59 protein-coding genes, 5 tRNA genes and 1 pseudogene (2 of these 65 only partly in view) are annotated in these 54515 nt (G+C 67.0%); 38 read left to right on the forward strand and 27 right to left on the reverse strand.

The window, feature by feature from the left end:
- From gvpJ to ACFHYQ_RS05915, 9 genes are all read left to right on the forward strand, one after another.
- A protein-coding gene (gene gvpJ, locus ACFHYQ_RS05875) for a gas vesicle protein GvpJ (protein ID WP_394300042.1) crosses the window boundary here: on the forward strand, window positions 1–7 show its final stretch. 407 nt of this gene lie to the left of the window's left edge; the window shows 7 of its 414 coding nt (coding positions 408–414); the start codon falls outside the window, past its left edge; it ends in the stop codon at window positions 5–7.
- 1 nt (window position 8) lies between these two features.
- Window positions 9–947: a GvpL/GvpF family gas vesicle protein gene (locus ACFHYQ_RS05880; protein WP_394300043.1), complete on the forward strand. Its 939-nt coding sequence runs from the start codon at window positions 9–11 to the stop codon at window positions 945–947.
- A gap of 71 nt (window positions 948–1018) precedes the next feature.
- A complete protein-coding gene (locus ACFHYQ_RS05885) occupies window positions 1019–1255 on the forward strand; it encodes a gas vesicle protein GvpG (protein ID WP_394300044.1) in 237 nt (78 codons plus the stop codon).
- Window positions 1256–1259: 4 nt separating this feature from the next.
- Window positions 1260–1649, forward strand: coding sequence for a gas vesicle protein GvpO (gene gvpO, locus ACFHYQ_RS05890; protein WP_394300045.1), 390 nt, complete (start codon window positions 1260–1262; stop codon window positions 1647–1649).
- Window positions 1646–2071, forward strand: a complete 426-nt coding sequence (locus ACFHYQ_RS05895; protein WP_394300046.1) for a gas vesicle protein — start codon at window positions 1646–1648, stop codon at window positions 2069–2071. The genes gvpO and ACFHYQ_RS05895 overlap by 4 nt, the downstream gene beginning before the upstream one ends.
- Window positions 2061–2936, forward strand: a complete 876-nt coding sequence (locus ACFHYQ_RS05900; RefSeq protein WP_394300047.1) for a GvpL/GvpF family gas vesicle protein — start codon at window positions 2061–2063, stop codon at window positions 2934–2936. The genes ACFHYQ_RS05895 and ACFHYQ_RS05900 overlap by 11 nt, the downstream gene beginning before the upstream one ends.
- Complete coding sequence (locus ACFHYQ_RS05905; RefSeq protein ID WP_394300048.1) at window positions 2933–3178, forward strand: gas vesicle protein; 246 nt, start codon at window positions 2933–2935, stop codon at window positions 3176–3178. The genes ACFHYQ_RS05900 and ACFHYQ_RS05905 overlap by 4 nt, the downstream gene beginning before the upstream one ends.
- Window positions 3162–3527, forward strand: coding sequence for a gas vesicle protein K (locus tag ACFHYQ_RS05910; protein ID WP_394300049.1), 366 nt, complete (start codon window positions 3162–3164; stop codon window positions 3525–3527). The genes ACFHYQ_RS05905 and ACFHYQ_RS05910 overlap by 17 nt, the downstream gene beginning before the upstream one ends.
- A 122-nt stretch (window positions 3528–3649) precedes the next feature.
- A complete protein-coding gene (locus ACFHYQ_RS05915; RefSeq protein ID WP_394300050.1) occupies window positions 3650–4093 on the forward strand; it encodes a hypothetical protein in 444 nt (147 codons plus the stop codon).
- A gap of 133 nt (window positions 4094–4226) precedes the next feature.
- Here ACFHYQ_RS05915 and ACFHYQ_RS05920 read toward each other — a convergent pair whose 3' ends face one another.
- The 3 genes from ACFHYQ_RS05920 to ACFHYQ_RS05930 form a co-directional block, all read right to left on the reverse strand.
- Window positions 4227–4457, reverse strand: coding sequence for a hypothetical protein (locus tag ACFHYQ_RS05920; RefSeq protein WP_394300051.1), 231 nt, complete (start codon window positions 4455–4457; stop codon window positions 4227–4229).
- Window positions 4458–4480: 23 nt separating this feature from the next.
- Window positions 4481–5041: a hypothetical protein gene (locus ACFHYQ_RS05925; RefSeq protein WP_394300052.1), complete on the reverse strand. Its 561-nt coding sequence runs from the start codon at window positions 5039–5041 to the stop codon at window positions 4481–4483.
- A 104-nt stretch (window positions 5042–5145) separates the two neighbouring features.
- A complete protein-coding gene (locus ACFHYQ_RS05930) occupies window positions 5146–6270 on the reverse strand; it encodes a MarR family transcriptional regulator (RefSeq protein WP_394300053.1) in 1125 nt (374 codons plus the stop codon).
- Window positions 6271–6576: 306 nt separating this feature from the next.
- On the opposite strand from ACFHYQ_RS05930, the gene ACFHYQ_RS05935 reads away from it, so the two are divergent.
- Both ACFHYQ_RS05935 and ACFHYQ_RS05940 read left to right on the forward strand, forming a co-directional pair.
- Window positions 6577–6975, forward strand: a complete 399-nt coding sequence (locus ACFHYQ_RS05935; protein WP_394300054.1) for a YciI family protein — start codon at window positions 6577–6579, stop codon at window positions 6973–6975.
- Window positions 6972–8252: an RNA polymerase sigma factor gene (locus ACFHYQ_RS05940; RefSeq protein WP_446746291.1), complete on the forward strand. Its 1281-nt coding sequence runs from the start codon at window positions 6972–6974 to the stop codon at window positions 8250–8252. Before ACFHYQ_RS05935 ends, ACFHYQ_RS05940 begins: the two co-directional genes overlap by 4 nt.
- Before the next feature lie 78 nt (window positions 8253–8330).
- Here the strand turns inward: ACFHYQ_RS05940 and tatA are convergent, their stop codons facing one another.
- From tatA to sbnA, 7 genes are all read right to left on the reverse strand, one after another.
- Window positions 8331–8624, reverse strand: a complete 294-nt coding sequence (gene tatA / locus ACFHYQ_RS05945; protein WP_394300055.1) for a Sec-independent protein translocase subunit TatA — start codon at window positions 8622–8624, stop codon at window positions 8331–8333.
- A 214-nt stretch (window positions 8625–8838) separates the two neighbouring features.
- Complete coding sequence (locus ACFHYQ_RS05950; protein WP_394300056.1) at window positions 8839–10590, reverse strand: glycosyl hydrolase family 18 protein; 1752 nt, start codon at window positions 10588–10590, stop codon at window positions 8839–8841.
- A gap of 377 nt (window positions 10591–10967) precedes the next feature.
- Entirely contained in the window at window positions 10968–12563 is a 1596-nt protein-coding gene (locus ACFHYQ_RS05955) for a carbohydrate binding domain-containing protein (RefSeq protein WP_394300057.1), read from the reverse strand.
- A 279-nt stretch (window positions 12564–12842) separates the two neighbouring features.
- A complete protein-coding gene (locus ACFHYQ_RS05960; protein ID WP_394300058.1) occupies window positions 12843–13481 on the reverse strand; it encodes a LysE family translocator in 639 nt (212 codons plus the stop codon).
- On the reverse strand, window positions 13478–14560 hold the full coding sequence (locus ACFHYQ_RS05965; RefSeq protein WP_394300059.1) for a fatty acid desaturase: 1083 nt from the start codon (window positions 14558–14560) through the stop codon (window positions 13478–13480). Before ACFHYQ_RS05965 ends, ACFHYQ_RS05960 begins: the two co-directional genes overlap by 4 nt.
- Before the next feature lie 129 nt (window positions 14561–14689).
- Window positions 14690–15691 carry a 2,3-diaminopropionate biosynthesis protein SbnB gene (gene sbnB, locus ACFHYQ_RS05970; protein ID WP_394300060.1) on the reverse strand — a complete coding sequence of 334 codons (1002 nt, stop codon included), beginning with the start codon at window positions 15689–15691 and terminating at the stop codon, window positions 14690–14692.
- Entirely contained in the window at window positions 15684–16679 is a 996-nt protein-coding gene (sbnA, locus tag ACFHYQ_RS05975; protein WP_394300061.1) for a 2,3-diaminopropionate biosynthesis protein SbnA, read from the reverse strand. Before sbnA ends, sbnB begins: the two co-directional genes overlap by 8 nt.
- 802 nt (window positions 16680–17481) lie before the next feature.
- Here sbnA and ACFHYQ_RS05980 point away from each other — a divergent pair.
- From ACFHYQ_RS05980 to ACFHYQ_RS06005, 6 genes are all read left to right on the forward strand, one after another.
- Entirely contained in the window at window positions 17482–19329 is a 1848-nt protein-coding gene (locus ACFHYQ_RS05980) for an FAD/NAD(P)-binding protein (RefSeq protein WP_394300062.1), read from the forward strand.
- The gene (locus tag ACFHYQ_RS05985) at window positions 19326–20540 is read left to right on the forward strand and encodes a trans-sulfuration enzyme family protein (RefSeq protein ID WP_394300063.1); all 1215 of its coding nucleotides are present in this window, start codon (window positions 19326–19328) and stop codon (window positions 20538–20540) included. Before ACFHYQ_RS05980 ends, ACFHYQ_RS05985 begins: the two co-directional genes overlap by 4 nt.
- Complete coding sequence (locus ACFHYQ_RS05990) at window positions 20540–21796, forward strand: benzoate/H(+) symporter BenE family transporter (protein WP_394300128.1); 1257 nt, start codon at window positions 20540–20542, stop codon at window positions 21794–21796. Before ACFHYQ_RS05985 ends, ACFHYQ_RS05990 begins: the two co-directional genes overlap by 1 nt.
- Before the next feature lie 663 nt (window positions 21797–22459).
- On the forward strand, window positions 22460–23092 hold the full coding sequence (locus ACFHYQ_RS05995; protein WP_394300064.1) for a TetR/AcrR family transcriptional regulator: 633 nt from the start codon (window positions 22460–22462) through the stop codon (window positions 23090–23092).
- 1 nt (window position 23093) lies between these two features.
- Window positions 23094–23549 (forward strand): acyl-CoA thioesterase, encoded by a 456-nt coding sequence (locus ACFHYQ_RS06000; RefSeq protein WP_394300065.1) that lies wholly within the window; start codon window positions 23094–23096, stop codon window positions 23547–23549.
- Between the two features lie 123 nt (window positions 23550–23672).
- Complete coding sequence (locus ACFHYQ_RS06005) at window positions 23673–23825, forward strand: hypothetical protein (protein ID WP_394300066.1); 153 nt, start codon at window positions 23673–23675, stop codon at window positions 23823–23825.
- Between the two features lie 216 nt (window positions 23826–24041).
- Here ACFHYQ_RS06005 and ACFHYQ_RS06010 read toward each other — a convergent pair whose 3' ends face one another.
- Genes ACFHYQ_RS06010 through ACFHYQ_RS06020 form a run of 3 tightly spaced genes read right to left on the reverse strand, consistent with a single transcriptional unit; the run spans window position 24042 to window position 26240 of the window.
- Complete coding sequence (locus tag ACFHYQ_RS06010) at window positions 24042–25037, reverse strand: TIGR04500 family putative peptide maturation system protein (protein WP_394300067.1); 996 nt, start codon at window positions 25035–25037, stop codon at window positions 24042–24044.
- The gene (locus ACFHYQ_RS06015; RefSeq protein ID WP_394300068.1) at window positions 25034–26026 is read right to left on the reverse strand and encodes an MvdC/MvdD family ATP grasp protein; all 993 of its coding nucleotides are present in this window, start codon (window positions 26024–26026) and stop codon (window positions 25034–25036) included. Before ACFHYQ_RS06015 ends, ACFHYQ_RS06010 begins: the two co-directional genes overlap by 4 nt.
- A gap of 52 nt (window positions 26027–26078) precedes the next feature.
- Window positions 26079–26240, reverse strand: a complete 162-nt coding sequence (locus tag ACFHYQ_RS06020; protein ID WP_394300069.1) for a hypothetical protein — start codon at window positions 26238–26240, stop codon at window positions 26079–26081.
- A gap of 331 nt (window positions 26241–26571) precedes the next feature.
- On the opposite strand from ACFHYQ_RS06020, the gene ACFHYQ_RS06025 reads away from it, so the two are divergent.
- Window positions 26572–26835 (forward strand): hypothetical protein, encoded by a 264-nt coding sequence (locus ACFHYQ_RS06025; protein ID WP_394300070.1) that lies wholly within the window; start codon window positions 26572–26574, stop codon window positions 26833–26835.
- An 8-nt stretch (window positions 26836–26843) separates the two neighbouring features.
- A complete protein-coding gene (locus ACFHYQ_RS06030; protein WP_394300071.1) occupies window positions 26844–28982 on the forward strand; it encodes a peptidase domain-containing ABC transporter in 2139 nt (712 codons plus the stop codon).
- A 153-nt stretch (window positions 28983–29135) separates the two neighbouring features.
- Here ACFHYQ_RS06030 and ACFHYQ_RS06035 read toward each other — a convergent pair.
- Both ACFHYQ_RS06035 and ACFHYQ_RS06040 read right to left on the reverse strand, forming a co-directional pair.
- Window positions 29136–29207: transfer RNA gene (locus ACFHYQ_RS06035), tRNA-Lys, on the reverse strand.
- 134 nt (window positions 29208–29341) lie between these two features.
- Entirely contained in the window at window positions 29342–30499 is a 1158-nt protein-coding gene (locus ACFHYQ_RS06040) for an acyl-CoA dehydrogenase family protein (protein WP_394300072.1), read from the reverse strand.
- 106 nt (window positions 30500–30605) lie between these two features.
- Between ACFHYQ_RS06040 and ACFHYQ_RS06045 the strand changes: the two genes are divergently transcribed.
- Window positions 30606–31046 (forward strand): PspC domain-containing protein, encoded by a 441-nt coding sequence (locus ACFHYQ_RS06045; protein ID WP_394300073.1) that lies wholly within the window; start codon window positions 30606–30608, stop codon window positions 31044–31046.
- 11 nt (window positions 31047–31057) lie between these two features.
- Here ACFHYQ_RS06045 and ACFHYQ_RS06050 read toward each other — a convergent pair whose 3' ends face one another.
- Window positions 31058–32362: an MFS transporter gene (locus ACFHYQ_RS06050; protein WP_394300074.1), complete on the reverse strand. Its 1305-nt coding sequence runs from the start codon at window positions 32360–32362 to the stop codon at window positions 31058–31060.
- Between the two features lie 197 nt (window positions 32363–32559).
- Window positions 32560–32940 carry a metallopeptidase family protein gene (locus tag ACFHYQ_RS06055; protein ID WP_394300129.1) on the reverse strand — a complete coding sequence of 127 codons (381 nt, stop codon included), beginning with the start codon at window positions 32938–32940 and terminating at the stop codon, window positions 32560–32562.
- On the opposite strand from ACFHYQ_RS06055, the pseudogene ACFHYQ_RS06060 reads away from it, so the two are divergent.
- From ACFHYQ_RS06060 to ACFHYQ_RS06080, 5 genes and pseudogenes are all read left to right on the forward strand, one after another.
- Window positions 32899–33138 (forward strand): annotated as a pseudogene (locus tag ACFHYQ_RS06060) (hypothetical protein); the annotation flags it as partial. The gene ACFHYQ_RS06055 and the pseudogene ACFHYQ_RS06060 sit on opposite strands and share 42 nt — an antisense overlap.
- A 54-nt stretch (window positions 33139–33192) precedes the next feature.
- Window positions 33193–34923 (forward strand): metallophosphoesterase family protein, encoded by a 1731-nt coding sequence (locus ACFHYQ_RS06065; RefSeq protein ID WP_394300075.1) that lies wholly within the window; start codon window positions 33193–33195, stop codon window positions 34921–34923.
- Window positions 34924–34996 (forward strand) — tRNA-Glu (locus ACFHYQ_RS06070).
- 105 nt (window positions 34997–35101) lie between these two features.
- Window positions 35102–35176, forward strand: a tRNA-Asp gene (locus ACFHYQ_RS06075).
- Window positions 35177–35196: 20 nt separating this feature from the next.
- Window positions 35197–35273: transfer RNA gene (locus ACFHYQ_RS06080), tRNA-Phe, on the forward strand.
- Between the two features lie 80 nt (window positions 35274–35353).
- Here ACFHYQ_RS06080 and ACFHYQ_RS06085 read toward each other — a convergent pair.
- Together ACFHYQ_RS06085 and ACFHYQ_RS06090 are read right to left on the reverse strand one after the other, a co-directional pair.
- Window positions 35354–35713, reverse strand: a complete 360-nt coding sequence (locus ACFHYQ_RS06085) for a hypothetical protein (RefSeq protein WP_394300076.1) — start codon at window positions 35711–35713, stop codon at window positions 35354–35356.
- 114 nt (window positions 35714–35827) lie between these two features.
- The gene (locus tag ACFHYQ_RS06090; protein ID WP_394300077.1) at window positions 35828–36073 is read right to left on the reverse strand and encodes a tyrosine-type recombinase/integrase; all 246 of its coding nucleotides are present in this window, start codon (window positions 36071–36073) and stop codon (window positions 35828–35830) included.
- A gap of 6 nt (window positions 36074–36079) precedes the next feature.
- Between ACFHYQ_RS06090 and ACFHYQ_RS06095 the strand changes: the two genes are divergently transcribed.
- Complete coding sequence (locus ACFHYQ_RS06095) at window positions 36080–36511, forward strand: hypothetical protein (RefSeq protein ID WP_394300078.1); 432 nt, start codon at window positions 36080–36082, stop codon at window positions 36509–36511.
- A 152-nt stretch (window positions 36512–36663) separates the two neighbouring features.
- Here the strand turns inward: ACFHYQ_RS06095 and ACFHYQ_RS06100 are convergent, their stop codons facing one another.
- Both ACFHYQ_RS06100 and ACFHYQ_RS06105 read right to left on the reverse strand, forming a co-directional pair.
- Window positions 36664–36972 (reverse strand): hypothetical protein, encoded by a 309-nt coding sequence (locus ACFHYQ_RS06100; protein WP_394300079.1) that lies wholly within the window; start codon window positions 36970–36972, stop codon window positions 36664–36666.
- Entirely contained in the window at window positions 36969–37214 is a 246-nt protein-coding gene (locus ACFHYQ_RS06105; protein ID WP_394300080.1) for a hypothetical protein, read from the reverse strand. The genes ACFHYQ_RS06100 and ACFHYQ_RS06105 overlap by 4 nt, the downstream gene beginning before the upstream one ends.
- 102 nt (window positions 37215–37316) lie before the next feature.
- Here ACFHYQ_RS06105 and ACFHYQ_RS06110 point away from each other — a divergent pair, with 102 nt between their 5' ends.
- The gene (locus tag ACFHYQ_RS06110) at window positions 37317–37748 is read left to right on the forward strand and encodes a GntR family transcriptional regulator (RefSeq protein ID WP_394300081.1); all 432 of its coding nucleotides are present in this window, start codon (window positions 37317–37319) and stop codon (window positions 37746–37748) included.
- A 1110-nt stretch (window positions 37749–38858) separates the two neighbouring features.
- Here the strand turns inward: ACFHYQ_RS06110 and ACFHYQ_RS06115 are convergent.
- Window positions 38859–39872, reverse strand: a complete 1014-nt coding sequence (locus ACFHYQ_RS06115; RefSeq protein ID WP_394300082.1) for a S1 family peptidase — start codon at window positions 39870–39872, stop codon at window positions 38859–38861.
- A gap of 44 nt (window positions 39873–39916) precedes the next feature.
- The gene (locus tag ACFHYQ_RS06120) at window positions 39917–40303 is read right to left on the reverse strand and encodes a hypothetical protein (RefSeq protein WP_394300083.1); all 387 of its coding nucleotides are present in this window, start codon (window positions 40301–40303) and stop codon (window positions 39917–39919) included.
- Window positions 40304–40820: 517 nt separating this feature from the next.
- On the opposite strand from ACFHYQ_RS06120, the gene ACFHYQ_RS06125 reads away from it, so the two are divergent.
- The 6 genes from ACFHYQ_RS06125 to ACFHYQ_RS06150 all read left to right on the forward strand — a co-directional run bounded on the left by ACFHYQ_RS06125 (window position 40821) and on the right by ACFHYQ_RS06150 (window position 45797).
- Window positions 40821–41642 carry an HAD family hydrolase gene (locus tag ACFHYQ_RS06125; RefSeq protein ID WP_394300084.1) on the forward strand — a complete coding sequence of 274 codons (822 nt, stop codon included), beginning with the start codon at window positions 40821–40823 and terminating at the stop codon, window positions 41640–41642.
- A tRNA-Phe gene (locus ACFHYQ_RS06130) sits at window positions 41611–41683 on the forward strand. The genes ACFHYQ_RS06125 and ACFHYQ_RS06130 overlap by 32 nt, the downstream gene beginning before the upstream one ends.
- A 130-nt stretch (window positions 41684–41813) precedes the next feature.
- Entirely contained in the window at window positions 41814–42668 is an 855-nt protein-coding gene (locus ACFHYQ_RS06135) for a hypothetical protein (protein ID WP_394300085.1), read from the forward strand.
- Window positions 42669–43449: 781 nt separating this feature from the next.
- A complete protein-coding gene (locus ACFHYQ_RS06140; RefSeq protein WP_394300086.1) occupies window positions 43450–44151 on the forward strand; it encodes a DUF433 domain-containing protein in 702 nt (233 codons plus the stop codon).
- On the forward strand, window positions 44126–44452 hold the full coding sequence (locus ACFHYQ_RS06145; protein WP_394300087.1) for a PIN-like domain-containing protein: 327 nt from the start codon (window positions 44126–44128) through the stop codon (window positions 44450–44452). The genes ACFHYQ_RS06140 and ACFHYQ_RS06145 overlap by 26 nt, the downstream gene beginning before the upstream one ends.
- A gap of 421 nt (window positions 44453–44873) precedes the next feature.
- Window positions 44874–45797: a GNAT family N-acetyltransferase gene (locus tag ACFHYQ_RS06150; RefSeq protein ID WP_394300130.1), complete on the forward strand. Its 924-nt coding sequence runs from the start codon at window positions 44874–44876 to the stop codon at window positions 45795–45797.
- A gap of 55 nt (window positions 45798–45852) precedes the next feature.
- Here the strand turns inward: ACFHYQ_RS06150 and ACFHYQ_RS06155 are convergent, their stop codons facing one another.
- Together ACFHYQ_RS06155 and ACFHYQ_RS06160 are read right to left on the reverse strand one after the other, a co-directional pair.
- Complete coding sequence (locus tag ACFHYQ_RS06155; RefSeq protein WP_394300088.1) at window positions 45853–47172, reverse strand: M48 family metalloprotease; 1320 nt, start codon at window positions 47170–47172, stop codon at window positions 45853–45855.
- 83 nt (window positions 47173–47255) lie between these two features.
- A complete protein-coding gene (locus ACFHYQ_RS06160) occupies window positions 47256–47729 on the reverse strand; it encodes a hypothetical protein (RefSeq protein WP_394300089.1) in 474 nt (157 codons plus the stop codon).
- A 45-nt stretch (window positions 47730–47774) separates the two neighbouring features.
- Between ACFHYQ_RS06160 and ACFHYQ_RS06165 the strand changes: the two genes are divergently transcribed.
- A complete protein-coding gene (locus tag ACFHYQ_RS06165; RefSeq protein WP_394300090.1) occupies window positions 47775–48758 on the forward strand; it encodes a helix-turn-helix transcriptional regulator in 984 nt (327 codons plus the stop codon).
- A gap of 72 nt (window positions 48759–48830) precedes the next feature.
- Here ACFHYQ_RS06165 and lpdA read toward each other — a convergent pair whose 3' ends face one another.
- Entirely contained in the window at window positions 48831–50231 is a 1401-nt protein-coding gene (lpdA, locus tag ACFHYQ_RS06170) for a dihydrolipoyl dehydrogenase (protein ID WP_394300091.1), read from the reverse strand.
- Between the two features lie 256 nt (window positions 50232–50487).
- Here lpdA and ACFHYQ_RS06175 point away from each other — a divergent pair, with 256 nt between their 5' ends.
- The 3 genes from ACFHYQ_RS06175 to ACFHYQ_RS06185 all read left to right on the forward strand — a co-directional run bounded on the left by ACFHYQ_RS06175 (window position 50488) and on the right by ACFHYQ_RS06185 (window position 53847).
- The gene (locus ACFHYQ_RS06175) at window positions 50488–51714 is read left to right on the forward strand and encodes a globin domain-containing protein (protein ID WP_394300092.1); all 1227 of its coding nucleotides are present in this window, start codon (window positions 50488–50490) and stop codon (window positions 51712–51714) included.
- Between the two features lie 159 nt (window positions 51715–51873).
- A complete protein-coding gene (locus ACFHYQ_RS06180; RefSeq protein WP_394300093.1) occupies window positions 51874–52266 on the forward strand; it encodes an SRPBCC family protein in 393 nt (130 codons plus the stop codon).
- Between the two features lie 177 nt (window positions 52267–52443).
- Window positions 52444–53847 carry a sensor histidine kinase gene (locus ACFHYQ_RS06185; protein WP_394300094.1) on the forward strand — a complete coding sequence of 468 codons (1404 nt, stop codon included), beginning with the start codon at window positions 52444–52446 and terminating at the stop codon, window positions 53845–53847.
- A 55-nt stretch (window positions 53848–53902) separates the two neighbouring features.
- Here the strand turns inward: ACFHYQ_RS06185 and ACFHYQ_RS06190 are convergent, their stop codons facing one another.
- Window positions 53903–54172, reverse strand: a complete 270-nt coding sequence (locus ACFHYQ_RS06190) for a hypothetical protein (RefSeq protein WP_394300095.1) — start codon at window positions 54170–54172, stop codon at window positions 53903–53905.
- Window positions 54173–54463: 291 nt separating this feature from the next.
- On the opposite strand from ACFHYQ_RS06190, the gene ACFHYQ_RS06195 reads away from it, so the two are divergent.
- Window positions 54464–54515 carry the start of a DUF2267 domain-containing protein gene (locus ACFHYQ_RS06195; protein ID WP_394300096.1) on the forward strand. Its footprint extends 374 nt past the window's final position, so only the first 52 of its 426 coding nucleotides appear in the window; the start codon lies at window positions 54464–54466; its stop codon lies beyond the right edge, outside the window.

A 54515-nucleotide genomic window follows, 5' to 3' on the forward strand; every position in this document is an offset into this window, starting at 1 on the left:
GAGCTGAGATGTCGGGCCACACCGAGACGTCAGGCCACATGTCGGGCCGGGCCAGGGCGTCATCGGGAGCGGCGTCCCGAGCCACCGAGCCTCGAGTCGCCGAGTCCCGAGGCGCCGAGTCCCGAACCGCCGAGTCCCGAAGCGGCGCGCCCCAAGCGACCGCATCCGCGACCGCCCGTGCCGCCGACCGGCCCGCGGCCTCCCCGCACAACCTCGCGTGCTACGTCTACGGCATCGTGCCCGAGGACGTCGAGATCAGCCCGGACGCCGTCGGCGTCGGAGACCCGCCCAACCGGGTCAAGATCGTACGGCACGGTGAGATCGCCGCACTGATCAGCGACGTGGACGTGAACCGCCCCCTTGGCCGGGCGCAGGACCTCGTGGCCCACGAAGAGCTCCTGGACGCCGCCGCCACCGAGGTGCCCGTGCTGCCGCTTCGCTTCGGCGCCGTGCTGACGACTCCCGACGCGGTCGTCGAGGAACTGCTCACCCCGCATCACGACCAGTTCGCCACCGCCCTCCAGCAGATCGAGGGCCGCGTGCAGTACGTCGTCAAGGCCCGTTACGCGGAACGCCCGATCCTGATGGCGGTGCTGGCCGAGAACGTCGAGGCCAGACGGCTGCGCGACCGGATCCGCGACCTGCCGGAGGACGCCACCCGCCCCGAGCGCATCCGGCTCGGGGAGGTGATCACTCAGGCGATCGAGGTCAAGCGGGAGGCCGACACCCAGCGGCTGGTCGATCACTTCGCCTCCTGTACGGCGGCCGCCAACATCCGGGAGCCGACGCACGAGCGAGACGCCGCCCACGTCGCGTTCCTGGTGGAGACCGACCGCGTCCCCGACGTCGAGCGCACGCTGGACGAACTGCGCCGTGACTGGTCGGACCTCGTCGAGGTGCGCGTGCTCGGTCCCATGGCGCTGTACGACTTCGTCACCACGGGATGAGGCAACCCCGAGATGAGGCGCCACGGGATGAGGCGCAGAAGACGATCCAAGCGTGCGAAGGAGGAGGACAGGTGGGACTCTTCGGCTTGCTTTTCGGCTGGCCGCTCGCCCCCGTCCACGCCGTGGTCCGGCTCGGCGAGCTGATCCAGGAACAGGTCGAGCGCGAACTGCGTGACCCGGCGGCGGTGCGGCGACGCCTGGAGGCGATCGAGGAGGCCAGACGCGCGGGCGAGATTTCCGAAGAGGAGGAGGCGCGTGCCGTGGAAGAGGTGCTCCGGCTGATGGCCACCGGCCCGCGGAGAGGGTGATCCTATGCCTCCCAGCCGACGATTCCGCTACGAAGACGAGGCCGAGCCGTACGGGCGCGGCGCCGCCTCGGGGGTGGTGACCGAGGAGGGCGACGAGCAGGTCGACCGGCGGCGTGCCCGTGCACTCAACGCGGCGACGGCCGGGCGGGCCGGTGCGCGCTACATAGCCGACCTGACCGGGAAGGTCCCGGAGGGCGTCACGCTGGTGGAGCCGATCGAGCACGGCTGGGTGGTGGGCGTGGAGGTGATCGAGGACCACCGGATCCCGTCGTCCGGCGACATCCTCGCCATCTATGAGGCGGAGATGGACGACACGGGGGACCTTCTGGCGTACCGCCGGACCCGGCGCTACCGGCGGGGCACCGGAGACTGCGTCGAGGGCCTGCCACGATGAGCGATCCGCGCGCCCGCCCGGTCCTGCGGGACTCCTATATGCCCGCCGCGCCCGCCGCGCGGGGGTCCGCCAACCTGGGCGACATTCTGGAGCGGGTCCTGGATCGGGGCATCGTGATCGCCGGTGATATCCGGGTGAACCTGCTGGACATCGAACTGTTGACGATCAAGCTGCGGCTGGTGATCGCGTCGGTGGACACGGCGCGTGAGCTCGGCATCGACTGGTGGGAGCACGATCCCTGGCTCACCGGGAAGAACCGTGAGCTGCTGGAGGAGAACCGGCGGCTGCGCGACCGCCTCGCCGCCGTCGAACAGCATTCCTCCCTGCCGAGATCCCCGGATTCGGAGCATCTGGCACCAGAACAGACAGAGAGAACAGGTGAGGCGGGCCGACCGCGCGGAACGGAGCGGCATGGTGAGTGAGCAGGGCGATCACGGCGATCACGGCGGTCAGGGCGTCTACCTGTACGCGGTGACGGGTGATCCGGGCGAGGACGGCCGGCGGGAAGGGCTCACCGGCATTCTCGGCGAACCTGTCCAGGTGATCGGACACCGGGGGTTGCTCGCCCACGTCAGCCGGGTGCCGCTGGACAGGTTCGGCGAGGAGCCGCTGCGCCGCCACCTGGAGGACCTGGACTGGGTCGAAGGGGTGGCCCGAGCCCACCACCACGTGGTGGAGACCCTCGCGGACGACGTGCCGACGGCGCCGGTGCGACTGGTCACCGTGTACCACGGCGAGGCGCAGGTGCGTGACCTGCTCGACCGCCGGCACGATGACTTCACCGCCGTGCTGTCGTGGGTCGCCGGGCGCCGGGAATGGGGCGTCAAAGCCTATGTGAACCCCGCCACCGCGGCGTCCGAGCCCGGCGGGAGCAGCGGCGAACCAGGCCCGGGTGGTGGCTCGGTCGCCGGCTCAGGCAGTGAATCCGGCGGCAGTCCGGGCACCGCCTATCTCCGGCGGCGCAAGGCGTCGCTGCACAGTCGGCAGGACCTGTGGCGGGCGGCGGCCGAACGGGCCGAGCGGCTGCACGCCGCGCTGGAGACCGTCGCGGTGGCCGGACGCCGCCACCGCCCGCAGGACCCGCGCCTGTCCGGCAGGACCGACTGGATGGTGCTCAACGGCGCCTACCTGGTGGACGCGGACCGGGAGGAGGAGTTCGCCGCCGTGCCGGCCCCCTTCCGGGAGCAGGGGTTCATCGTGGAGCTCACCGGGCCCTGGGCGCCCTACTCCTTCACGGACACGTCTATTGGGGCGACCACGGAGGCGCCCACGGAGGCATCGCCATGACGATCGAAAGCGGCAGGGGAGCGGCGTTGGCGGCCGAGGGACGCCTGCCGCCCGAACGTGTGGCGCTGGTCGACCTGCTCGACCGGCTGCTGTCGGGCGGTGTCGTGGTCGCGGGCGACCTGGTCCTGTCCATCGCGGACATCGATCTCGTACGGATCTCCCTGCGTGCACTGATCGCGTCCGTACGGGAGGCCGATGTCGTCGGCGGATACGAGGAGCGGGAGCATGAGCCGTATCGATGACGACCGCTGTGACAGCCGGTGGGACGACCGCTACGACGACCGGTGGGACGGCGAACGGGAGCCGACGACCCAGTGGCGGCTCAACACCGACCCGGAGGCGGTCGAGCGTGACCTGAGCCGCCTGGTCCTCACGCTGGTGGAGCTCCTCCGGCAGCTCGTCGAGCGCCAGTGCATCAGGCGGATGGACCAGGGCGACCTGTCCGACGAGCAGATCGAGACGCTCGGCCTGACGCTGATGCGCCTGGAGGGGGCGATGACCGAGCTGTGCGACCGCTTCGGGCTGTCCCTCAGCGATCTCAACCTGGATCTCGGGCCCCTCGGCACCCTGCTGCCGACTGACTATCACTAGGTGAAGGTCCGGGCGATGCGGGTGCGGCTGACGTATGCGGACGCGTCGGCGGAGATCATTGTGAGCCGTTCGTCGCCGGCATCCGTAATAGGGGCATGAGGATTTCGCGAATCGTGCCGTCGGTGGCACTCATCTTGGTCGTGAGCGGCGGTACGGCACTGCCGACGCATGCCGCGAGCGCTCAGGAGAGCGCACAGACGAGCGTACAGACGAGTGCGCAGGCGAACGGGCACAAGAAGGTGCTGGTGCAGCTCCGCGAGACGGGGGGCTTCGCCGGCATCGACGACCGCGTGACCGTGTACACCAACGGATGTGCGCGGTTCAGCCGCCGTCAGGCACCCCCGGTGAACAAGTGCCTGACCCGCGGGGAGATGCGCAAGCTCCGTGGCTACCTGAAGCATCTGCGCGTGGGCTGCTCCGAGAAGCAGCCGCAGGGAGCGGATTTCATCAAGTACACGCTCGCCTACCACGGGCACCGCGCCAGCCGCTACACGTTGCCCCGCACGTGGAGCCCGGTCGTACGGCAGTTGGAGAAGACCCTCCAGAAGTACGCGGCCCCCGCCTGACGTTCCCCCTCCCAGGATGACTCGGTGACGTTGCCAGATCTGGCGGGTTGCCAATCGCTGGCAACCCGCTGATTTTGGCAACTTTGCCAATCCCTCCGTCCGCTCATCACAGCAAGCCTGGCTCCGTTGGGCGCTAAGGGATCTGAGCCTCGACGAAAGCGGGCGCGAACAGGCGAACCCGACGTTCATCAAGGTCGCCGGCCAAGGCACGTGCAGCCATCTCGACACCAGGAGCGCGAGGAAACCCGAACTGGCCGCGCAGCAGCCGGCATCCTTCGGCCACCACATCATGAATTCGCTCTTCCTGAAGGAGCTTGTCGAAGACGGAGCGTAGGTCCTCGGCCGCTGCCATCATCAGACGCAAGACGTCCCCGGCGTCCTTGTCGTTCAGACGGCCCGGGCGCGTGTCGGCGTCGTGGAGCCGGTCATCTTGAACGTCTTGGCGATCAGGAGTGCGGCCGGACCCGCAACGTTGACGGTGAGTACACGGTGATCGACGTAGGGTTCCAAACTCGGCACCCGTAGCGGCGAGTGATCGAAGAGGGTGGCTTCCAGGCCGGATACATGGCGGGCGGCCATCTTGGGATGAGGCGGGAGATGGGCACTGCGCTTGCCGATGCGAGGGGCGAGCGTCTTGGGGACGAGAAGATCGACCTCAACCGGATGGTTCTGATCGCCTATCTTCTCCATCCGAGTCCACAGTCCGGGCTGGTTCGGAATGGACAGAGTGAAACCAGCCCCTCGCATGGCCTCGTCCAGTAAGGGCTCATCGGGTAAGAGCACGGGATTTATGCTCAGGTCGGCATCGCTGGTGTACGGGGAGCTCGCCAGAATTACATCAGCACTGCGTAGGTGAACCGCCTGTGCCCCCACCAGTACGATCGCCCGGGCGTGATCGCGAAGTGCTTGTAGTGCATCCAGGAGCACCCGGCGGGCGACTGTTGTCACCTCGGCAGGATTAACGCCTTCAGGGGTGCGTGGCATAAAGGGGTCCTCAGAGTCGATAGCGCGACCTAGCCCACTTCATGCATGGGCTACGGCTGTGACCTGGGTCACTCTAGGGCATTAAGGTTCGGCAGGCGCCACGTTTTCTCATGGCTGCGCATGTGGTCGAGAACCGCCTCCCCGGTGTGCGGCAATCGGCCCGGGCCCGAAAGACAATCCAACGCGAGTTGACTCAACGCTACGTGTGGCAACCCATCGACGCCGCGACGCCCGACGAATACTGCCATATCGGGAGGTTGAAGTAGCAGGACATCCGCCCCTTGAGCTACGGAAAAAAGATCGCGGCTGTTCGCGATGTTGGTCGCGACATTCGCGGAGGCGTAGAGCATCACCTGGCCGCCGATGGTCACTGGCGCCAGTTGCAACGCTGCAAGTGGCCCGGTAACAGCAAGTTCAGCGTGCAGTTCGCATTGCCCGCGCAACCAGTCGAGAAATCGATCCGTCCCATTCGATGCCAGAAAACCAGAAAAGCGACCAGACTTGAGTAATGTGGTCTCAGAGGCACGCAGCCGTACCAAGGCCTCCCAATCAACGTTGACGACTCCCCTGCCTCGGCGACGGATCAGACCTTCCTCCTGCAGGACGTCCAGCAGTCGGGAAACGTAAGCAGGGCTCAAGCCGGTGGCCTCGGTCAGTTCGCCGGCTCGGTAGGGAGGTTGTACGTCGACCAAGGCTCGGACCAGGCGGCCGGCTCGAGCACCGCTCAGTCCTCTTTTCTGACCGATGGCGCGCGGCCGCGGGTCACGTGTGGCGCCCTGAGCCTGAATCATCACAGCGGGCCGATTCATCCGGAATGAGATATTTCCCGTCAAGTCGATGTAGCCGCAGCCCCAGCCGGACAACATTTCACGAGCGCGCGGACTGATCCACGGAGCGACGACCACGGCGGCGGCGTCCGGACGGAAGCGACGTATCAGGGAGACCCGCGGCAGCAGTTCTCGTTCCAGACGAGCAGGCGTCGGATCCGGGACGGCCGCCATCAGGGCACTCCCATGAGAGTCCGGTCCTTCGATCCCGATCAGCGCGTCATATCCCAGGTCTCCAGCCTGGCCGGGCGCCTCCTCCACCTGCACGCTCCACTGTTCGCCCAGCAGATCGCGTAGTTCGTCGATCCCTCGACGCAGAAGTCGGGCCGCGTCCTCGGCAGGCTCCCCCCCGTTGGTGCCGCTCATGGCTCCAGCATGTCACGGGCACGGTCGCGGACGCGAGCAAAGTTGCCAGATCTGGCGAGTTGCCAATCGTTGGCAACTCGCTGTTTTTGGCAATTTTGCCAACCCCCCCCCGCCGCAGGGCGCCCTGGACCACGTCGTACGGCCCCAAGCGGGGGCTTCCGGTGCGGGCCGTGGCGATACCCACCCGATCACGGCCGGGAAATTTTCTCGGCCTGATTCCGCAGAGGATGTAGAGGAAGCCGGGGTGTGCTTCGACCTACGGGTGAGAGCCTCGGAGAGGCCCCGCACGGACAGGGAGACGATCTCATGAAGTACATGTTGCTGATGCAGTTCAGCGAGCAGACCGGCCTGCCGCCGATCGAGACCTGGCCGCAGGAGGACGTCAAGGCCCACATCCAGTTCATGCGCGACGTGGACAAGAAGTTCGTCGACGCCGGGGAACTCGTGGACGCGCAGGGGCTGGCGATGCCGGACCAGGCCAGGATCGTGCGGGCCGACGGGGTCGGCTCCCCCGTCGTCACGGATGGCCCGTACCCGGAGACGAAGGAGTTCCTGGTCGGTTACTGGATCGTCGATGTCGAGAGCCAGGAGCGGGCGGTGGAGCTCGCGGCGTACGTCTCGGCCGCACCCGGCCCCGGCGGCAGGCCGCTGAACATGCCGATCGAGGTGCGCCAGGTGATGTCGGCCCCGCCGGCTGAGCTGTGATCCCGGAAGCACCGGCCATCGACGACCTGCTGCGCGAGTTGGCGCCGCAGGTCGTCGGCGTGCTCACCCGGCGGTTCGGCGACTTCGACACCGCGGAGGACGCGGTGCAGGAAGCGCTGCTGGACGCCGCCGCCCAGTGGCCTGAGGAAGGCGTGCCCGGCAATCCGCGGGGCTGGCTCATCCAGGTCGCCTACCGCAGGATGGCCGAGCAGATCCGCAGTGAGCAGGCGCGGCGGCGCCGCGAAGATCTCGTCGCCGCGCAGGAGCCGATCGATCAGCGGACGATGGCGCCACCGGTCGACGAGGCGTACGAGGCGGGCCGGGACGACACGCTGACCATGTTGTTCCTGTGCTGCCATCCGGCGCTGACCCCGGCATCGGCGATCGCGCTCACCCTGCGGTCCGTCGGCGGTCTCACCACGGCGGAGATCGCCAAGGCGTTCATGGTGCCGGAGGCGACGATGGCGCAGCGGATCAGCCGCGCCAAGCAGCGCATCAAGGCGTCCGGCGTGCCGTTCCGCATGCCGGCGCCGGAGGAGCGGCGCGGGCGGCTCGGCTCGGTGCTGCACGTGCTTTACCTGATCTTCAATGAGGGCTACGCCAGCAGCGACGGGCCGGCACTGCACCGGGTGGAGCTGTCCCGGGAGGCGATCAGGCTGACCAGGATGGCGTACCGGCTGCTCCCCGGTGACTGCGAGGTGGCCGGCCTGCTCGCGTTGATGCTGCTGACCGACGCCCGGCGTCTCGCCAGGACCGACCGGAACGGCATCCCGGTCCCGCTGGCGGAACAGGACCGGAGCGAATGGGACGGCGCGGCGATCGCCGAGGGGATCGGGATCATCACGCGGACGCTGGCCAGGGGCGCGATCGGCCCCTATCAACTTCAGGCGGCGATCGCCGCGCTGCACGACGAGGCGGCGACGGCGGCCGAGACCGACTGGCCGCAGATCCTCGCACTGTACGGCCTGCTGGAGCGGATGTCCGACAACCCCGTGGTCTCGCTCAACCGCGCCGTGGCCGCCGCGATGGTGCACGGCCCCGCGGCCGGGCTCGACATGCTCAAGGTGCTCGAAGCCGGGGGCCGCCTGGCCGGCAACCACCGTTTCCACGTGGCCCGGGCCCACCTTCTGGAGATGGCGGGCGCGCCTCGGGCGGCCGCCGACGACTATCGCGCGGCGGCGGGCCGCACGCTGAGCATCCCGGAGCGTGACTACCTCACCACCCGGGCCGCCCGGCTCGCCGCGGTGGGATCGCCGGACAGAAGCCGGCTGAGATGACCGAACGCGTCGTACTCACGTCCGGCTGAATCGATGACGTCAGGTGCAGGTTCAGATGGACGCCGACCGGTGTCCCGGTCAGCGGTTCCGCTGTCCGTGGGAGTCGGCCGCGGCCTTCAGACGGGTGTTCTCCTCTTCGAGTGCGCGCAACCGATCCTCGACCGAGGGGACGCCCTGCGGCGAAACGGCGGAGGTGATCTGCTGGACCTCGGCGGCGGCGGCGTCATCGTCGCCGAGTTTGGCGGTCTCCTTCTTGAGGATCCGCAGCGACTGTCCGACGGACTTCGCGGCGTCCGGCAGTTTCTTGGCACCGAAGAGCAGTACAAACACCACGATGACGACCATCCAGTGCATCGGGCTTAGCGAGCCCATGACAGCCTCCCTTTCTGGTCAACCTGGTGGGGTCCTGAAAGCGTATGCCTTCCATCCCCGTACGTACAGCCGTGGAGGGCGGCATCATCGCGGTACCTGGACCGGGCCTGGCCGCGCCCCGCGGAGGTCGGGCGGCTGCTCGTCCTCCACGAGGCGTGATCGAGGTTCTACGCCGGCGGCGTGCTGCCGGAACCGGCTGACCGGCGACGGCCGATCAGGTGATGGAGAAGTCGTCGGCGTAGACGTCGCCCTGGCCGTACCAGCCGGTGATGGACACGGTCACTGTGCCGGACGAGCCGGTCGTGAAGGACAGGGACAGTTCCTGCCAGCCGCCTGAGGAGGTCCAGTTGGACCCGGTCGCACCGCCGGAGACGCCGAGGAAGGCGAAGTTGCCCTGCACCCAGGCCTTCAGCGTGTATTTGTGGTTGGGCTCAAGCGTCACCGACTGGGTGCACTGCCCGGTCTGACTCAGCGTCGGGGCGACCCGCAGGGCATGCGAGCCGGAGTGCGCCGGGGAGCCGACGACCGTGCTGCCGCTCTGGCACACCCACGGGCTGAGACCGCCGGACTCGAAGCCGGGGTTGCCGATCGTGTCGCCGCCGGGCGACCCGTTGATCGTCAGTTTGAAGGTCGTACTGTGGGTCGCGGCCGGCGCGGTGCCGGTGACGGTGATCGAATACGTGCCGGGCCGGGTCGCCGAGGTGGTGGCCACGGTCAGCGTCGAGCTGTCGCCGGCCGTGACCGTGGCGGGGCTGAACGTCGCCGTCACCCCGGCGGGAGCCCCGGCTGTGGTGAGATCGACGGTCTGGGCGTCGCCGTTGGTCACTGCGGTGCTCACCGTCGCGGTCGTCGTCTCACCGGGATCGACCGAACCGGATGCGGGCGACACGGCGATCGAGAAGTCGTCTTCTGCCGGGGGTTGCCCGCCGTCGCCGCTGAACGGGGCGAACGCCTGGCTGAAGAACCAGGTGCTCTGCTCGATGCCCGAGCAGCTGTCCGAGCCGCCGGTGCCGGGGCAGTCGCCGTTGTCGCGCTGGAGCGCCCAGAACGAGATCATGGCGATGCCCTTGTCGGTCGCCCAGTTCAGCACGGGCGCGGCGTCCTCGGTGCGGAACGTCTCGGCCGGACCGTAGTCGTCGATGCCGATCATCTCGGTGACGCCGATCATGTTCCAGATCTGGTCGGATGTCTTGTCGGGGTAGAGCGACGCGAGCTGGCCGTGCAGCCCGGTCGCGGCTGTCTGGGTGTCCGTCGCCATGTTGTGGCTGGCGCCGTCGTAGTAGTCGAACGTCATGATGTTGACGACGTCGATCTTGGCGTTGTTGGTCTTGGCGTTCCGCAGTACGGCCAGGCCGCTGTCGGCGAGGCCGTGCGTCGTGGTCGGCAGCGTGTAGGAGAACTGGATGGTCTTGCCGTTGGCTGCCGCCCAGTCCTGGGTCAGCTTGATCGCCTTGTTGCGGCGGTCGATCCCGGCGCTGTTGTTCAGCGAGTTGTCCTCGATGTCCAGATCGATCCGGGTGACTCCATACGTGTTGATCACGCTTTGGAAGACCGCGGCGATCGAGTTGACGTTGGTGCAGCTGTCGGCGATCTCGGTGCCGGTGTTGGTGGCCGTGTATCCGCCGAAGGACGGGATGACGTCGCCACCCGCGTTCCGGATCCTCGTGATGGAATCGCCGAACGTGGTGGAGGCGATGGGCATGCTGCTGTCGCCGTTCCAGTAGGCCGTACACGATCCCCGTGTCGCGGTCTGGAGGAACGCCATGGTCAGGTACTTGGCCCCCGACTGCTGGGAGAGCGTGGCCGGGTCCTCGCCGGTCCACGCCTCGAAGTACGGCGCGAAGACGTGCGCGGGCAGGGTGGCCGCCGCCTGGGCGGTGGTGGTGTGGATCGCGGTAAGGCCGAGTGCGGCGGCGGCTGTGACGATCAGGGCCGTCGCGGCACGCAGCAGTGTGCGTGGTCGCATGAATTCTCCTGCACCAGGGTGATCGACGCCCGCGGCGCCGATCACGGGGGGTGATGGTGCACCGGCGTCGCCGCCGGTGGACATGCTTCAGCAGTGAACTGCTGGACGAGCACACGGATCCGCGCATTCCATAGTCGAGATCGGAGACATCATTTGTCAAGTTTCTTAACAAATGAATCGCCTGCAAGTCGCCCCGGCCGCTCGGACGGCCTCACCCTCGGCCGGTGCCGCCATCGGAGGGCCTGTCGTCAGGGGCGGCGGCATCCCGTGCGTCGACTGACCGATCCACCGACCCCGCACCGGTGTTCAACGACGAAGGCCGCTCCCTGCAAGGGGGAGCGGCCTTCGCGTGCTACTGGAGAGGTTTCCGGTACGGCCTAGCGGCCCTGGAGCGCCTTGGCGTTGTCGCCGAAGGTCCAGCCCTTCGAGCCGTCCCAGTTGATGGACCAGGTCATCAGCCCCTTGAGCTGGCCGTTGAAGCTGTTCCAGGCCTGGCTCACCAGCGAGGGCGACATGTAGCCGCCGCCGGCTCCCGGCTGGGCGGGCAGGCCGGGGACCTGCTTGTCATAGGGGACCCTGATCGTGGTGCCCTGGATGACCAGGCCCTTGTCCAGGCAGGTGGTCTGCGCGACGAATCCCTGGACTGTGCCGGCGGAGTAGGAGTCGCCGGAGCATCCGTACATGCTTCCGTTGTAGTACTGCATGTTCAGCCACCACAGGCGGCCGTTGTCGACGTACTTCTTGATGATCGGCAGGTACGCGCCCCAGATCGAGCCGTAGACGACGCTGCCGCCGGTGACGTACGCCGTCTCGGGGGCCATGGTCAGCCCGAAGTTGGACGGCATCTGGGCGAGCACACCGTCGATGATGCGGATGAGGTTGGCCTGGGAGGCGGACAGCTGGTTGATGTTGCCGCTGCCGCTGAGGCCGGTCTCGATGTCGATGTCGATGCCGTCGAAGTTGTACTTCTTGAGGATCGGCACGACTGTCTGGACGAAACGGTCGGCGACGGTGCTGGAGCTGAGGTCGATGCCGGCGGTGGCCCCGCCGATGGACATCAGGATCGTCGCGCCCGCGGCCTTGGCCGCGCACATCTCGGCGGGCGTAGAGACCTTGACGGTGGCGTCCATGCCGTCTTCCCACAGGACGGTGCCGTCAGAGCGGATGACCGGGAACGCCGCGTTGATCACGTTGTAGCCGTGCTGCTTGATGCGGGCGTCGTTGATCGGCACCCAGCCGAACGGCGGGTGTACGCCGTTGGACGCGCCGTCCCAGTTCTCCCAGTATCCCTGGGTGACCTTGCCGCTGGGCTTGCCCTTCACCGCGCATGTCACGTCCCCGGGTGACGGTGTGGGCGTCGGGGTGGGCGTCGGCGTGGGCTTGGGGGTCGGGGTGGGCGTCGGCGTCGGCGTCGGCGTGGGCGTCGGTGTAGGTGACGGGGTGGGCTTGGGAGTGGGCGTCGGAGACGGCGAAGGCGACGGTGAGCCGCCGGGGCCGTCGAAGCTGACGTCGTCGGCGTAGTACGTGCCCTGGCCGTACCAGCCGTGCAGGAAGATCGTGGCGCTGGTCTGGTTGGCGCCGGTGGTGAAGGACACGCTGAGCTTCGTGTAGGCCGAGGCAGACGGGGTCCAGGTGGACGCACCGCCGTTCACGCCGAGGTAAACGTAGTTGCCGCGGACCCAGGCGCTCAAGGTGTAGGCCGTGTTCGGCTTCACGGAGACGGTCTGGGTGCACTGGGCGTTGTCCGAGCCGCTGGCGGCTCCGGCGAGCGCCTTGCTGCCGCCGTGGACCGGGGAACTGACCACCGATCCCAGCCCGCCGGTGCAGGACCAGGGCGAGAGGTTTCCGGTCTCGAAGTCGGGATTCACGAGCAGGTTGGCCGCGTTGGCCGGCGTCTGCGTGAGGACGGCGCCCGTGACCGCGAGCAGCATGGATGCTGCCAGCGTCAGCAGGCGAGATGTGCGCTTTCGCATGGAGGTCTCTCCTGAACCAGGAGTGATCGGAGCCATGGCGCCGATCGGTGGGGGGTGATGGCGCGCCGGCGACGTCACCGGTGGTTCAGTTCACCAGCGAGCCGCTGGACAAGTACGGATCCGTGGTCCAATGGTCGGGACCCACGGCCTAATCTGTCAAGACTCTTAACAAATAACTCGCCCACCAGTGTGAACACCTGCCTGATCAGGATGCCGGGAGTCCGGAGCGGCGGTACGACGCCGTCGATCAGGCAGGCCGGGCCGGACGGGTGCTTCGTGTCAGTGGCCGAGAAGAAGGACCGCCGCCAGCAACACCAGGACGACGGCGCAGCTTCGGTTGATCCGTCGGAGTGCGAGCGTGTTCCGGGTGAGGCGCGAGCCGACAGAGCCGCCGAAGAGACCGACTGTCGCGTCGGTGGCGAACCCCATGATTACGAAGACGAGTCCGAGCGTCAGCATCTGCAGTGGAACGGAGCCCGCGCTCGAGGAGGTGAATTGGGGAAGAAACGCGATGTAGAACACCACGATCTTGGGGTTCGCTATGTTGACCAGTGCGGCCTGCATGGAGATCCTGACCGCACTCCACCCCACTCTTCCATCTTCGATCACCAGCTTGGAGTCGTCTCGCCACAGAGAGATACCGAGATAGACGAGGTACGCTGCTCCCACGTACCTGAACACCTCGAGGACCATGGGGTATCTGGCTATGACGGCGGCGACGCCGAGAACTGCTAGAAGGGTATGGAAGAGCATCCCCATCGCGATTCCCGTGGCCGCCGCCAGACCGCCGATCTTTCCCTTGGCGACTCCGAAGGAAACTACGTACATCATGTCCGGTCCAGGAGTCACGCAGATGACGGACGCGGCGACCAGAAATGAACCGAACAGGGTTGGATCAAAACCGATGGAAGCGTTCACGCAGCTTTCTCGAGGGTGTCGTCGTGGTGAGTTGACAGATCTTCGATAATAGACGCCAGTGCACTCGGCTGACCCTCGGGTCCCCGGCTGAACAACCCGCCGAACTCCGCGTCTATCGCCGCGTAACGAGGATCTTCCATCCTCATCTCGTGAGCTCTCCTGAGATTCCAGTAAGGGGTTCTGGGGTCCAGATGGTGATCCAGATGGTAGTGATCGGCGTAGGTTCCGGTCAAGAACCTCTCGAGCCCGCGACTCTTCCTGTTCCGGGTCATGCAGAGATCGGTGTTGTGGAACCTCACCATGGGGGTGTGCTCGGAGAGCTCGATGTACCAGCCGATCAGCTGGAAGACGGTCATATAGGGGACCAGCCAGAACAGGACGAATTCAAGGAGTGTGCCCGTGGTCGCGACAAGTATCAGCACGGTGCACCAGAATGCGGACAGCGCGATGGTGTCCCGCTTGATTCTTATCCTCCAGTGTTCGCTGAGGCCTTCGTTCTTGGGGTCGCTGCGGCGGTTGATGAGGATGCGGTCTTTGAGGAGGAACCAGAAGTGTGAGACGATCTTCGATCCGAGAGCCGGCAGGATGACGAGCCGCAACCACAGCTCTCTGCGGGTCGCGGGCTCGTAAACCCCCTGCTCGATGAAGTACCGAAGATCGGGATCCCGCTCAGGATCACCCAGCCTCGGGTGATGGGTCGCGACGTGGTTTCGCTTGTACGCGTAGTGTTGTTGGAATATCGGATACGCCGTGAGAACCGTCCCCAACGCGAGGTTGAGCTTCCTGTTCTTGGTCAGCATGCCGTGAGCGCTTTCATGCAGGAGGTTAGAGAAAGCGCGCTGGCGGGATCCGATCACCAGAAGAGCCAACGGGTACAACCAATATGACCACCAGATGCACGCGGCGACCGATACGCCGATCAGGAGCACATCGCACACGTAGGACAGAGGTGCGTGCCAGTTGTCGAGCTTGTTCAGCCGTTTAACCCGCTCTTCGATCTTCCTGTCGAAGCGGTAGGCGCGGAACTTGCTTCCGTCGAATGCGAAGTCGCGTAGTGGTGTCTTCTGTCCGGAGTTCATCTCACTCCCTCGCTTCTGGCGCCGGTTGGAATCGGTCGCCTATTTGACGGCGAACACATGCGTGACAATCACCTGCCCGGCCTCGGATAGGTGTGGAAGCAGAGAAGGGAGTATGTCTCCCGGTAGGGATCACCATCGGCGCGTCTCACCGAAGAACCCGCTTATCTTGTTGCTCGTCCCCCGATCGCGTGCCTCCTTCAGGACGAACGCACCCACCGCCAGGTCGAGGACGCCGAGCCCGAAAGGCGAGAAGATGGTTGGCCTGGCCGAGTCGAGGGTGATTTCGCGATTGAGTACCTGAGCGAGGGTCCCGCTGACGAACGCACGGGATCCGCTCGCCTGTTCGGCCAAATGCGGTGAGGTGTTGGCCTTGAGGCAGTGCTCGACGTCATCGAGCACATTGTTCGCACTCAGGATCACCTCTGGGGTGAGATCACGGAGTGAGATGTTGAGTAAGAGTTGGCCCGGTTTGAACGGTGCCCGCACGTACGGCTCGAGCGCGGTGGTGGCGAACACGATGGTTTCGGCATCGAGTATGGCACCGAGGTCGGATACGAATTCGGCGGACGCGTCGTGGGTGCTTCGCAAATGATCGACCAGAGCCCGCCCCGAGGTCTCGTCGAGATCGTGCACCAGGAAACGGTCGGGGGTGCAGCCGCCGGCGTGCAGATAGTCGGTGATGTTTCTGGCGATCACACCTGCTCCCACAATCGCCAGCCGCGTGCCCGCGTAGCCGTCGGGCCGCAAGGAGACGGCGGCCAATGCGGCCGATGCCGCGGTGCGTGTCGCGCTGATGGCCGCCGCTTCCAGGCAGGCGATGGGATAACCGGTTTGGTAGTCGTTGAGGATCAACACGGCGGACGCACGTGGAAGGGAGCTTTCGATGTTCTTCGGGAAGCTGGACACCCACTTGATCCCGGCCATCTGTACGTCGTCGCCGAGGAAGGCGGGCAGGGCGATGATCCTGGACTCGGGCTTGTCGGGGAAGCGTAGGAAGTAGCTGTCGGGGTTCACCGTCTGCCCCGCATGGTGAGCGAGATAGGCCCTTGCCACGATGTCGAGGACCTCTGAACGGTTGTCGTGCAGAATGCTCAGAACGGCTTCGCCCGGGACCACCTCGAAATCAAACAAAACAGTCTCCCCATCGGTCGTTGTTTAGCCGGCGGCTCTGCGGCGCGATCTCGGGCCAGCGCTCGGCAACCCATTCGTCGTCGTAGATGGTGTCGAGATAGCGATCGCCCAGGTCGGCGGAGATCGCCGCCACGATGCTGCCCGGCGTGATTCCGCCCGCTGCTTGTCTGACGCCGGCGATGACAGAGCCGGTGGAGCCGCCGACCAGCAGTCCGCGGTTCTTCGCGAGGAGTCGACAGACCTCGACCGTCTCCTCCTCGCTGACGAGTACGACCTCGTCGACCATGGTGGTGTCGAGGATCTCCGGCCTCCTGCTGGTTCCCAGGCCCGGGATGTGACGACGGGCCGGGGGCCCGCCGAACGTCACCGATCCCACCGCGTCCACGGCAGTGATCCGGGTCTCCGGAGAATGCTTGCGGAAGTATTGGGCGACACCCATCAGGGTGCCTGTCGTGCCGGCACCGATGAATATATGGTCGACGTGGCCAAGTTCAGTGAGAATCGCGCTCCCCGTCCGCTCGCAGTGGGTTTGGGGGCCCGCATGGTTGGCGTACTGGTTCAGCCACAGCAGGTCTCGCTCGTGGAGCAGCCGACGATGGATGTAGTCGATACGTGATTGCAGGAACCCGCCATTGGCGTCACGTTTGTCGATCACGACGACATCCGCACCCAGCACCTTCATCAGCTTGATGGCCTGCGAGTTGGCGTTGGGGTCGGTGACGCAGGTCAGCGGGTAGCCCTTGGCCGCGCAGACCACCGCGAGCGCGATGCCGAGATTTCCCGAGCTCGACTCGATCAGGCGGGTACCCGGAAATGGACGCCCCGACGTTTCGGCATCCTCGACCAAGGCGATCGCGGTCTTTAGTTTGACCGAGCCCGCGGGGTTGAGACCCTCGATCTTGAGGAAAAGTGTGCTGTCGGGGACGAGATGCTGGAACCTCATAAAGAAATCGTCCACGACCATGTCGTAGGCTTCTTCGGCTATCATGTTTTCTGGTCCTATTCAACGTTGCGGCATACTCGGGAAAAAGAACCCCGCCGAGTGCGCCAGTCCGTTACGCATAGGTCGGAACATGCCGGGATGAATTGAACCGGACTACCTGGTTGATCCCCTGTGTGTCACCCCGTCGAACAAACTCACATAGCGTCGCGACATGCCCCTGGAGTCGCCGGAGTTGCTCGTTGTTGCGTCGGCAGACTGCCATGCGAAATCGCCCGCTGTCAACATGTCTGCCGATCGTCTTGATGTGACTCTCCGTAGTGAATTTAACTTTCAATTTGTTCTGCCCGGGCGATTGAGGATGGAGGTTTCTGTGGCTGGCGACCGACCGATTTCCGGCTCCGCGGATGTGAAGGTCACGGGGACCGGCAGGTCAGCGGGGTCATCCGCCGATCCCTGGTGCTCCGTTATTTCGGACATGACCGGGAAATGCGGCACGGAAACGGTATTGACGCCAGGCCGAATGGCATGGTGTCCTCTTCGGGTGATTGGTCGGCTCGCTCAACGGTGAGCAAGACGGGGCCCGTTCGTTCGCTGTCCTTTCGAGCACTGGGCTGAGGTAACGCCGGCTGATCCGATATCCACGGGGGTGTGATCTGGTTCGGATCATGCTCTCTTGTTGATGAGCATGGACCTGAGTGGCCGCTTGACCGGCCGCTCCTGCCCAGGGGGACCGCACTAATCAGGAGAAGACGACGGTGACTGTCACTGTGAGTTCATGGGGGATGACGCTTTCACCGCCTGGCATGCTCGGCGTGAGCGGGTTCGAATGCGGTAACGGTGGAAAAGGGTGACCCGCATCGCGATAGTGGGAGTGGGCTCGCGGGGGCTGGGGGTCCTGGAACGCCTCGTCAACTGGCATCTCGCAGCCGGTCCGGCCGGGCCGCTCGCCCCGGTCGTAGTGCACTTGGTAGAACCTCGCCCGCCGGGTCCGGGTCTGCACAGTAGCGACCAGCCGGAATACCTGCTGCTGAATACTGTCTGCTCCCAGCTCACCGCGTTCGCCGACGAACGTATGGTGAGCGGCCCGACTCCGCTTTCCGGCCCTTCACTGTACGACTGGTGTCGTTCACATGATTTGTGCCTGGCAGCCGACGGATACACGGTGAGGGAGGGTGTCGGCAGAGAGATCCAACCGAACGATTTCCTTCCCCGTAGGCTGCTCGGCGAGTATCTCGCCTGGGCCGCCGAACGCATCATGGCCGCCGCGCCCCAGAGCGTGCGGATCGTACGACACCGGCAGATGGCCGTGGATGTCGAGCCGGGCCAGGCCATGGGCGAGGCCGTCATCCTGGCCGACGGCACCAGGCTCTCGGTCGATGCCGTCTTCCTGACCGTGGGTCATCATGGCTTCTATCTGCCCTCCGACCCGTCGGCGGAGAAGATCCTGATCAGGCGAGCGTACCCACTGCCCGGGTCGCTCGACGAGATCGCCCCGGGCGAGCGGGTGGCCGTCATGGGCATGGGGCTCACCGCGATGGACGTTATCGCCTCGCTGACCCTGGGGCGGGGCGGACGTCACGAGCCGATGCCGGAAGGAGTGCGCTATGTGCCGAGCGGCGCCGAACCGTCGATCGTCCTCACCAGCCGATCCGGAGAGGCCGCGCGCAGCCGTCCTCGTCTCAACCCCGGCAGGAAGCGCCTCCCCCCGCTGGTGTTCACGGCCGACCGGATCGAGCGGCTCCGCACGGAGGCGCCCGGCGGGCGCCTGAACTTCCTCAAAGACGTACTTCCGCTGGTCGAGATCGAAATCGAGCTCGCCTATCACCGGATGGTGCTGGCGAAGGCCGTCGGTGGCCTCGAATCGGCTCACACCCGGCTGGCGGAGCGGCTCGAACACGTCGGCGCCGAACAATTGACGGCGGAACTCGCCGGACAGCTCGGGCCGTGCCCACTACGCGGAATCATTTCCGTACGGAAGACGCCGACGTCGTGGGTCGACCGGCACGACTACACCGGCTGGTTCCTAGCCCAGGTCGCTGAAGACCTCGCCGAAGCCGACGCCGGACTCGGCGTCAGCCCTGTCAAAGAAGCCATCGAGATCCTGCGTGACCACCGGGACGTGCTGCGTGCGGTCATCGATCCGCCCGGGCTGGATGAGGAGTCGCTGGACTACTTCTTCGGGGAGTTCACCCAACTGGTGAACCGCTTGGTCATCGGGCCCCAGCTGGACCGTTCGGTTGAGCTGATGGCTCTTGCCAAGGCGGGGATCGTCCGGCTCGGTCCCGGGCCGTGCCCGAAGATCACACCGCCGATAGACGGGCGGCCGTGGGTGCTCGAGTCGACATGCCTGGCGGTGACCGAACGTGTCGAGGTGGATCGGGTCGTCATGGCTCACGTCTCCGAGCCAAGGGCCGACCGAGTCGCAGGCTCTCTGCTCTCCGGCCTGATCAAGACGGGCCGTCTGCGGCCCCTTGACCTCGGCGATGGCGGCATCGCGGGAGTGCGGGTCACCAGGGAAGGTCACCCTGTCGATGCCGAGGGAGCGGAGAGACGGACGCTTTTCCTCCTTGGTCCCCATACCGAGGGGTCCAGCTACTACAACCACTATGTGCCCTCGCCGGGGCAGTCGTGCCGTGCGCTCCAGGACGCTGAACTGGCATTGAGCACCCTCTTCTCCCAAGAAGGAACAATATGATCAGCACTCGCTACACTCCCTCATCTCAAGAGAACCGCCCAGAGACGCGAATAGCCCAGGGCGACGGTTGGCGCTGCCCCACCACGGGCGCGATTCCGCCCCCGATCTCACTTGGCGTCACATTCGCTCGTGATGGCGACTATGAGGCGCCTGCCGGACTCGCATACCTGCGCGATCAAGGATCCCCGGGCTATGAGCAGGCCGAGAACATGCTCACAGGGCTGGAAGGGGGAGCAGCGAGTCTGATCTTCTCCTCGGGTATGGCCGCCGCTACCGCCGTGTTCCAGGCCCTGCCTGTGCCGTCGCGAGTGGTGGTCTCGCAGACGATGTATTTCGGACTGACCAAATGGCTCGCCGAGTTCGGCTCCGGGCGCGGGCTGGAGGTGGTCCGCGTGCCGTCGAATGATCTGGACGCGGTCTCGGCGGCCGTCGCCGCGGCACCGACCGCACTGCTCTGGATCGAGACGCCGGCCAATCCCACCTGGACCGTCACCGACGTCGCGTCGTGTGCGGAAATAGCCCATCAGGCGGGAGCATTGCTCGCCGTCGACAACACCGTGCCCACCCCGGTGCATACCCGGCCGTTCGACCTGGGCGCTGATCTGGTCATGCACTCGGCGACCAAGTACCTGAACGGACACACTGACGTGGTGGGCGGCTTCCTCTCCGTCTCCGTGGCGCAAGCTCCGGAGAAGCGGGCCCGGGAGCGTGAGGAACTGTGGGAAAGACTGCGACTGCACCGCAGGCTCACGGGCCCCTTGCTCGGCCCGTTCGAGACGTACCTGCTCGTCCGGGGGATGCGGACGCTGTTCCCCCGGATGAGGCAGATCTCGGCCACCGCCATGAGGCTGGCCGAGCACTTCGCCGAGCACCCGCTCATCAGCCGGGTGGCCTATCCCGGACTGCCCGGCGATCCCGGTCACGAGGTCGCCGCACGCCAGATGACCGGCGGGTTCAGCGGCATGCTCTCCCTTCACGTCGCCGGCCACTGGCAGCGTTCTCTGCAGGTCGCGAAGTACTGCGAGCTGTTCATCCGGGCGACGTCCCTCGGCGGGGTGGAAAGCCTCATCGAGCACCGGTATACCTTCGAGGGGCCGGGCAGCACATCTCCGAAGGACATGGTCCGGCTCTCCATCGGCCTGGAACACCCGGACGATCTGATCGCCGATCTGGAGCAGGCCCTTGAACGCGCTTCCAAGGATGATCGGTGATGTCCCCAGAGACCACTTCGCCGGAGGCCGAACGCGTGGCGGAAGGGGGGGAAGAGAGACCTCGCCTGTGGCGGGACGCGTCGCTGTCGGCGGTGCTCGCGGGCTTCGTCGCCGTGGTGGTGTCGTACTCGGGTCCGCTCGTCATCGTGCTGGCCGCGGCCACGGCAGGCCATTTGAACGCGGAGCAGACGGGGTCGTGGGTGTGGGCGATCTCGATCGGCAGCGGACTGACCTGCGTGCTGCTGAGCCTGCTCACCCGGATGCCTGTGATCACCGCGTGGTCGACTCCGGGCGCCGCGCTGCTGGTGACGGGCCTGGGTGATTACCCCTATTCGGAGGCGATCGGGGCCTTCATCGTCTCTGGTTTGGTGATCACGCTGGTCGGGGCGACCGGGGTGTTCGGTTGGCTGATGGCGCGGGTGCCGTCGGCGGTGGTCTCGGCGATGCTGGCCGGGATCCTCTTCTCCTTCGGTGTCGGGGTGTTCACCTCGTTGGGTTCCGCCCCTCTCATCGCGGGCGGTGTGCTGGTGGCCTATCTGGCTGCCAAGCGGTTCAGCCCTCGCTACGCGGTGCTGGCGGCGCTGGTGATAGGCGTCGCACTCGGCGCGGGCTCCTCCCAACTCCATGTCCGGCTGCATCAGGTCCAGGTGGCGCAGCCGGTGTTCACGATGCCGACGTTCTCGATCACATCGATCATCGGCATCGCGATCCCCCTGATCATCGTGACACTGGCCTCGCAGAACGCGCCAGGTATGGCGGTGCTGGCCGCCTCCGGCTACAAGCCCTCCGATCGCCTGCTGATCGGATCGACGGGTCTGGCCTCGACCCTGCTCGCACCGTTCGGCTCACACGCGATCAACCTCGCCGCGATCACCGCCGCCATCTGCACCGGTTCCGAGGCGCATCCCGACCCCCGGCGTCGCTATGTCGCCGGCGTGTCGTGCGGTGTGTTCTATCTGCTGATCGGTGCGATGGGCTCGACACTGGTCACGCTTTTCGCCGGGATGCCCAAGCAGTTGGTGGCGGCGGTGGCCGGTGTGGCGCTCTTCGGTGCGTTGATGGGCGGCCTGAGCGGCGCGATGGCCGACGAGTCCGACCGGGAGGCCGCCCTGGTCACCTTCCTGGTGACGGCATCCGGGCTGACTTTCTTCGGCATCGGATCGGCGTTCTGGGGGATGCTCTTCGGCGTCGGCGTGCACATCCTGCTCGTGAGAGGCCGCCCTCGCCGGAAGCTCCCCAGACCAAGGACGGCGTGATCCTCATCGTGACGAGCCTGGAACGGCCCGGCCGTTCGCACTCACGAGCATGAACGGCCGGGCTGGCCACCAGCCCATGGCGTGGCCGTGGTCCTCCCATCTCGGCTCGCAGTACGGGCACAAGCTGGATCTGGCTGACGTGCCGAGGTTCGCGATCCTCGAAGAGGTACTCGAAGGTACTCTCGATGTGGCCCCACTTCAGCCCCGCCTCCGGATCGGGCAGGCCGCCTCCGGCCAGCCAGGCGGCGGCCGACGAAGCCGCTGGTGAGCCCACTCGCTCGGCCCGTTCGGCGGCGACCGGATGGGCCCCTCTGGGCAGCCGCAGCAGCGCCTGCTGAAGGTCGGCCGCGAGTGGTTCGGCCCCCGCGCCCGCGCATGCCTCCAGCCAGTCCACCAGCACCTCGGGATCGAGGTGCCCGGTCCTCACGGTGGGCGTCGCCAGGCGCCCAACCCCGGACAGGCAGACCGCTCCCGGGCAGGGCTGATCGACAGACGCCCGTCCACCAGAGTGGAAGGCGCGGCGTAGCTGTACGCCTGCGTCGCACTTGTCATGGCCCGAAAGTTAGGGATCAACACTGACAAAAGCGGGCGCGATGCCGTACGCACTCGGCTGTGGTCAAGGTCACCTAGATTAACGACCGGCCGTTCATTTATCCTGTCCCTGTGACACAGGACGGACGCAGGCTCAGAGGGCTGCGCAGCCGCGAGACGATCCTCGGGCGGGCGGTCAGCCTGGCCTCGGTCGAAGGCCTGGACGGGCTGTCCTTGGGACGGCTGGCGGCCGAGATCGGCATCAGCAAGTCGGGCTTCTTCGCGCACTGGCGTGACAAGGAGGAGCTGCAGCTCGACGCCGTGGACTGGGCCACCCGCCAGTGGCGGGAGCAGATCGTGGCGCCGGCCCTGCGTGCCCCGGCGGGGGTCAGGCGGCTGTTCGCCCTGCACGAGGCGAGGCTGAGGTTCTACGCCGAGCACGTTCTGCCGGGCGGCTGCTTCTTCCGCGCGGTGCTGGCGGAGTTCGGCGACCGTCCCGGTGAGGTCCGTGACCGCATCGTGCGGGCCCTTCAGGACTGGGAGGCGTTCATCCGGGACCTGGTGGAGGAGGCGATCGCGCTCGGCGAGCTCGCGCCGAGCGCCGACCCGGCGCAGTTGGCCTTCGAGATCGAGGCGCTCGGCGAGATGGCCGTCACCCACTCCCGGCTGCTCGACGAGCGGCTCGCCTTCGCTCACGCCCGCCGGGGCGTACTGCAGCGCCTGCGCGGCCTGTGTCCCGACCCTTCACTGCTTCCGGAGGACTGACATGACCGAGAGTGGCCACTTCGAGCCGGTCCAGGTGCATTTCGATGATCTTGACGCGATGGGACTGCTACACAACTCCCGCTACGCCCTGCTGGTCGAGCGCGCGGTCGGATCGTACTGGAACCGGCTCGGCTGGGCACCCGATCCTGCCCGCTCGTCGTTCAAGGACGTGTTCCTGGTCGTCCGGGAGTTCAAAGTGACCTACAACGCACCGATCTCCGGGGCGGGCGAGCCACTGGTGCACTTCTGGATCGACCGGCTGGGCCGGACCAGCGCGGTGTACGGCTTCCGCGTGCTGTCGGCCGACCGCTCCGTGGTCCACGCCGAGGGGTACCGCGTCAACATCAACCTGGACCCCGGCACGTTGCGGCCGGTGCCGTTCAGTGACGAACTGCGCACCGCCGCCGAGCCGCTGCTGCTGCCCGCCTCGGCCTCATCGGCCCCGCAGGGGGCGTAGCTCCCCGGCGAAGCGGGCCGGAGATCCGCTCATGGCACGTGCGGGTAACTGGAAAATCACTCGCTCTCCCGAACACCCTGCGGCAGCATGGCCACGGCGATGTCGGCATTCGGGGAGGGCTGGATGGCTGTGCTCGGAGCATCCGAGGACACTGAAGGCGACTACTGCGGTGAGCTGAGACGCCAGTGGCGGGTCACGGTGCCCGCGCTGACGTTGCCGGCGATGGGGAACATCTGCCTGTTCTACCTCGCGCCGCCGACCGTGCCCGGAGTTTGAGAAGGCCACTCGTAATCCGGAGGTCTTTCAAGAGGCAATCGCCTTGCCCGAGGCCGGGAGAGGCTGATCATCGAGTTGATACTCGGCTGACAGTTCCGGAATGTGAGAGTAGAGGTCGGACCTGGACCATCGCCCTTCGAGGAGCAGGCGCGGGGCGGCCCGGTGCGCTCCAGAAGGCGGGAGCGCACCGGGCCGCCGTCAACGAGGCGGCCGAGATCAGAGCCAGAACCACTCGATCTTCGCCTTGGCCCGCCGCTCCGCCATGAAGGCGGAGAAAGCGGCCCGTCCCGCGGCGGCGAGCGTGGCATCGTCGGGATGAGCGGGGCGGCGATGATGTACCACACCGAAGAGAGAGGCATCACGGTAGGGCACCGGACCGACCGCCACCCCTTCGGCGGCGCCACGCAACGGCTCGGGCAACTCGGCAGACACCCGGTCGGCCACATGGACGGTGAGATCTCCGCCAGGACGCGTCACCCCCGCGCCCAGCGCCGCGACGGCGTCATTCTGACCGGCCAGCTCATCGAGGGCGGCTTCCGGCCCGATGGCCCACACGGCCGACACCCGGTCGAAGTCCGCGGCGTGGTCGGTGAAGTAGGCCATGGCCGATTCGGCCTGTGTGCGTCTTGTGAACCTGTTCATCTTGGCCAGGGCGAACAGATGGTTCTGGTATGCCTGCGGGGTGAGACCCACCTGGTTCAGCCAGCGTATCGTGTCGGCGCGGCTGTGCAGCCCGCGCCGCCGCCGGAAGTCGTCGGAGGCCCGCTGCAGCTCGTCCTCCGACGGCTCCTCGTCCTCCCAGGTCTCCAAGGAAAGGATGCAGTAATCGATCAGGTCATCGTGCAAGGTCCTGTCCCGCTCGCCGTAGGCCCGCATCGAAAGCAGTGCCGTCTGTACGGACAGGTCCTGGCCGTCCACGCGCAGCACCTTGCTCGCGGCCCAGTGCGTGGAGTGGTCGACCGTCCATGGCACGCCGTCCTCGGCGGAGGCGGTGAGCGCGACGGTGCCGCCGTCCGGGTGGTCGACGAGCAGGTCGTAGTCGACCAGCGGGGTGCCCGGCCGTTCATCCACGACGAGTTGGGCGCGGCAGCCGGGGTTGGCGGCACGCCAGGCCGCCACGGTCCTGCGGGCGTCGGGCACGGCGTCGCGGTGTCGCGGCAGCCCGCGCAGCACCTCGACCGCTGCGGCGAGCGTCTGCGGGTAGCCGGTCACGCGGGTACCTCCTGACCGGCCGGGCGCTCTCCGGCTGCCAGCCAGTCGGCGATCGCCTCGGAGATGGGCAGGTCGGTGAACTCCTCCAGCCATCCCCACTGACCGTTGGGGTTCAACTCCAGGTACACGTACTCGCCTTCCGGGGTGAGGATCACGTCGATGCAGCCGAAGGCCAGGCCCAGTGTCCTGACCAGTTCGACACAGCGCCGTTCCACGTCCTCGGGCAGGTCGTGAACGGCGTAGCCGATGAAGGTGCCTTCGTAGCGGCGGAAATCGTCGCGGGTCATCCGTGACGCCTGGGAGTGTATCTCGGCGGTGAACACCTGATCACCGACGACGGTGATACGCAGCTCGACCGCCTTTTCGATCTTGGGCTGGAGGATCACCGGGGCATGCGCCAGGCGGTGACGACTGGTAAGGTGCCGCCGGGTCACCGAGGTGGTGTAGAAGCCGTGCTCCTCCCCGTGGAGTTCGTAGGGCACCAACTCGACCTCCTTGGCGATCAACCGGCCGTCCGTCGCCGCCCAGGCGTCGGCCAGCTCCTCGGGATCGCTGGTGATGGTCGTCGTCGGCACGGTGAAGCCCAGCGCGGCGCCGGCCGCGAGGTTGACCAGCTTGCTCTGGGTGCGTCGCAGCGTGTTCAGGCGGGCGGGGAACCAACGGGCGTCGAAGGTGTCGCTCCAGCCGTCCACGAAGATCCGTCCGAGCTTCGCGACGTGGTCACGGTGTCCGGGGTCCGCCACCGCGGGCGCCGCCTTCGGCGGCTGCGGGCGGCGCACCCAGACGGTGCTGACGGCCGAGGAGTCGATCTCGGCGTCGTTCGTGATCAGCGTGTGCCGCCAGGCGCCGCCGATCAGGCGGGAGGTGATCCGGGCGGTGGCGGGATAGTCGCCGGGGTCCCACCAGTACACCTCGACGCCGCGCTCGACGAGCTTGGGTAGGACGAGGTTGACGCCCAGGTCGTCCTTGCTGCTGAGTATAAGGATCACCGGATGCTCCTAATGAGAGCGGCGCTCCGCGGAGCGCCGCTCTGCCCGATCGTTAGCCGGGGTAGTCCCAGCAGGTGTCCGGCTGACCGTTGTTGATCGAGGTGCAGACCTTCGGGCTCGGACCCATCATCGGGTCGCGACCGCCGATGACCGTGTCCAGCACGTCGTCAGGCAGCTCGGCGCCGTTTTCCAGATCATCGATTCGAATGGTCATTCTCAACTCCTCATCGTGCTGCGGACGTTCGCCCGTCCGCGTTCGTGAACAGAACAGAGCAGAACAGACGGCCTCGGAAGGCTCCGATGGAGCCGGTTCGGCGGCCTCGCTCGGATCGTCGATGCGCATCGTCGCGGAACGCCTCCCTGCTCACCGAACTGGATCGTGCAAGGGCCGTCTTGCAAGCGGCTGCAATGTGGGTGGGAAGCGGGTGGTGACTCGCGCGGACCCCGTCTCAGCCGACCTCAGCCACTCACAAGTCCCTTCCAACCGCACAGCCCTAGCGTTCGTCAGCGACCGGTGCTCAGATTCGGCCACCAGAGAGAGGGCCATGTCGAAGATCACGACCGGCGATCCGAACGACGCCACCCGCCCGGTCCGGCGCCCCCAGGAGGCGCCGGCGCGACAGCAGGAGCGACCGAGGATCTATCGGGAGGAGGCCCTGCGCGAGCACGCCGCACCCCGCCCGGTCCGGCTCCTGTCGCCGATGATCAGCGGCCCGTCGTTCCTCGTGCTGTGGCTGGTCGCGGTGGCGATCCTGGCGGCCGGCACCGTCTTGACCGTGCTGGCGCTGCGCGCGGGAGCGGCCGGATGATTCGCCGCATGCCCGTCATCCTGCAGAACACCGATACCGAGTGCGGCGCCGCCTGCCTGGCCATGGTGCTGTGCAGCCATGGCCGGCGCACGACGGTGCACCAGGTCACAGAACGCCTCCAAATCGGCAGGGACGGCCTGAGCGCCAGGGCGCTCCTGGACGGCGCGCGCGAGCACGGCCTCAAGGCCCGCGCGTTCTCCCTGGCCCCCGAGGACCTGCCCCGCGTGCCGCTCCCGGCCGTGGCGCACTGGGAGTTCAACCACTTCCTGGTGGTCGAACGCTGGTCGCCGGACCGCGTGGACGTCGTGGACCCGGCCGCCGGTCGCCGCAGGCTGACCCCCGAGGAGTTCGGCGCCGGGTTCACCGGCGTGCTTCTGGTGTTCGAGCCGGGCGAGGGCTTCCAGCGCGGCACGACCTCGATCGCGAGCGCCTGGCGCAGGGAGTTCGTACGCACGCTGCTTCGGCGGCGTAAGGGCATGCTCGCGCAGATCGTGGCCGCCTCGCTGCTGCTGCAGCTGCTCGGACTGGCCCTGCCGATGTTCTCCCAGCTCCTGCTGGACAGGATCGTCCCCGCGTACGGCGTGGAGGTACTCACCCTGCTGGGCGGCTCCGTGCTGCTGGTCGGCGCGGCCCAGTTGGTCATCGGCTATCTCCGCAGCGCGCTGCTGGTGGCCGTGCGGGTCCGCGCCGACCAGCAGCTCACCGAGGGCGTGGTGAGCCATCTCGTGACGCTGCCGTACCGGTACTTCACCCGGCGCGGCACGGGCGACCTGGTCACCCGTGCGGCCAGCGTGTCCACCCTCGGCGCCATCCTCACCGGCCAGATCGTGGCCGCGCTGCTGGACGGGCCGCTGGCCGTCGGCTACCTCGTGGTCGTCTACTTCTGGGACCCCGTCTTCGGGCTGGCGCTAACCGGTGTGGCCATGCTGCAGACCCTCCTCATGCTGGGCACCACCAACCGCATCGCCACACTCACCAGGCAGGAACTGGCAGCGCTGTCGGCGTCACAGAGCAGCCTCATCCAGGCGATCTCCGGCATCGAGACGCTGAAGGCGTCCGGCGCCGAGCAGCGTGCGGTGGAGAAGTGGTCGGTCCACTTCAGCCGGCAGCTCGACGCGGACGTGCGGATGGGGCTGGCCCAAGGGCTGCTGGAGTCGGCGTTGTCGGGGATCCGGGTGGCGGCGCCGCTCGGGCTGCTGTGGTTGGGCGCGTGGCGGGTGCTCGACGGGCAACTCACGGTGGGTGCGCTGATCGCGCTCAACGCCATCGCACTGGCCGCGCTCACCCCGCTCGGCTCACTTATGACCGGGCTGCAGAGCTTGCAGCAGGCGGGCGCGCACTTCGACCGGCTGTCAGACATCCTGGCCTCCGACCCGGAGCCAAGCGAGGGCATCGAGGTGCTGCGCCTGCGCGGTGCGATCGAGGTGCGCGGCGTGAGCTTTCGACACGACCCCCGCGCCCCTTGGACGGTGCGGGACGTGTCGGTCGTCATCCGCCCGGGCCAGAAGGTGGCGCTGGTAGGTGCGTCCGGGTCGGGCAAGACCACGCTGGCCAGACTGCTGCTGGCGTTGCACACGCCGGTGCTGGGCGAGATCCGCTACGACGGGGTGCCGGCGGGAGAACTGAGCCTGCGTACGCTGCGCCGCCAGTTCGGCGTGGTCACCCAAGACCCGTCGCTGTTCAACGGCTCGATCAGGGAGAATATCGGGCTGAACGACCCCGATGCGCCGCTGGAGCGCGTGACGGCGGCGGCGCGCATGGCCGCGCTGCACGAGGAGATCATGGCCATGCCGATGGGGTACGAGACGATGCTGACTGACGGCGGCGGCCTTTCCGGCGGGCAGCGCCAGCGCCTGGCACTCGCCCGCGCCCTCCTGGGTCGCCCCAAGGTGCTGCTGCTGGACGAGGCCACCAGCAACCTTGACAGCGCTACCGAGTCGGTCATCGAGGCGAACCTGAGCCACCTCGCCCAGACCAGGATCGTCATCGCCCATCGGCTGAGCACGGTCAGGGACGCCGACCTCATCCTCGTCGTCGACGGCGGGCGCATCATCGAGCGTGGCACGCACGAGGAACTGATGGCCATGAGCGGCAAGTACACCGAACTGGTCGCGACGCAGGCGGCCGGCCATGTCGGCTCCCCCTGACCCCGAACGGCTTGGCCCCGGGAGCGAAGACAGTGCTGCGCGACCATGCGGGACGCCTGACCGCCCTGGACGAGCCGCACAACGGCAACCCGAAACGCGACCGGGCAGACTATCGAGCGATCATCACTCGGGAGTCTGCCCAGCTCGTTGAGGTGGGGCGCCAGGGACTCGAACCCTGAACCGACGGATTAAAAGTCCGCAGCTCTGCCATTGAGCTAGCACCCCTTGCCGACACGGGCCGACAGACCGAACGGGCCGGCCGACACGTCGGGTCGTGCTTCGCGAAACACGTCCCAGATGCAGGGTACAGAGCGTACCCGCCATCCGGCGACGCGCTTTCGCACGATCACGATACCCGGTCAGCGGAAGGCATCGAGATCGGTGAGCGCCTTGCCCAGCGTCAGCAGATGCACTTCCTGCGTGCCCTCATAGGTCAGCACGGACTCCAGATTGTTCATGTGCCGGATCACCGGGTACTCGAGCGTCACGCCGTTGGCGCCCAGCACGGTCCTGGCCTGGCGGGCGATGTCCAGCGCGGCCCGGACGTTGGCCAGCTTGCCGAAACTGACCTGCCGAGGCTTGAGCGTGCCCGCGTCCTTGAGCCGGCCCAGGTGCAGCGCGGTGAGTCCGGCCTGGCCGAGGGCCACCGCCATCCAGGCCAGCTTCTCCTGGGTGAGCTGGAAGGCTCCGATCGGCCTGCCGAACTGCACGCGCGTCCTGGCGTAGTCGACCGCCGCCTCCAGGCAGGCCCGGGCCGCGCCCACGACCCCCCACAGGATCCCGAACCGCGCCTCGGTGAGGCAGGAGAGCGGGCCCTTCAGGCCGGTCACCCCCGGCAGCACGGCCGACGCGGGCAGCCGTACGTCGTCGAAATAGAGGGACGACGTGACCGAGGCGCGCAGCGACATCTTGCGGTGGATCTCCGGCGCGGAGAATCCCGGGGCCGAGGTGGGGACGACGAAGCCCCGGATGCCATCGTCCGTCTGCGCCCACACCACGGCCACGTCGGCGATCGAGCCGTTGGTGATCCACATCTTGGCGCCGTTGAGCATCCAGTCGCCCGACGGGTCCTGTTTGGCGGTGGTGCGCATCCCGGCGGGGTCCGAGCCGTGGTCCGGCTCGGTCAGGCCGAAGCACCCGATGGCCTCCCCGGACGCCATCCGGGGCAGCCACTCCCGCTTCTGCTCCTCCGAGCCGTACTTCCAGATCGGGAACATGGCCAGCGACCCCTGCACGGACACGAACGACCGGAGCCCCGAGTCGCCCGCCTCCAGCTCACGGCAGGCCACGCCGTACGAGACGGCGTCGAGGCCGGCGCAGCCGTACCCCTCGAGGTGCATGCCGAGCATGCCGAGCGAGCCGAGCACGGGGGCGAGTTCGCGCGCCGGGAAGACGCCCTGCTCGAACCAGTCCCCGACGTGGGGGAGGACCCGGTCGGTGACGAAGCCCGCGACGGAGTCCCTGACCATGCGATGTTCGGGTGTGAGCTGGTCATCGAGCTCGAGGAGGTCGTCCATGGGGGTCAGCGTATCCGGGAAAGGGCCGGGACATCCGGGACGGGTCGGGGTATCGCCAGGGGGAATCCCGATGTGCGCGGAGGCATGAAACGGGCACTCTGAAGTCATGAACGAGATGAACACCAACGGTTCGGTCAAGCGGCTCCAGCGCTCCGACAACGGCAAGATCATCGCAGGTGTCTGCTCCGGTGTCGGAGAGTACATCGGCGTCGACCCCAACATCCTGCGCCTGGCGTTCGCGGTCGCCAGCCTCTTCGGCGGCCTCGGTATCGGCGTGTACGCGGTGGCCTGGCTTCTCCTCCCCGAGAAGGACAAGAACACCTCCATCGCCCAGGACCTGATCGACAAGAACAAGGACGGCCGCGTCTGGCACGAGGCCAAGGCGAAGTGGCAGGACGTGCAGAGCAACTGGTCGCACCCGAACCAGCAGGACCACGGCGGGCAGGCGAACAACCCCTACCAGCCGTACGGCACGCAGCAGACGGGCTACGAGCAGCACCCGTACGGCCAGGCCCCGGCCGCCGACCGCCCCGAGGACAGGCCGTAGGCCTGACCGCCTCAGGCCTCGTTGGCGGCCCGGACCCTGGCGATGATCTCTCTACGGGAACCGGTCCAGAGCATGGTCAGCATGGCCGCGACGGACAGCCCGGCCACGCCGGCCAGCGCGATCACGGGCTCTGGACCGAACTCCTCGGCGGCGACGCCGCCGATGAGGATGCCGAGTCCCTGGACGGCCAGCAACCCGGACTGCACGAGCCCGAACGCCTGCCCACGCCCGGCCGGCGGAACACACTGGACGAAAGCGGCGTTCGCCGCCAACTGGTAGGCGCCGCCGACGCCGGACAGCACCCAGAGCGCGAGGACGGCCTCCAGCGGGGGCTCCATCGCACACAGCATGAGGGGAGCACAGGTCAGCATGGCCAGCCACCCCATCCCGCGCAGCCGTCCGGTCGGCGTGACGAAGCGCCCGAACAGGAACGCGCCGACGACCGTCCCGGCCGGCATCGCGGCCATCAGCAGACCTGTGATCACCGGCACGGACAGCCTGCCGTCGTCGAGCTCCGCGGCGTACGGCACCGCGATGCCCTCGGGCAGCACGTAGAACCCGCACAGCCAGGCGAACGCCACGAGCGTGCGCAGCCGCCGGTCCCCGAAGACCAGCCGCGCTCCGGCCCTCGTCATCGACCACATGGACGTCCGCCCGTCGCCGTCGTCCCGCAGCGGCGCGGGCCGTCGCCGTACCCCCGCGACGATCGCCAGCGCGGAGGCGAGGAACGTCGAGCAGTCCAGCGCGAGCGCACGGTACGGCCCGAGGCTCGCGATGACGGCCCCGCCGACGGCGAAGCCGAGCATCTGGACGGCCTGGTTGGTCACGTTCTGGAGGGCGGAGCCCACCACGTACCGGTCTCCATCGAGCACCTCGGGCAGCAGCGCCGCGCGGGCCGCCGAGAACGGCGCGCCGAGCAGTACCACGCAGAAGACGAGCGTGCAGAGCGCGGCGAACGGCATGCCGGGCACGGCCATCACCGCGAGCAGCAGGGCCCGCAGGAGGTCGCAGCACAGCATCACCCGCCTGCGGGGGTAGCGGTCGGCCAGCCCGGCCAGCAGCGGCCCGCCCAGGATGGGCGGCAGATAGGTCAGCGCGTAGACGGCGGCCGTGGCGAGGGCGGACTCGGTGCGCTGGTAGACGAGGACGGCGAGCGCCACCTGGGCGAGCTGGTCGCCGAGCAGCGACAGGATCTGCCCGAACCACAGTGCGCGGAACTCCCTGACGGAGACGACCTCACCGTAGGTGACCCGAGGCTCGGGCGGACGGCGATGCCTTCCTGAGAGCCTGCCGGTGCCGGGCTTCGTGGCCGCCATCTCACTCCGAATGCTGCTCCTGCTGCTCCGCCGGCTCGACCACCGTGACGACCTCGGCTGATCAGCGACCGTGACGGCTCATCGGGCGGCGCACTCGGACATCGCGCACCCGTGACCCGCTGGATCACCTTACCTGACCTACTGTGGCTATTCTGTTACACAGAGTGCCGGTGTGTACGGCCAATCGCAAGGAGTGGTCACCAACCGAGCGCGTGGAGCCGGTCATCGTCGATCCCGAAGTGGTGGGCGATCTCATGGACGACGGTGATCGTCACCTCCTCGACCACGTCGGCCTCGGTTTCGCAGATCTCCAGCGTCGGATTGCGATAGATCTCGATGTGGTCCGGCAGGACTCCCGAATACCATCCGCCGCGTTCGGTCAGTGGGATGCCGGTGTAGAGCCCGAGGAGCCCGGGCTCGGGCGGGTCGTCCACGACCACGACCACCACGTTGTCCATCAGCTTGGCCAGCTCGGGCGGGATCGTGTCCAGCGCGTCGGCCACGAGCTCCTCGAACCTCTTCAGCGGGACGTCGATCACGCCCCCATCGTGGCATCCCGTCCGTTTTATGGCGAGCATGGCTTCCCGACGGGTGTGCTCTTCGTCGAGCAACTGGTCCGTGCCGGTCTCACCAGGACCGATGCGCTGTGGGGATTGGGTACGCTTGCGCATTCCCCGGGCGGTTTCGTGCTCGAAGAGCAGGCCGGCCGGGAGCGGGGGGCTGACCGAGACCGGGGCCACAGAGCGAGGCCTCGTCCGAGCATGGTTTGCCGCTGATTTCGGCGGGCATACGGGCGCGGCCGGCGACGAATCCGGGTAAAGAGAAAGGCAATGAGGACCTTGGCGTGGAAGGAGGCCGGTCGACGGCTGGTCAGCGGTCGTACGGCGCGGATTGCGGCTGTAGTCCTGGCCGCCGTCATCGGGGGATGGCTGGGCCTGGCGCTCGGCGCCTCCACACAGACCTCCATCGGCCCGGCGGACATCGGAATGTCGCTGGCGCCTTCCTGGACCGGCGAGACCGTCGTGGACGTCCGCCCGCTCGGCACACTCAACTTCAAGACCCACAACAGCCCGGTGCGGCTCGACCTCACCATCGAGGCGGTCCATCCGGAGATGGCCGAAGAGATCATCAAGGATCCCCGGTGGGCCGACCGCCTGTCCGCGACGATCGAGCGGGACGCGATCGAAGGGCTGCGTACCCTCGCCATCCGCGCCGCGCTGTTCGCGGTCGCCGCCGGCTTCCTGACCGGGCTGGTCGTCTTCCGGCGTCTCTCCAGGGCCGCCTGGACCGCGGCCACCTCACTGATCATGGTCGTCGTCCTCGGCGGGCTGTCGGCGTTGACCTTCGACCCCCGCTCGGTCGCCGAGCCCCGTTATACGGGCCTGCTGACCGGCGTTCCGTCCCTGATCGGCAACGCCGAGTCGATCGTGAACCGGTTCTCGGAATATCGCGGGCAGCTCGCCAAGCTCGTGGCCAACGTGTCGCAGCTCTACGAGGCCGGGTCACTACTGCCGATCTTCGATCCGGATCCCGAGATGATCCGCGTGTTACACGTCTCCGACCTCCACATCAACCCGATCGGCTGGAACGTGATCAGGTCCCTGAAGGACCAGTTCAACGTGGACATGATCATCGACACGGGCGACATCAGTGACCACGGCACCAAGGCCGAGAACGAGTTCGTCAAGGAGATCGGCCGCCTCGGGGTGCCGTACGTCTTCGTACGTGGGAACCACGACTCGATGAAGACCCAGCGGGCGGTGGCCAAGCAGAAGAACGCGATCGTGCTGGACGACGAGGCGGCGACGGTCAAGGGGCTGCGCATCTACGGCCTTGGCGACCCGCGGTTCACTCCGGACAAATCCGTACAGGTGGCGGGGGACTCGGACGAGGCGCTCCACGCGCTCGGCGGTGCCCACGCGGCCCGGCTCGCCCCTCCGGAACCGATCGCGCCCTCGCCCGCGCCTTCTGCGTCGCCTTCCGCGTCGCCTTCCGCGTCGCCTTCCGCGTCGCCTTCCGCGTCGCCTTCCGCGTCGCCCTCTGGGGCGCCCTCGCCTTCCGTGTCGCCCCCGGCCCCGGACGCGGGAAAGATCGCCGCCGACGTCGTGGCTGTGCACGACCCGAACGTTGGGCGCGGATTCTCGGGGTATATCCCGCTTGTGCTGTCCGGTCATGCTCACCAACGATCGACCGAGCTGCTGCCCACCGGGACCCGGCTGATGGTTCAGGGTTCCACCGGGGGAGCCGGCCTGCGCGGCCTCGAACATGATGAGCCGACCCCGCTGGCGGCTTCCGTGCTCTACTTCAGCAAGACCAATCACAGGCTTGAGGCCTGGGACGACATCACCGTCGGCGGGCTGGGCGAGCAGTCGATCCAGGTGGAGCGTCACCTGGAGCCGGAGCCTGGCCGTACAATTTTCCCGGAGCCGAAAGAGATCCCTCCGCCGGGGGGAACGATCACCGGCTCCCCGTCGCCGTCCACTTTGGCATCAGGGGCAAACGTCCCCTATGCTTCAGAGGTCTCCGACGGAAGACGTCACGGAACAGGGCGCCATCCCTGAGCCCCCATCGTCTAGCGGCCTAGGACACCGCCCTTTCAAGGCGGCGGCACGGGTTCGAATCCCGTTGGGGGCACGTGCGAGCTCCGGCTCACCGGGAAAACGAGAGGTCGAAGGCCTCCGGAGAACTGGTAAGCTGAGCTAGCCGAGCAAGACGGAAGCGAAATCTTCCGAACATAGAGGTCCTGTAGAGCAGTTTGGAGTGCTCGCCACCCTGTCAAGGTGGAGGTCGCGGGTTCAAGTCCCGTCAGGACCGCGTACGGCGGCAGCCGCCGAGGTCAGGTAGCTCAGTTGGTACGAGCGTCCGCCTGAAAAGCGGAAGGTCGGCAGTTCGACCCTGCCCCTGACCACCACCCTTGAACAGCCAAAACGCCCCGAACGGTTCACCGTCCGGGCGTTTTTGTTTTGTTTGACGACAACGCTGACGACAACGCTACCGAACTCGTGATTCGGCTCCAGCGATGATCTTCTCCTGGTTGTACTCAAGACTGGCTAACAGCGTCGCTGCCGCAGCGTCCGGTTCCCTGTTCAGCCTATGAAGCACCCAGCCCAACGGAGAGGTTCTGAAGATCACGAAGACCGTGCGTGCTTCTTCCAAACTGTCGAGCTGCTCAGGGACGACCAGGATGTTTCGGGCTTCTAGCGCCTCTCGGATGCGGGACATCAGAAGCTTGCTGTTCTTCTTCTGATCAAGCTCTGGGTGATCCGCAAGGAAGGCTCTCTTCAGTGTCCCGAGTGTGTAGCACACGGTGCCATGGGCCTCTACGTCAGCAGCGACTTCAGCGATTCCCAACACTGGCTCCTTAGTATCAGATGATGATTCGATCTTGTAGCCTGGCGGCCAGGTCTTGAAAATAAAGAATGCCTCGATCCGATCAAGATCGAGGCATTTTCAGTGCGTTCAGGCTCAGCGGAGGGCATCACCGAGCTTGCCGAGGGCCGCGCGCTTCTCATCGAGGGAGGTATGGGCGTAGATCGTCATCGTGACCTCGATGTCGGAGCGCCCGACGATCTCGCGGACGATATGAGGCGGTATGCCCAGGTCAAGCAGGAGGCTTACGCAGGTGTGGCGGAGGCCGTGAAGCCGTACCGGTCCGAGTCCGGCCGCCTTGCGGATCTCGCCCCAGCTTCGCCGTAGGTTGTCCGGCTCCATCGGAGTGTGGTCGAGACCCACCGGTACGGCAACGTCTACGCCGTCGACCGCCACCGCATCGAGGAGATGACCGCCGCTGGGCATGTCCCCGTTGCGCACATGGGCAACATCGCCGACCTGCGCGCCCTCGTCGGGCATCAGGCGGACGGATGGCTGCGCGTGCTGCTGTGGGTCCCGCGCGAGGTCACCGAACACCGCTCCACGGAGCGCGGGGATGTCGACACCGCGGCGCGGCTTCGAGCATGGGACGAGGCCCGCGCCGATCTGACCGTCAACGCCGATGAGGCGTTCTTCCACCTGCGGTTGTTCACCGATCGATTGGACGCCGAGGCTGCCGCGTGCGAGATTGCCGCCGCGTTCGACGTGCTGGCAAAGGCGGCGGCTCCTCACGGGGTGGCAGGTCGTCGGGGTGGCGTGGTTGTACGTCCGCCGGGATGAGGTCGATCCGCCACCAGGTCCAGCAGCCGGCGCATTGGGCGCCGCTGGGTACGCCGTTGCCGGGCCAGGTCCAGCACACGATGTGATGACCGCAGCCGGCCATAAGCGCCCCTCCGCATCGTCCGCTGTCGGCCCGGCGAGTTCCGGCGAGGTCACCGCGCCTGACCCATGAGAACCTGCAACCACAGGCGCTCAGCCTCCGGAGAGCGCAGCCACTCGGACTCATGAACCAGCACCTCGTCAGAGCGGTAGAGACGGCGGACGAAGTACAGCCCGCCACCCTGGCACAGCTCATACACGATCGGCTTGCAGTCGCAGGTGTGACGGCGGACCCGGACGCGGTCGGCCCGTGGCAGGCTCTCGCGCCAGTTCACCCGCTCATACCCCTCCTGAGGTGCTGCGGCGTGCAGGCCCGGACAGGACCGGATGAACCTGATCAACTCGGCATCGGTCTCATTCACGATGGCCAAGCCCCCTCAACACGCTCGGCCAGCCGCGCCGCGATCTCGGCCTGTCTCTCCAACTCGGTCACCAGCGCAGGGGCGTCATCGCTGCACACCGTCAACGCCATCCCCGCCACGAACTGCTCACTGCTGAGAGAGATCGCTCGCCGTGTGGCGCACCAGCCGCCCGAGCCGGTTTCGGATGTACTCCGCCAGATCACCCACTCCGGGAACTGGGCCACTAGCTCCTGAAGGTTCACCGAAGCCCCCGATCAAGAGAGAACCATGCTTGAGGCCAATGTAGCTAGGTACGTACATACGTGCAATCGGATGCGCCTACGCTGCTACATAGCTTCAGCACCATGACGATCGACCCCAACGCCGACCGCCCGGTCTACAAGCAACTCGCCGACCTGATCAGGGCACGCATCGAGTCGGGGGAGTACCGCCCAGGGCAGAGGCTTCCGGCAGAGAACCATTACGTCGCCGAGTACGGCATCTCCCGCGACTCGGTACGCCGTGCCATCGCCGTACTCCGAGGAGAGGGGCTGATCGTGACCAAGCTGCGAGGCTCACGCGTTCGAGAGGCGGGAGACGCCGACACCATCTCCATAGCCCCAGGCACCCAGGTGACCGCTCGCATGCCGACCGAGCCGGAACGCAAGCAACTCGGGATCGCTGAGGGCGTCCCAATCCTGGTCATCACCGAGACGCACGGCGAGACCCGCAAGCTACCCGCAGACCGGGCCATCATCGAGGCCAGCACGGAAGCCAGCACCGACAGGGCCGGATGAGTATTTTCTCTACGTCTTCAAGGCGGTCCGCCTACGGCGGCCCGCGTCGCGCGCCGGTCGGCCAGCCGGCCGGACATGCGGCTCTTCGGCCGGTCCCGGCCGGCGCCGCCCGCGCGCTCCCTTGCCACCGAGAGCACACGCCTCAGACGAGCGACGACCCCACCACCACGGCCAGCACCGGGACCAGGACGCCGCGGACCTGTCAGCCGAGGAGCCGAGGGAAGAATCGCAAGGGGCTCCGCCCCCTGCACCCCCGGCCCTCCTCAGAGATGAGCCGGAAAGGTGCGGGTGGCCGGGTGGTCATCTCCTCGCCGGCCACCCCGAGGGATGCCAGACCAGCCGCCCGAGGTCAAGCCGTCGAGTGCAGGCAGGCCAACCAGCAAGCGCGGAAGGTCACCGGGACACATGTACACGCGAACGACGGCTTGACCCCAGACGTCCGGCCCGGCATGGCTACGCCTGCCCGACGAGGAGATGACCATCCAGCGGGGCTTGGGCTACTCCCCTTCAGTCAGTCAGGACTGACCGTAATGCCCGAGGGGTCAATAGTGAAGAATCCATCATGTGCGCCGCATTCTCCAGGCGGCGGCACGGCTTGAGGGTAGGCGGGATGCGACTGGGGCAGCGGAGTCCCTCCCCCGCTGAAGGTGTCCCCTTCGAAGATCTCTCCTACGCCGGGGATCGCAACTCCGCGTCTCCCATCCCTGGCCCGGAGCGGTGAAGTTCCTTTCGGCCACAGGGGGATGAGCACCTTACGATCACGGATGCGGACGACGGCCAGGCACGATTCCTTCTCGATCCATGTGAGTCGGGCGGTCAGAAACATCAGATCGCTCCACCCTTGATCGTGCAAGAGGATGACGGGATCGGCACCGACTGTCCAGTGGCAGACGGTTGTTGAGCAGGGTGCTGGGGCAACTGTACGGGGGACTGTAGGTTGAGCGCTTGGGTGCGGAGATGTGCAGGCCTGTATGCCCAATAACCCGACGAGCATGATGACGAGAACTTCTCGCCTCATTGGGAGCGCACCTCCGTGAAAGATGGAGCCAAGATCGAGACTGGGCCGCATGGCACCTCAATGCGTGTGTGCCATGACGGCCCAGCAGAAGCCTAGCGAGTCCAGACGTAGTATTTCGCTCCGTTGTAGAACCTGTTCACTGGCGTGAAGGCGCAGAACCTGCCCTCGACAAGCGACGCAGCACCCTTAAGGACGCCATACGCCTCCGCGCCGTTGTAGAAGGGCCCGCCGCTGTCCCCAAACCAGCACGTAGTCTCCGTGGCGGGGATGCTGGTCACCACCTGACCGCCGACACCGCCGATGGTGTGGTTGAGCTTCTTGACGGTGCCGCAGCGTCGTCCGGTTGTCTGTCCATACTTGCAGACCGGGTCGTTGATGGACGGGCCAGGGGACTGAAAGTCAGCGTAGCGTTTGGCGCCGGAGTCCCAATAGAACGTTCGGGTCGCGGTCAGGGAACCGTGGTCGTACATGCCGATGTCGCCACCAGCACCGATGTATACCCACTTCGAGCGTACGACGCTACTGCCAGGATCGGGAAATTCGTTGCTGTAAACCGCTTGCGCAGTCTCCGCACAATGGCCTGCCGTGCCGAGTCGCTTGGTTTTGCCGCTCTCGGAGATCAGGTTGAAGTTGGAGGTGCAGTAGTCGCCGCCGCCGTATCCCAGTCGGCCTCCACCTCGGATGTAGTCGGCGTAATTGGTGCCCAGCGGCCCCTCACCGATCGACACCTTGACCTGGATGTTCGGATCGGCTATTGCTGGGACAGCAATCTCTCGCAGCTTGTCGGCAGCCAGTGTGGCGCTTGCACGTGATGATGGCACTACCAGGGCTTCCACGGATCCACGCCGAGGGTCGTACCAGGTTGCGACATCCTTCACATCGGGATTGCCACGGAGCGCCTTATGCAGCCGATTCTGCGCATCAGGCAGGTCGACTTCGGCGTAGCCGAGGTTGCCGCGCAACTCGACCTGGACTGGGAGCGTCTTGGCTAGCGAAATGGCTTGGGGCGGGATTGTTCCCTTGAAACCGATCCAGACGTTGCCGTTGTCCTCGTTCGCGAACCCGGACAGTTCTTTGGGGAAGGTTGCGGAAAGTTTGTGAGCCACGCGTGAGGTGTACTTGTGGTAACCGAACCGTTCAATCGCGTCCTCTAGTGAATCTGTTCGGCTTCTGCCATTCCCTGCAGGTCGATGAGCTGCACGGCTGACAGATCATCGATCATGACGTCAGGGGTTGAAACAGGGCCATCGGGCCAGTTGGCGGTTGCGGCGGTGTTGTTCTTGGCTGCTTCGTTGACATAGGTCGCTATGGCCTTCTCCAGCGGGATGCCCTGTTTTGCTGCCGCCGCCTTGATGCTGACGAGTGTGGGCCTGGCGATTCGCGACTGCTGTTCGGCGGTCAGTATGATGCTGTCGGCCGGGCTTGTAGAGGTTGAAGCAGCCGCAGGAGTCCCGAAACCACTCGGCAATACCAACAGGGGTAGAGCGAGCATGGTGAGCACTTTCGAACGTCTGGCGCGCTTGAGGGATAGTCGCACCCATTTCCTCCTGACTTGTTATGGAACTGCTACAGTACTAGAGATCATCGTCAACAAGCGGGGGTTGGGTTACAAGCGGCCGGGATCGACCGTTATAGTTTCGTTATCTGATGCTTTCCTGTCCACAGCGCTCGATCCCGGAACTAACAGTATTTTCGGCGCTACGTAAGTAGGGAATATGGCTGCGGGGATACTGCGAGCTACCGAAACACCGACGGCAGACTCCGTCACATAACTTCTGCCGTATGGGGTACATCTGCTAGGTGTGCGAAGGACCATCAGGCCGAACGCTACGGACAAGATCCGCGTGGACGGTGTGTGCCAGATACGACCGCGCACGCCGCCGATCACGTAGTCGTCAGCGGTGCACTGGAGGCGATGGAGATCCTTCGTGAGCACGGGTAGTGGAGCGCGACACATACGCGAAATGATCAAAGGGTGATCGACCGCCCGCGACGACATACGCCAAGGTGAGAGGCATGAACACCCCTAGGCGAAAACTGCTCTCCTAAAGCGGGTGCTTTTGCTGGCCATCGGCCGGTGTGCTGTGGAGCGGTGGGTGATCGGCTACGGTGTGCTCGTGCAGCGGCTTGCGCTTTTTGACCTGGACAACACGCTCATAGATCTGGATCAGGCGTTCCGGGTGTGGGCTGGGGAGTTCGTCGACGAGCATGGTTTGGGACCCGAGGCGGTTGACGGGCTGATCGAGCTTGGGGCCGGCTACCCGCACCGTGAGGTGTTCTTCACGAAGGTCCGCGAGCGCTTCGCCCTGCCCGATCCCGTCGAGGAACTATGGGGCTGCTATCGGCGGCGGATGCCGTACCTCGTGCGCTGTCGGCCCGAAGTCCTGGGCGGCCTGGCCCGGCTACGCGCGTCTGGATGGCGCGTGGCGATCGTCACCAACGGGATGGCGGACAACCAGCTTGGGAAGATCCAGCAGACCGGGTTGGCCGTGTCCGTGGACGCCTATGCGCTGTCGGGAGCCGAAGGAATCCGCAAGCCCGAGGTCGGTCTGTTCGAGATCGCGGCCAAGCGTTGCGGTGTGACGCTCGCCGAGAGCGGATGGATGATCGGTGACAACCTGACCGCTGACATAGCCGGCGGACGCGCCGCCGGTCTCCGTACGATCTGGGTCGACCGCGGAGCCTGGCCCGGTGTCGACCACCAGGCCGACCACGTCGTGACTGACGTACTCCAGGCCATCGAGATTCTTGAGCGGCACGGCGGGTGTGACGACAGCGCTGACGACAACGTCGGCCACCATGAGCGCGCGTCGGCATCCTTACAGCACCGCTGGCCTCGGGACGGATCGGGGGAACAGGGTGATTGTTCCGCCTGAAAAGCGGAAGGTCGGCAGTTCGACCCTGCCCCTGACCACCACCCCTGAACAGCCCAAACGCCCCGAGCGGTCACACTCCGGGGCGTTTTTGATCTCCAGTGACAGCCTCGCCGCCTCCGCTGCTGGGCCTTCCATGGCAGGCTGATGCTCGTGTGGTTTCTTCCTTGGCCTGTGGCGAAGGATCCGGGTCATGGCACGGTGTTGCCCAGGGCACTTCGGACCGTTCGCGCCGTCGAAACCACCACAATGATTGAGTTGTTACGTGAGACCTCAGGCTCCGCTAAACCGCAGGCCACCGAGCTTATGGCTGCTCACCTTGCTCCGGGAGGAATTCACTATGTGATCCCGCGGCCACGTAAGTCCTGGGATGCGCACGTCGAAGGCTGCTTCTCCGCGGCCATGATGCTCAGAATGAACGACGGTGCGCTCATCATGAGCGGACTTCACAGGCCTGTCCCAATGCTGCGTTTCCAGCAGCTTCCTAAGACGCTGCCACGGTGGGAGGAGTACCGGACAGCGCGACGTGCGACGGGTATCAGACGGGACTTCCATGTGTGGTTCCGTGATCACCGGCACGACCACAGTTGCAAGCGCCGGCACTGCATTGAAGAACGTGAAGGCCACTGCTCCTGCTTCACGTTTTTGGAAGACATGCGGACAGCACGTGACCGGCCCGCCGGATTGGAGATGGGTTCAGCGCAGGAGGCCATAAGGCTCTTGATGGCCAGGGGGTTCGTTGAGATCCGAGCCGACAGCCACTTTGTGCAGCGCGCGTTGGCCGCTGGGGATATGGACGCGGCACTGAGGCGTCTGGCGCAGCTGCGCCTGATCGCGGACGTGTGTCACAACCTTCCGCACGATTTTTTCCCCAAGAGGTCCAAGATCCGTGAGCGGAAGGCTATCGAGAGTCTCCGATTCCACCTGCGGGAACTTGACCCTGACGATCGTGCTGCTCAGTGGGTCGTGCGGCAACTGGAAGATCAGGGATTCGACTACGTTCGTGTCCTCCGAGATCGGATCAAATGACAGCACGCTCGGTAACGCCTCCGGAGCGCGCGCCCACTCCGACTCGGTGATCAGCGTCTTTCCTCCGGAGCGGGAGAGACGGCGGACAGCGGACGAAGGAAAGCCCGCCGGCCTGGCACAGCTCATACGCGTTCGCTTTGCAATCACAGGTGTGCCGACGGACCCGCACACGGGGAGCGCGCGGCACGCTCTTGCGCCAGTTCACCCGCTCATACCCCTCCTGAGGTACTGCGGCAGCGTGCAGGCCCGGACAGGAGCGAATGATCCCAAGCCAGTCCGTCATGATCGCACCGCCGTTTCCCTCTGGGCGTCTGAGGGGGTGAGCACCCGCCGGTGGGTGCAAGGTCACCGCCGGCGGGCGCGGTCAGCAGGTGATCCCCTCGGCCTGCTCCGTCAGCCAACTCCGCTTGGCCTGAGGGGGCCACCCGTCCTGTAGCGCCCAGCAGCGGAGCATGCCGCTTGTGGGGCCACGGAGTTCGGCGTCGCGAGAGAACACCCTCCGCAAGGCCGTCCAGGTCCTCAAGGACGAAGGGCTCGTCGAGACCGTCACGGGCATGGGGATCTACGTAGTGCAGTGCGAGAACAGCCCCTCAGAAAGCTGATCGCGCCTACTGGCCTATCGACCAGATCACTATCAGAGCCTCCATCAGACCCGGAGCGGTTCACCACCATTCCGGCGGCGTGGTGATCGGCGCGGGCGGTGGTGGCCACCAGGGCGCACAGCTCCAATCACCTGCGCTTGCGTACTGGTGCATGGAATGATCTGGGCAGGGAGGGAAGGATGACGGTGGATCGGTTCACTACTCCGCTGTACGGCATCGCCGAGGCGGCCGCCTATCTCTCCGTTCCTCCATCGACGTTCAGCACGTGGGCCTTTGGCTATGTCAGGAAGCGTCCGGGTGGCGGGGTGGTCAAGGGCACTCCGGTCATCACCGCTGCCCGTCCGCGCCGCCCGAACGAGCCAGTGGTCCCGTTCGTCGGTCTTGCCGAAGGATACGCACTGGCCGCGTTCCGGCAGGCTGGCGTACCACTGCAACGGATTCGGCCGGCCATCGACGCACTCAAGCGCGAACTCGGACTGGAACACGCCCTCGCCAGTAAGCGTCTGTACACCGATGGTGCCGAGGTTCTGTACGACTACGCTGAGCATGCCGGGGATGTGTCGGCACGTGAGCTGGTGGTGGTTCGCAACAACCAGCGTCTGTTCTCCGAGGTCGTGGAGAGCTATCTGCGCCGGGTGGACTTCGCTCTGGACGGATACGCCCAGGTGATCCGGTTGCCGCAGTATCGCGTAGCCGAGGTGGAGGTCACTCCTCTCCATGCTTTCGGTCGGCCGAGGTTCTCTCGGGGCGGCGCCCGGCTGGAGGACGTGCTCGACTTGTTCCGGGCGGGTGAACCTGTGGACGTGGTCGCTGACGAGTTCGGCCTCAGCCGGGAGGAAGTCGAGGACGCGCTCCGTGTCGCAACCCGGCCAGCCGCCTAAGTTCTTCGCCGATCGCAGCCTCGGCCGAATCGCCGTACCCAACCTGCTACGCGCGGCTGGCTGGGACCTCATCACTCTCGCCGAACACTACGGCGTTCCAGCCGATGAGCAGGTAGCAGATACCGAGTGGATCGAGGAAGCCGCAAAACTCGGTTGGATCGTCTTGATGAAGGACAAGCGCATCCGTTATCGCCGCGCGGAAATCGACGCCGTGATCGAGTACCGAGCCCGCTGCTTCGTAATCACTCGCGGCGAGGGCCGCGAGCACCGCGGCGAGCACGGGAAGCCCGGCGACCAGTGAGGCGATCAGCGTCCATGGGGTCTCGGAGGGTGGACGCGGGGACGGATCCCAGTCGATCGAGGTGGTCATGGGCCACGCCAGGAGCAGGCCGATGGCGCACCCCGCGAACGCGCCCATCACCGTTCCGTAAGCCGTACTGAAGGCCGCCCGGCAGGCGAATCCGCTCCTGCTCGGTGACCGATGTTCGATGAAAGGAAGGATCGACGAGCCAAAAGGCTTTGCCAGGCCCACGGCGAGTCGGATAAACAGGTGCAGACCCCGACCGATCACGGTCGTACGGAAACGAGAGGAGGGATAAGCCGATGCGTACCCCGACGATCGTGCCTGTTCCTTCCCTGGGCCCGGCCGAGCGCTGATCCCAGGAGCGATCAGGCACACCCTGACCAAGGAAAGTGCCGTGACGCGAAACAACGACCTGACCATGCGCCCGATCGCCGGGCGCGAGGAAATCGACCTCTTCAACCGCCTGTCATATGTCTTCGACCACGAGCTGGCCGACGACCTCGACTCCGGCCGCCGCCGGCCGGAGTGGATGTGGATGGCCCTGCGCGGCGACCGTCTTCTCGCCAGGATCGCCTGGTGGTCGCGCGGCGGGGGCGAGCCGCCGTTCATGCTCGATGTCTTCGACTTCGACGACACCCTGCCCGAAGCCGAGCGCCGCGACGTGGGCGCTCGGCTGCTGGAGACCGCCACGGCCGCCGTCATCCCGCCTGGCGCGCGGCGAACGGAATACAGCCGGTTCGTCCCGCCCGGCTGGCGCGGCGACGCGACCGCCCGGCGTGCGGTCGAGGATCGGATGGCCGTGCTCGAGGCGGCCGGCGCCCGGCTGCTCGTGGAGCGGTTGCGCCTGGAGTGGCGGCCCGGGACGCCGATCCCCGAGCCGAGTGACAGGTTGCGGTTCCGGCCCGTGCGCGGCCGGGACGAGCTCGTCGAGCTGATGACCCTCGTCCTGGAGGGCACCCTCGACGCGCACAGTCACGCTGATCTCGCCATCATGACCCCCACGCAGGCGGCGGTCGCGCAGTACGACGACGAGCTGGCACGTTACCGGAGCCCGCGGGAGTGGTGGCAGACGGCGACGACCCCCGACGGCGATCCCGTGGGCTTCGTCGTCCCCGCGCGGAACAGTTATCGCCCGATCATCGCGTACATCGGCGTTCTGCCCGCGCACCGGGGAAAGGGCTACATCGACGACCTGCTGGCCGTGGGCACCCGGATTCTCGCCACGAATGAGACCTCGGAGATCCGGGCGTCGACGGATCTCGGCAATGTCCCCATGGCGCGCGCGTTCCGGCGAGCCGGGTACGTCGAGTTCGAGCGCGAGATCAACATGTCCTGGAGCTGACTCGCGTCCGGGCCGGGCGGAAACGCGGATGCCGTGGCCGGCGCCAGGGCGGTCGTCAGTAGCTGAGGGTGAGTACGGCCTGGGCCGCCTGGGAGCGGGCGGCCGACAGCTCGGCTGCGATGGCGTCGCTCTCCGGCTCGCGGAGGGTGATCGCGGCCTGGCGCGGTTTGCGTACGGCCATCATCTGGATCCGCAGGTGCGTGGGCGGATGGGTCGTGTCCACCGACGACATGTGCAGGGCCGAAATCCGCAGCCGCCGGAGGCGTTCGGTTTCGGGGACCGTGGCGATGTGGTCGCGCAGTTCCCGCCACAGGTCGTAGTCCGCCTCCTGGCGGTTCGCGCGCTGGAATCCACCCATCTGGTGTCGGGCCGTCTGGCGCTGCAAGATGGTCTCCACGCTCTCCGCGAGCACCAGGGCCTCCAGCATCGACCGGGCCGCCGCCGACGAGGCGACCTGCGCGGCCAGGTCGTCGGCCAGATATTCGGCACGCTGGCCGTTTCGCAGCGTGAGGCGGTGCAGCGCGAACAGCGTCAGAGCTGTGAGAATGTTCGGGACGAGCAGCAGCGCCGCGGCGATCATGGCCGCGATCGTGGACAAAGGGCCTGAACCCCCGGCGAGGATCCTGCGCGGATGGGTCATCGCGTGCCAGTGGTCCAGGGCCTCCAGCGCCGAGTGGAGCAACACGCCGCGGCGGCTGTCGCCGTTGCGGGAATGCCCGAACTCGTGTCCCAGCAGTGCGACCCGCTCCTGCGGCGTGAGCACCTCCCACACGGCCAGACCGATGGTGAGCACGCTGCGCCGGCGCAGCCCCACTTTGCCGAAGCTCGCGTTGAAGTCCGGCGTGACCCGGATCAGGTCGGCGGGTGCCACCCCCAGTTCGGCGGCGACCCGGTCGGCGAGGCCGTACAGGTGGGGAGCTTCGGTACGGCTCAGCGACCACATGTCCTGGCGGAACCACCCCAGGCGGGGGCGGAGCAGGAAGGCGATCGCCAGTCCCATCACGCCGAGGATTCGGCCCGCGAACGCCCCGTTGATCAGCAGCCACGCCGATCCCGCCGCGAGGGCCACCGTGGACAGATGTACCGCGCCCGCGATGACCATGGCGATGATCCCCGCACCGTCACGCCCGCCGATCGCCTCCGGCACGGCGCTGACCTCGGTGAACAGCCGTTCGATGGCTGCCCGGTCCGCCGCACGGCGTCTGGCCCGCCACTTCCGCTGCCATCGCCCGCCCTGCGGAGCGGCTGGTTCCGTCAGGGGGTCGACGTTCCAGTCGCATGCCGGGCACCAGGCGGAGAATCGGGGGTTCACCGAGATGGGGGCGGAGCACGAGGGACAGATGCCGTCGGGCGGAGCGCCGGGCGATGACGTCATGACATCGATCTTGTCGTACTGCTCACCTTTCGTGGTGTGAGTCGGTAATACCGTTATGAGAAAACCGCACCCGATCGAACCCGCTACCGGCCCACCGGGCCTTCCGGGCGGCTGTCGGCCAGATAGCCGTCGAGGTCGGGGACGTCCGGGACGAACACGTGGCGAACCCATGCGGCCCGCTCGTACTCGAGCGCGGGCAACTCCCACACGCATCCGACCCACCGTCGCGCCTCGAGAACGAAGCGCGAGGGGTCCTCGTCGGGACAGCCGATGACGGGCTGGCCGGCCGCCGCCGTGTGCACCTCGACCACGTTGTCCCAGACCCAGGTGTACGCGATCAGGTAGGCGCCGGTGTCCTCGCCCCTGTGGAGGACGATCCAGCCGGCCGGGGAGTCGTCGGCGGGTGCGGGAACGAGTCGCGGCAGGAACTCGTAGGCCGCCTTCTCGACCTCGGGCTCGATCTCGTGGCCGGGCCGGTCGACGTGGTAGCGCTTGTACGGACGGCCGCCCACGACCATCGGGTCGAGCGGCCGCATGTTCTTCTCATTGAATGCCATGGAACGGACCGTATGCCGCATCCACTGCCACGTATTGTCAGTGAAATGCGAGCTTCTCGGCTGCTGTCCATCCTTCTGCTGCTCCAGTCGCGTGGTCGCCTGACGGCGCGACAGCTCGCCGACGAACTCGAGGTCAGTGTCCGCACGATCTATCGCGACGTGGAGTCGCTGCACACCGCGGGGATTCCGCTGTACGGCGAAGCCGGACACCAGGGCGGCTACCAGTTGCTCGACGGCTTCCACACCAAGCTCACCGGGCTGACCGCGCAGGAGGCCGAGGCGCTGTTCCTGGCCGGAATGCCCGGACCGGCCGCCGAGCTCGGTCTCGGCGCGCTGGCGGCGGCGGCCGAGCTCAAGATCGAGGCCGCGCTTCCGCCCGCGCTGCGGGACGGCGCCCGACGTGTCCGGGAGCACTTCCTCCTCGACGCCCCCGGCTGGTACCACGACGGCGATCAGGCGGCCTGCCTCCCTGCGGTGGCCGAGGCCGTGTGGAACAGGCGGGTCATCCACGTTCGCTACCGCCGTTGGGCCGCGCCGTGTGAGGTCGAGCGGAGGCTGGAGCCGTACGGACTGGTCCTGAAGGGCGGCAAGTGGTACTTGGTGGCCCGGTGCGAGGGGACACTGCGGACCTACCGGGTCAACCAGATCCTCGACCTGAGGGTGATGGCGGGCGAGACGTTCGAGCGGCCCGACGGTTTCGACCTGGCCGGCTATTGGCGCGAGCATGTGGTCGACTTCCGGTCGCGGCTGTTCACGGGCCATGCGGTGATCCGGATCTCACCGGAGGGGCGGGACCGGCTGGCCGACCTGATGAGCTCGGCCGTCGTCAGGGCCGTGGCCCACACCGCCGGCGTGGCCGACGATCAGGGGTGGATCACCGCGACGGTGCCGATCGAGTCGCTGACGCACGCCCAGACGGAGTTCCTCAAGCTCGGGGCAGAGGTCGAGGTCCTGGAGCCTCTCGAGCTCCGGCGGAAGCTGACCGAGACCGCCGACGCACTGGCGGCTCTCTACCCGCGGCGAACGTGAGATCAGCGGCGGAGCAGGAAGGCCTCCAGCGCGGTCCGCGGGCCGGCGGAGGCCTCGATGTGGTCACAGTGCTCACATGTTGATCATGTGGCCGGCCAGGCCGTGGATCGCCTCCTTGACCGCCTCGCTCAGCGTCGGGTGGGCGTGGACGTTGCGCGCCATCTCGTTGACGGTCAGCTCCCACTGCTGGGCCAGGGTCAGCTCGGGCAGCAGCTCGGTGACGTCGGGGCCGATCAGATGGGCGCCGAGCAGCTCGCCGTACGTCGCGTCGCTGAGGATCTTGACGAATCCGGTGGTGTCGCCCATGCCGTGCGCCTTGCCGTTCGCGCTGAACGGGAACTTGGCGACCTTGACGTCGAAGCCGCGCTCGCGGGCCTGCGCCTCCGTGAAGCCGAAGCTCGCGATCTGCGGCTGACAGAAGGTCGCCCGCGGGATCATCACATAGTCGAGTTCCATCGTCTCCGCGTCCGCGATCGTCTCCGCGGCGACGATGCCCATCGCCTCGGCCGCGTGCGCGAGCATGAGCTTGGCCGTCACGTCGCCGATCGCGAAGATGTGCGGCACGCTCGTACGGCACCGCCCGTCGACGTCGATGGCGCCCCGGTCGGTGAGCCGTACGCCGGTCCGATCGAGGCCGTAACCCTCCACCCGCGGCTGGAACCCGATGGCCTGCAGGACCTTGTCGGCCTCCAGGACGGACGTGGCGCCGTCGCGTGAGACCGTCACCCGCACCTTCTCGCCCGAGTCGTCGATCGACTCGACCCGGGTGGAGGTCAGCACCTCGATGCCGAGCCGCTTGTAGCGGCGCGCCAGTTCGGCCGACACCTCGGCGTCCTCCAGCGGAACCATGCGGTCGAGGAACTCGACGATCGTCACCTTGACGCCGTAGCTGCTCAGCACGTACGCGAACTCGACCCCGATGGCGCCCGCGCCGGCGATGACGATGCTCCCCGGCAGCTTCTCGGTGAGGATCTGCTCCTCGTACGTCACGACCCGCTCGCTCAGCGAGGTCCCGGGCAGCAGCCTGGTCGTCGCCCCGGCGGCGACGACGCAGTGGTCGAAGGTGACGGTCCGCGCGTTGCCGTCGGACCCCTCGACCCGCAGGGTGTGCGGATCGGTGAAGGAGCCCCAGCCGTGGTGTTCGGTGATCCCGTTCTTCTTCATCAGGTAGTGCACGCCCTTGACGCGGCCGTCCGCGACCTTGCGGCTCCGCCGGAACGCCTCGCCGTAGTCGAAGGTGAGGTTCCCCTCGACCCCGATGCCGAACGTCCTGGCCTCGTGAGTGAGCAGATGGACGAGTTCGGCGTTGCGCAGCAGCGCCTTGGAGGGGATGCATCCCACGTTGAGGCAGACCCCGCCCCAGTAGCGCTCCTCGACGATCGCCGTGCTGAGGCCGAGTTGGGCCGCCCGAACCGCCGCGACGTAACCGCCCGGGCCCGCGCCGAGGACAACGACATCGTAGTGATCGCTCATATATCGGACCCTACGTGGAGCGGCCCCGGCCCTCCACACCCGGGAGGCGCCCGCGGCTTCGCGATGCCGGGGCGGCGCGGCATCGTACCAAGCCACCCCCTCGCCCCGGTCAAATATCCCCAATTCGGGACCTAGGACCCCATCCGGTTAGTTTTCATAACTACAGCGGTCGAGCCATGGCAAGCCCACCTCGCTGTGCCGGATCCCACCCCGGATCAAAGCAAGGGAAGATCACCTACTAGTCATCGGAGGACGGATGCTCTCCCCGGACTCGGCCGCGGTCGTCCGCGCCACCCTGCCGGTCGTCGGCGAAGCCATCGAGAAGATCACCGCCACCTTCTACGACAACATGTTCGCCGACAACCCGGAGTTGCTGCGGGACCTGTTCAACCGGGGCAACCAGGCCAACGGTGAGCAGCGCAAGGCCCTGGCCGGCTCGATCGCCGCCTTCGCCGCCATGCTGGTGAACCACCCCGACCAGCGGCCCGACCTCATGCTCGCCCGGATCGCGCACAAGCACGTCTCGCTGGGTGTCACCCCCGAGCAGTACAACGTGGTGCACAAGTACCTGTTCGGCGCCATCGCCGAAGTCCTCGGCGAGGCCGCCAACCCCGACGTCGTCGCCGCCTGGGACGAGGTCTACTGGCTAATGGCCGAGGCGCTGATCAACCTGGAGATCGGCCTCTACCGGGAGACGCGCCGCGGGATCGGAGCGGTCTGGCTGCGGGCGCGCGTGATCGAGCGGCGGCGCGAGACCCACGACGTGATCTCCCTCACGCTGCGGCCGGAGACCCCGATGTCCTTCAAGCCGGGGCAGTACGTCAGCGTCGCCGTTCCGCTGCCGGACGGGGCCCGGCAGATCCGCCAGTACAGCCTGTCGTCCGCGCCCGGCGACGACTGGCGCATCACGGTCAAGCGCGTGTACGGCGAAGCCGGGCCGGACGGCGAGCCCGGGCCGGACGGCGAGGTGTCCAACTGGCTGCACGCCGAAACCGGCGTCGGCGACGAGTTGACCGTCTCGGCGCCGTTCGGCGAGATGACGCTCGCCGACGGCGACGCTCCCCTGCTGCTGGCCTCGGCCGGCATCGGCGTCACCCCGATCCTCTCGATGGTCGATCATCTCGCCGCCGCCGGGTCCACCCGCCGGATCACGGTCGCGCACGCCGACCGCAGCGCGGCCGATCACGCGCACCGCGACGAGCTCGGCCGCCTGGTCGGGACATTGCCCGACGCCACGCTGCACCTGTGGTACGAGCAGAACTACGCAACCCCCGGCACCGGAACCGATGGCGGCGACGGGGCCAGGATCGGCCTGATGGACCTCGCGGACATCGATCTGCCGGAGGGCACGGTCGCCTACCTGTGCGGGCCGCTGCCGTTCATGCGCTGCGTACGCGCCGAGCTGCTCGGCCGTGGCCTGCCCGCGTCGCGGATCCACTACGAGGTGTTCGGCCCCGACCTCTGGCTGGCCGACGCCGACTGATCCGGCTGATCCGGCGGTCCGTACGCCCGCGGCCGCCCGCGCCCCCCGTTCGACGGAAAGGGGGCCCGGGCGGCCGCTCGGCGTTTTCCGGTCACCGACGTTTCTCCGGGCGAGCGCGGGTAGGGCGGCGGTTAGGCGAGAAGGAAAGAGGGAGGAGAGATGAGCGAGTTCGAACGCTCCCGCAGGATCGCGGCCCCCGCCGACCAGGTCTTCGAGCGCGCGTGCGACATCGACGAGCTCGACGACTGGCTGCCGCGCGACCTGCACGTGCGGCCGGAGGAACCGCCCGCTGTGACGGTCCACGAGGACGCGAAGGGACAGGACGAGCGTGCGCTGCTGCGGACCGAGCGCGACCAACTCCGCATGGAGTGGGGCACCCGGGACGACGACCGGTACGCCGGGTGGCTCCAGGTGGCCGGGATCGATGATTCAAGCAGCGACGTGACCGTCCACCTGTCCTTCTTCGACGAGGAGCACGTCCCTGCGGGGGACTTCGTGGCCGGCGCCCTGGACGAGAGTCTCGAGCGACTGGCCCACAGAGTGAGCGGCTGAGAGCGCGGCTGAACTGTCCCCCGCCCGAAGGTCGGATCAGTAAAGAGTCGGCAGACCTTTTCGCCGGTGAGGGGGCATCCTGTCGGGTGTTGGGTAATCGGATCCGATATGTGGGGTCTGTACGTGGTCCCGTGCGTACGAGCACTGTGCGCCCGGCTCACCCTCTTCTCTCTGATTTTGGCCATTCTCGTCCTGCTGTCGGGGAACTTCCTCCTGGGGAAGATCGCCCGGGACCGGGTCACCATGGCGTGGTGGGGATCCAGCCACGAGGCCGCGCTCGCCCTCGCGCAGCGCGTACGGGCGGGCCGGCTCGGCGGCACGGTGGAGACCGGTGTCCCGAACGTCGAACTGGCGCAGGTCGTGGGCCCGAAGGGGGAGATGCTCAGCACGTCGAGTGCGGCCCGGAATCTGCCCCCGCTGAGCACGGTCCGCCCACCCGGCGACGATCCGGTCCAGATGACGCAGGCCTGCGTACATCCCAGGCAGGGCTGCCTGCTCTCCACGGCGGTGCGGGTGTGGCCGGAGCCGGACTCCCCGATCGTCTACACGGCCCAGCGTGTCGCCAGACCCGTCGTCGTCGGCATCCTCGACCTCCTGATCGTGCTGCAGGCGGTCGCACTCGTGGTGCTGTCCGTCTGGACGGTCCGCAAGGTCGTCACCCGCACGCTTCGTCCGGTACGGGAGATCTGCACGGCTCTGGAGCGGATCAACCGCGGCGGCGGCGACGGCCGGATCGAGGAGCCCCGGGGACGGGGCGAGATCGCCCAGCTCGCCGGATGCATCAACAAGACGCTCGACCAGGTCAAGCAGGTGCGGAAGTTCGCCTCCGATGTCTCCCACGAACTGCGCACACCCCTCACCGCCCTGCGTCTCCACATAGAGGAACTGCAGCTCAGCCGGGAGCCCGGCGACCTGGATGAGCTGCTGCGCCAGGAACTGCGCGACGTCGAGCGGCTGGAAGAGATCATCAGTGACCTGCTGCTGCTCTCCCGCCTGCGGGAGGGGACGGGGGCCATGCGGCCCACCCCGATGGACCTCGGAGGCCTGGCCGAGGAGGAGGTCACCCAGCGCAAGGGGCGCATCCCAGTCCAGCTCAAAATCGAAAGCGATGTCTGGGTGCTGGGGATGCGGACCCAGATCCGGCGGGTGCTACGTAACCTGCTGGACAACGCGCAGCGGCATGCCATCAGCACGATCAGGGTCACGGTCAGTCGAAACGGCGCGTCGGCGGAGTTGGCCGTGGCGGACGACGGACATGGTGTCCCACTCCAGGACAGGGACCGCATCTTCGAGCGCTTCACCCGGCTGGAGGAGTCACGCAAACTCGACCCGAGCGGCACCGGGCTCGGACTGGCCATCTCCCGCGAGATCGCCAGGGCGCACGGCGGCAGCATCGGCGTCGAGGACTCCGGGAGCGGCGGGGCCTGCTTCGTGCTCCGGCTGCCCCTGCTCGGCGCACGCGAGAACGAGCAGCCTCCGGCGCCGCGCGTGGAGCGGACGGGGCAGGATGAGCGTGCGAAACCGGAGTCGGGGGTGCACATCCGTTGGATCCATCTGGCCAACGGACAGCCGGAGCAATGACCGGAGCGATGAGTCGCCGCCCCCGCGTCTCAACGGGCGTTCCCGGCCGCTCGCTTCAGGGCCGAGAAGCCGACTCCTGACGGGAGTCGCCTGGCCGGTCCTGCGGTCGGTTCCGCGGTGGAGGCTCGAACCCCACCTCGAACCCCACCTCGAACCCCACCTCGGATCCCGCCTCGGCCGACTGGACCGCCGAGGCTCCGGGCCCGGTGGCCGGGAGCGGCGGTGTGTGGGCGGACGCGCGCGGGCCGGCCAGCCGGAGGACCTGCCGGATCCACGCCTCGAGACCTGAGGGATCGGGTGGGGTGAGCGGCATCTGCTCAGTCATCCGGGTGCTCCTTCTCTGCCGCACGATATGCACGAACTGGCGGAAGGGGGGCGATCCGCACGGAAGACGCCGCGTTGTCGCAGCCGGCCGACGCTGCTGGACGGCGTTCGAGGGTCAGCATGGCATCGCCTCCGCCGCCGCGGCGGGCAGGCTCCCTTGATCGCGGTTGCGTGTCGGCCGCCGGTCTCTCGCGCGCCGGTTGTGCCGGCTCCAGCCGTACGGGCTGGGCGTCCCGTACACAATTTCCGGAAAACTGCTCATTCATCCGCTTCTTTGGGGAATGGGAGCGGGGTGGAGTACAAGGAGTTCGTCCGGTTGGTAGAGGAACGCTCTGGATTATCGC

The organism is Sphaerimonospora cavernae (genome assembly GCF_042435035.1).
Classification (GTDB): Bacteria; Actinomycetota; Actinomycetes; order Streptosporangiales; family Streptosporangiaceae; genus Sphaerimonospora; species Sphaerimonospora cavernae.

What these genes read in the sequence shown, in the direction of transcription:
- ACFHYQ_RS06065 (WP_394300075.1), top strand. Translation starts at nt 33,193, where the DNA reads ATGAGGACCTTGGCGTGGAAGGAGGCCGGTCGACGGCTGGTCAGCGGT.
- ACFHYQ_RS05930 (WP_394300053.1), bottom strand. Translation starts at nt 6,270, where the DNA reads ATGAGCGGCACCAACGGGGGGGAGCCTGCCGAGGACGCGGCCCGACTT.
- ACFHYQ_RS06025 (WP_394300070.1), top strand. Translation starts at nt 26,572, where the DNA reads ATGTCGAAGATCACGACCGGCGATCCGAACGACGCCACCCGCCCGGTC.
- ACFHYQ_RS05990 (WP_394300128.1), top strand. Translation starts at nt 20,540, where the DNA reads ATGTCCCCAGAGACCACTTCGCCGGAGGCCGAACGCGTGGCGGAAGGG.
- gvpO (WP_394300045.1), top strand. Translation starts at nt 1,260, where the DNA reads ATGCCTCCCAGCCGACGATTCCGCTACGAAGACGAGGCCGAGCCGTAC.
- ACFHYQ_RS05900 (WP_394300047.1), top strand. Translation starts at nt 2,061, where the DNA reads ATGGTGAGTGAGCAGGGCGATCACGGCGATCACGGCGGTCAGGGCGTC.
- ACFHYQ_RS05950 (WP_394300056.1), bottom strand. Translation starts at nt 10,590, where the DNA reads ATGCGACCACGCACACTGCTGCGTGCCGCGACGGCCCTGATCGTCACA.
- ACFHYQ_RS06190 (WP_394300095.1), bottom strand. Translation starts at nt 54,172, where the DNA reads ATGACTGAGCAGATGCCGCTCACCCCACCCGATCCCTCAGGTCTCGAG.
- ACFHYQ_RS06040 (WP_394300072.1), bottom strand. Translation starts at nt 30,499, where the DNA reads ATGGACGACCTCCTCGAGCTCGATGACCAGCTCACACCCGAACATCGC.
- ACFHYQ_RS06020 (WP_394300069.1), bottom strand. Translation starts at nt 26,240, where the DNA reads ATGACCATTCGAATCGATGATCTGGAAAACGGCGCCGAGCTGCCTGAC.
- ACFHYQ_RS06055 (WP_394300129.1), bottom strand. Translation starts at nt 32,940, where the DNA reads ATGCTCGCCATAAAACGGACGGGATGCCACGATGGGGGCGTGATCGAC.
- ACFHYQ_RS05965 (WP_394300059.1), bottom strand. Translation starts at nt 14,560, where the DNA reads ATGAACTCCGGACAGAAGACACCACTACGCGACTTCGCATTCGACGGA.
- ACFHYQ_RS06165 (WP_394300090.1), top strand. Translation starts at nt 47,775, where the DNA reads ATGCGAGCTTCTCGGCTGCTGTCCATCCTTCTGCTGCTCCAGTCGCGT.
- ACFHYQ_RS06110 (WP_394300081.1), top strand. Translation starts at nt 37,317, where the DNA reads ATGACGATCGACCCCAACGCCGACCGCCCGGTCTACAAGCAACTCGCC.
- ACFHYQ_RS05985 (WP_394300063.1), top strand. Translation starts at nt 19,326, where the DNA reads ATGATCAGCACTCGCTACACTCCCTCATCTCAAGAGAACCGCCCAGAG.
- ACFHYQ_RS05895 (WP_394300046.1), top strand. Translation starts at nt 1,646, where the DNA reads ATGAGCGATCCGCGCGCCCGCCCGGTCCTGCGGGACTCCTATATGCCC.
- ACFHYQ_RS06050 (WP_394300074.1), bottom strand. Translation starts at nt 32,362, where the DNA reads ATGGCGGCCACGAAGCCCGGCACCGGCAGGCTCTCAGGAAGGCATCGC.
- ACFHYQ_RS06155 (WP_394300088.1), bottom strand. Translation starts at nt 47,172, where the DNA reads ATGACGTCATCGCCCGGCGCTCCGCCCGACGGCATCTGTCCCTCGTGC.
- ACFHYQ_RS06160 (WP_394300089.1), bottom strand. Translation starts at nt 47,729, where the DNA reads ATGGCATTCAATGAGAAGAACATGCGGCCGCTCGACCCGATGGTCGTG.
- ACFHYQ_RS05880 (WP_394300043.1), top strand. Translation starts at nt 9, where the DNA reads ATGTCGGGCCACACCGAGACGTCAGGCCACATGTCGGGCCGGGCCAGG.
- ACFHYQ_RS05935 (WP_394300054.1), top strand. Translation starts at nt 6,577, where the DNA reads ATGAAGTACATGTTGCTGATGCAGTTCAGCGAGCAGACCGGCCTGCCG.
- ACFHYQ_RS05905 (WP_394300048.1), top strand. Translation starts at nt 2,933, where the DNA reads ATGACGATCGAAAGCGGCAGGGGAGCGGCGTTGGCGGCCGAGGGACGC.
- ACFHYQ_RS05955 (WP_394300057.1), bottom strand. Translation starts at nt 12,563, where the DNA reads ATGCGAAAGCGCACATCTCGCCTGCTGACGCTGGCAGCATCCATGCTG.
- ACFHYQ_RS06030 (WP_394300071.1), top strand. Translation starts at nt 26,844, where the DNA reads ATGCCCGTCATCCTGCAGAACACCGATACCGAGTGCGGCGCCGCCTGC.
- ACFHYQ_RS06180 (WP_394300093.1), top strand. Translation starts at nt 51,874, where the DNA reads ATGAGCGAGTTCGAACGCTCCCGCAGGATCGCGGCCCCCGCCGACCAG.
- ACFHYQ_RS06005 (WP_394300066.1), top strand. Translation starts at nt 23,673, where the DNA reads ATGGCTGTGCTCGGAGCATCCGAGGACACTGAAGGCGACTACTGCGGT.
- ACFHYQ_RS06090 (WP_394300077.1), bottom strand. Translation starts at nt 36,073, where the DNA reads ATGGAGCCGGACAACCTACGGCGAAGCTGGGGCGAGATCCGCAAGGCG.
- lpdA (WP_394300091.1), bottom strand. Translation starts at nt 50,231, where the DNA reads ATGAGCGATCACTACGATGTCGTTGTCCTCGGCGCGGGCCCGGGCGGT.
- ACFHYQ_RS05910 (WP_394300049.1), top strand. Translation starts at nt 3,162, where the DNA reads ATGAGCCGTATCGATGACGACCGCTGTGACAGCCGGTGGGACGACCGC.
- ACFHYQ_RS06045 (WP_394300073.1), top strand. Translation starts at nt 30,606, where the DNA reads ATGAACGAGATGAACACCAACGGTTCGGTCAAGCGGCTCCAGCGCTCC.
- sbnA (WP_394300061.1), bottom strand. Translation starts at nt 16,679, where the DNA reads ATGATAGCCGAAGAAGCCTACGACATGGTCGTGGACGATTTCTTTATG.
- ACFHYQ_RS06150 (WP_394300130.1), top strand. Translation starts at nt 44,874, where the DNA reads ATGCGCCCGATCGCCGGGCGCGAGGAAATCGACCTCTTCAACCGCCTG.
- ACFHYQ_RS06140 (WP_394300086.1), top strand. Translation starts at nt 43,450, where the DNA reads ATGACGGTGGATCGGTTCACTACTCCGCTGTACGGCATCGCCGAGGCG.
- ACFHYQ_RS06175 (WP_394300092.1), top strand. Translation starts at nt 50,488, where the DNA reads ATGCTCTCCCCGGACTCGGCCGCGGTCGTCCGCGCCACCCTGCCGGTC.
- ACFHYQ_RS06000 (WP_394300065.1), top strand. Translation starts at nt 23,094, where the DNA reads ATGACCGAGAGTGGCCACTTCGAGCCGGTCCAGGTGCATTTCGATGAT.
- tatA (WP_394300055.1), bottom strand. Translation starts at nt 8,624, where the DNA reads ATGGGCTCGCTAAGCCCGATGCACTGGATGGTCGTCATCGTGGTGTTT.